This window comes from Pseudoalteromonas sp. OFAV1 (assembly GCF_021532595.1).
Lineage (GTDB): Bacteria > Pseudomonadota > Gammaproteobacteria > Enterobacterales > Alteromonadaceae > Pseudoalteromonas > Pseudoalteromonas lipolytica_C.
On sequence record NZ_JAKGBG010000033.1, the window covers coordinates 1 to 55,789 of the forward strand.

Annotated in this window: 51 protein-coding genes and 1 pseudogene; 36 read left to right on the forward strand and 16 right to left on the reverse strand. The window is 40.3% G+C overall.

All coding sequences use genetic code 11. The annotated features are described in order from the left end of the window. The first annotated feature begins 596 nt into the window (after positions 1-596). From L1267_RS16235 to L1267_RS16250, 4 genes are all read left to right on the forward strand, one after another. Positions 597-827, forward strand: coding sequence for a helix-turn-helix domain-containing protein (locus L1267_RS16235; protein ID WP_168246765.1), 231 nt, complete (start codon positions 597-599; stop codon positions 825-827). A gap of 48 nt (positions 828-875) precedes the next feature. Beyond that, the gene (gene astB, locus L1267_RS16240) at positions 876-2,219 is read left to right on the forward strand and encodes an N-succinylarginine dihydrolase (RefSeq protein WP_235383437.1); all 1,344 of its coding nucleotides are present in this window, start codon (positions 876-878) and stop codon (positions 2,217-2,219) included. Positions 2,220-2,222: 3 nt separating this feature from the next. Further along, positions 2,223-2,732 carry a GNAT family N-acetyltransferase gene (locus tag L1267_RS16245; RefSeq protein WP_235383438.1) on the forward strand — a complete coding sequence of 170 codons (510 nt, stop codon included), beginning with the start codon at positions 2,223-2,225 and terminating at the stop codon, positions 2,730-2,732. Between the two features lie 97 nt (positions 2,733-2,829). After that, positions 2,830-4,518 carry a methyl-accepting chemotaxis protein gene (locus tag L1267_RS16250; protein ID WP_235383439.1) on the forward strand — a complete coding sequence of 563 codons (1,689 nt, stop codon included), beginning with the start codon at positions 2,830-2,832 and terminating at the stop codon, positions 4,516-4,518. Between the two features lie 37 nt (positions 4,519-4,555). Here L1267_RS16250 and L1267_RS16255 read toward each other — a convergent pair whose 3' ends face one another. Further along, entirely contained in the window at positions 4,556-4,996 is a 441-nt protein-coding gene (locus L1267_RS16255; RefSeq protein ID WP_138558229.1) for a hypothetical protein, read from the reverse strand. 227 nt (positions 4,997-5,223) lie between these two features. Between L1267_RS16255 and L1267_RS16260 the strand changes: the two genes are divergently transcribed. Then, on the forward strand, positions 5,224-6,222 hold the full coding sequence (locus L1267_RS16260; RefSeq protein ID WP_235383440.1) for a DUF4382 domain-containing protein: 999 nt from the start codon (positions 5,224-5,226) through the stop codon (positions 6,220-6,222). Positions 6,223-6,336: 114 nt separating this feature from the next. After that, positions 6,337-7,932 (forward strand): carboxylesterase/lipase family protein, encoded by a 1,596-nt coding sequence (locus L1267_RS16265; RefSeq protein ID WP_235383441.1) that lies wholly within the window; start codon positions 6,337-6,339, stop codon positions 7,930-7,932. A 32-nt stretch (positions 7,933-7,964) separates the two neighbouring features. On the opposite strand, the gene L1267_RS16270 is transcribed toward L1267_RS16265, so the two are convergent. The 3 genes from L1267_RS16270 to L1267_RS16280 form a co-directional block, all read right to left on the reverse strand. Beyond that, entirely contained in the window at positions 7,965-8,684 is a 720-nt protein-coding gene (locus L1267_RS16270; RefSeq protein ID WP_235383442.1) for an SIR2 family NAD-dependent protein deacylase, read from the reverse strand. Then, the gene (locus L1267_RS16275) at positions 8,681-9,703 is read right to left on the reverse strand and encodes a Kelch repeat-containing protein (RefSeq protein ID WP_235383443.1); all 1,023 of its coding nucleotides are present in this window, start codon (positions 9,701-9,703) and stop codon (positions 8,681-8,683) included. Before L1267_RS16275 ends, L1267_RS16270 begins: the two co-directional genes overlap by 4 nt. Before the next feature lie 64 nt (positions 9,704-9,767). Beyond that, on the reverse strand, positions 9,768-10,397 hold the full coding sequence (locus L1267_RS16280; RefSeq protein ID WP_235383444.1) for an NAD(P)-dependent oxidoreductase: 630 nt from the start codon (positions 10,395-10,397) through the stop codon (positions 9,768-9,770). A 102-nt stretch (positions 10,398-10,499) separates the two neighbouring features. On the opposite strand from L1267_RS16280, the gene L1267_RS16285 reads away from it, so the two are divergent. Further along, on the forward strand, positions 10,500-11,384 hold the full coding sequence (locus tag L1267_RS16285; RefSeq protein ID WP_138558233.1) for a LysR family transcriptional regulator: 885 nt from the start codon (positions 10,500-10,502) through the stop codon (positions 11,382-11,384). A 46-nt stretch (positions 11,385-11,430) separates the two neighbouring features. Further along, the gene (locus L1267_RS16290) at positions 11,431-11,682 is read left to right on the forward strand and encodes a TIGR03643 family protein (protein ID WP_135926818.1); all 252 of its coding nucleotides are present in this window, start codon (positions 11,431-11,433) and stop codon (positions 11,680-11,682) included. 2 nt (positions 11,683-11,684) lie between these two features. Here the strand turns inward: L1267_RS16290 and L1267_RS16295 are convergent, their stop codons facing one another. From L1267_RS16295 to L1267_RS16310, 3 genes are all read right to left on the reverse strand, one after another. Then, on the reverse strand, positions 11,685-13,001 hold the full coding sequence (locus L1267_RS16295) for a methyl-accepting chemotaxis protein (protein WP_235383445.1): 1,317 nt from the start codon (positions 12,999-13,001) through the stop codon (positions 11,685-11,687). 208 nt (positions 13,002-13,209) lie between these two features. After that, on the reverse strand, positions 13,210-14,526 hold the full coding sequence (locus L1267_RS23780; protein ID WP_063529392.1) for a methyl-accepting chemotaxis protein: 1,317 nt from the start codon (positions 14,524-14,526) through the stop codon (positions 13,210-13,212). Positions 14,527-14,623: 97 nt separating this feature from the next. Continuing rightward, positions 14,624-14,878 (reverse strand): YfhL family 4Fe-4S dicluster ferredoxin, encoded by a 255-nt coding sequence (locus tag L1267_RS16310; RefSeq protein ID WP_135926816.1) that lies wholly within the window; start codon positions 14,876-14,878, stop codon positions 14,624-14,626. A 602-nt stretch (positions 14,879-15,480) separates the two neighbouring features. Here L1267_RS16310 and L1267_RS16315 point away from each other — a divergent pair. The 11 genes from L1267_RS16315 to L1267_RS16365 all read left to right on the forward strand — a co-directional run bounded on the left by L1267_RS16315 (position 15,481) and on the right by L1267_RS16365 (position 29,999). Further along, positions 15,481-18,453 (forward strand): TonB-dependent receptor, encoded by a 2,973-nt coding sequence (locus L1267_RS16315; RefSeq protein WP_063529643.1) that lies wholly within the window; start codon positions 15,481-15,483, stop codon positions 18,451-18,453. 207 nt (positions 18,454-18,660) lie between these two features. Further along, a complete protein-coding gene (locus L1267_RS16320) occupies positions 18,661-20,199 on the forward strand; it encodes a tryptophan halogenase family protein (RefSeq protein ID WP_235383446.1) in 1,539 nt (512 codons plus the stop codon). After that, a complete protein-coding gene (locus tag L1267_RS16325; protein WP_235383447.1) occupies positions 20,196-21,683 on the forward strand; it encodes a tryptophan halogenase family protein in 1,488 nt (495 codons plus the stop codon). Before L1267_RS16320 ends, L1267_RS16325 begins: the two co-directional genes overlap by 4 nt. Positions 21,684-22,176: 493 nt before the next feature. Continuing rightward, the gene (locus L1267_RS16330) at positions 22,177-23,505 is read left to right on the forward strand and encodes a GH1 family beta-glucosidase (protein WP_063527689.1); all 1,329 of its coding nucleotides are present in this window, start codon (positions 22,177-22,179) and stop codon (positions 23,503-23,505) included. Positions 23,506-23,518: 13 nt separating this feature from the next. After that, a complete protein-coding gene (locus L1267_RS16335) occupies positions 23,519-25,051 on the forward strand; it encodes an MFS transporter (RefSeq protein WP_135926812.1) in 1,533 nt (510 codons plus the stop codon). A gap of 34 nt (positions 25,052-25,085) precedes the next feature. Beyond that, the gene (locus L1267_RS16340; protein ID WP_235383448.1) at positions 25,086-26,093 is read left to right on the forward strand and encodes a LacI family DNA-binding transcriptional regulator; all 1,008 of its coding nucleotides are present in this window, start codon (positions 25,086-25,088) and stop codon (positions 26,091-26,093) included. Positions 26,094-26,149: 56 nt separating this feature from the next. Beyond that, a complete protein-coding gene (locus L1267_RS16345) occupies positions 26,150-26,503 on the forward strand; it encodes a MerR family transcriptional regulator (protein WP_206769194.1) in 354 nt (117 codons plus the stop codon). Between the two features lie 309 nt (positions 26,504-26,812). Beyond that, a complete protein-coding gene (locus L1267_RS16350; protein ID WP_235383449.1) occupies positions 26,813-27,505 on the forward strand; it encodes a DUF4336 domain-containing protein in 693 nt (230 codons plus the stop codon). A gap of 182 nt (positions 27,506-27,687) precedes the next feature. Beyond that, a complete protein-coding gene (locus tag L1267_RS16355; RefSeq protein WP_138558239.1) occupies positions 27,688-28,260 on the forward strand; it encodes an NAD(P)H-dependent oxidoreductase in 573 nt (190 codons plus the stop codon). A gap of 104 nt (positions 28,261-28,364) precedes the next feature. After that, complete coding sequence (locus L1267_RS16360) at positions 28,365-29,138, forward strand: class I SAM-dependent methyltransferase (protein WP_235383450.1); 774 nt, start codon at positions 28,365-28,367, stop codon at positions 29,136-29,138. A 201-nt stretch (positions 29,139-29,339) separates the two neighbouring features. Beyond that, positions 29,340-29,999: a LysE family translocator gene (locus L1267_RS16365; protein ID WP_235383451.1), complete on the forward strand. Its 660-nt coding sequence runs from the start codon at positions 29,340-29,342 to the stop codon at positions 29,997-29,999. A 60-nt stretch (positions 30,000-30,059) separates the two neighbouring features. Here the strand turns inward: L1267_RS16365 and L1267_RS16370 are convergent, their stop codons facing one another. From L1267_RS16370 to L1267_RS16400, 7 genes are all read right to left on the reverse strand, one after another. Beyond that, the gene (locus tag L1267_RS16370; RefSeq protein ID WP_135926807.1) at positions 30,060-30,848 is read right to left on the reverse strand and encodes a LytR/AlgR family response regulator transcription factor; all 789 of its coding nucleotides are present in this window, start codon (positions 30,846-30,848) and stop codon (positions 30,060-30,062) included. Further along, complete coding sequence (locus tag L1267_RS16375) at positions 30,845-31,831, reverse strand: sensor histidine kinase (RefSeq protein ID WP_135926806.1); 987 nt, start codon at positions 31,829-31,831, stop codon at positions 30,845-30,847. Before L1267_RS16375 ends, L1267_RS16370 begins: the two co-directional genes overlap by 4 nt. A gap of 129 nt (positions 31,832-31,960) precedes the next feature. Continuing rightward, positions 31,961-34,492, reverse strand: a complete 2,532-nt coding sequence (locus L1267_RS16380; RefSeq protein WP_235383452.1) for a glycoside hydrolase family 3 protein — start codon at positions 34,490-34,492, stop codon at positions 31,961-31,963. 37 nt (positions 34,493-34,529) lie between these two features. Then, complete coding sequence (locus tag L1267_RS16385) at positions 34,530-35,306, reverse strand: family 16 glycosylhydrolase (protein WP_235383453.1); 777 nt, start codon at positions 35,304-35,306, stop codon at positions 34,530-34,532. A gap of 66 nt (positions 35,307-35,372) precedes the next feature. Next, positions 35,373-38,063 (reverse strand): TonB-dependent receptor, encoded by a 2,691-nt coding sequence (locus L1267_RS16390; protein WP_235383454.1) that lies wholly within the window; start codon positions 38,061-38,063, stop codon positions 35,373-35,375. Positions 38,064-38,295: 232 nt separating this feature from the next. Beyond that, positions 38,296-39,045 carry a subclass B1 metallo-beta-lactamase gene (gene bla / locus L1267_RS16395; RefSeq protein ID WP_235383455.1) on the reverse strand — a complete coding sequence of 250 codons (750 nt, stop codon included), beginning with the start codon at positions 39,043-39,045 and terminating at the stop codon, positions 38,296-38,298. 278 nt (positions 39,046-39,323) lie between these two features. Next, positions 39,324-39,896, reverse strand: a complete 573-nt coding sequence (locus L1267_RS16400) for a cytochrome b (protein WP_235383456.1) — start codon at positions 39,894-39,896, stop codon at positions 39,324-39,326. A gap of 473 nt (positions 39,897-40,369) precedes the next feature. Between L1267_RS16400 and L1267_RS16405 the strand changes: the two genes are divergently transcribed. The 3 genes from L1267_RS16405 to L1267_RS16415 all read left to right on the forward strand — a co-directional run bounded on the left by L1267_RS16405 (position 40,370) and on the right by L1267_RS16415 (position 43,086). Beyond that, on the forward strand, positions 40,370-40,582 hold the full coding sequence (locus L1267_RS16405; RefSeq protein ID WP_063527308.1) for a DUF2061 domain-containing protein: 213 nt from the start codon (positions 40,370-40,372) through the stop codon (positions 40,580-40,582). Positions 40,583-40,984: 402 nt separating this feature from the next. After that, positions 40,985-42,028 carry a flavin reductase family protein gene (locus L1267_RS16410; protein ID WP_235383457.1) on the forward strand — a complete coding sequence of 348 codons (1,044 nt, stop codon included), beginning with the start codon at positions 40,985-40,987 and terminating at the stop codon, positions 42,026-42,028. Next, the gene (locus L1267_RS16415; protein ID WP_235383458.1) at positions 42,025-43,086 is read left to right on the forward strand and encodes a fatty acid desaturase family protein; all 1,062 of its coding nucleotides are present in this window, start codon (positions 42,025-42,027) and stop codon (positions 43,084-43,086) included. Before L1267_RS16410 ends, L1267_RS16415 begins: the two co-directional genes overlap by 4 nt. Positions 43,087-43,115: 29 nt before the next feature. Here L1267_RS16415 and L1267_RS16420 read toward each other — a convergent pair whose 3' ends face one another. After that, entirely contained in the window at positions 43,116-43,472 is a 357-nt protein-coding gene (locus tag L1267_RS16420; RefSeq protein ID WP_054553546.1) for a winged helix-turn-helix transcriptional regulator, read from the reverse strand. A gap of 127 nt (positions 43,473-43,599) precedes the next feature. Between L1267_RS16420 and L1267_RS16425 the strand changes: the two genes are divergently transcribed. From L1267_RS16425 to L1267_RS16450, 6 genes and pseudogenes are all read left to right on the forward strand, one after another. Next, a complete protein-coding gene (locus L1267_RS16425) occupies positions 43,600-44,181 on the forward strand; it encodes an NAD(P)H-dependent oxidoreductase (protein WP_235383459.1) in 582 nt (193 codons plus the stop codon). A gap of 9 nt (positions 44,182-44,190) precedes the next feature. After that, a complete protein-coding gene (locus tag L1267_RS16430) occupies positions 44,191-44,739 on the forward strand; it encodes a redoxin domain-containing protein (protein ID WP_062565842.1) in 549 nt (182 codons plus the stop codon). A gap of 9 nt (positions 44,740-44,748) precedes the next feature. Next, the gene (locus L1267_RS16435; RefSeq protein WP_235383460.1) at positions 44,749-45,114 is read left to right on the forward strand and encodes a hypothetical protein; all 366 of its coding nucleotides are present in this window, start codon (positions 44,749-44,751) and stop codon (positions 45,112-45,114) included. Between the two features lie 12 nt (positions 45,115-45,126). Continuing rightward, positions 45,127-46,329 (forward strand): low temperature requirement protein A, encoded by a 1,203-nt coding sequence (locus L1267_RS16440; RefSeq protein ID WP_235383461.1) that lies wholly within the window; start codon positions 45,127-45,129, stop codon positions 46,327-46,329. A gap of 273 nt (positions 46,330-46,602) precedes the next feature. After that, a pseudogene (gene dkgB / locus L1267_RS16445) lies at positions 46,603-47,409 on the forward strand (2,5-didehydrogluconate reductase DkgB); the annotation flags it as partial. Between the two features lie 60 nt (positions 47,410-47,469). Continuing rightward, complete coding sequence (locus tag L1267_RS16450; protein ID WP_235383471.1) at positions 47,470-48,354, forward strand: alcohol dehydrogenase catalytic domain-containing protein; 885 nt, start codon at positions 47,470-47,472, stop codon at positions 48,352-48,354. A 38-nt stretch (positions 48,355-48,392) separates the two neighbouring features. Here L1267_RS16450 and L1267_RS16455 read toward each other — a convergent pair whose 3' ends face one another. Then, positions 48,393-49,247: a DUF417 family protein gene (locus L1267_RS16455; protein ID WP_235383462.1), complete on the reverse strand. Its 855-nt coding sequence runs from the start codon at positions 49,245-49,247 to the stop codon at positions 48,393-48,395. A 274-nt stretch (positions 49,248-49,521) separates the two neighbouring features. Here L1267_RS16455 and L1267_RS16460 point away from each other — a divergent pair, with 274 nt between their 5' ends. The 8 genes from L1267_RS16460 (at position 49,522) to L1267_RS16495 (ending at position 55,692) form a co-directional block, all read left to right on the forward strand. Continuing rightward, on the forward strand, positions 49,522-50,352 hold the full coding sequence (locus tag L1267_RS16460) for an AraC family transcriptional regulator (RefSeq protein ID WP_235383463.1): 831 nt from the start codon (positions 49,522-49,524) through the stop codon (positions 50,350-50,352). A gap of 26 nt (positions 50,353-50,378) precedes the next feature. Continuing rightward, entirely contained in the window at positions 50,379-50,981 is a 603-nt protein-coding gene (locus L1267_RS16465; protein WP_235383464.1) for a LysE family translocator, read from the forward strand. Between the two features lie 59 nt (positions 50,982-51,040). Continuing rightward, positions 51,041-51,751, forward strand: a complete 711-nt coding sequence (locus L1267_RS16470) for an AraC family transcriptional regulator (protein WP_328248035.1) — start codon at positions 51,041-51,043, stop codon at positions 51,749-51,751. Positions 51,752-51,849: 98 nt separating this feature from the next. Then, positions 51,850-52,770, forward strand: coding sequence for a DMT family transporter (locus L1267_RS16475; protein WP_235383465.1), 921 nt, complete (start codon positions 51,850-51,852; stop codon positions 52,768-52,770). A 1-nt stretch (position 52,771) separates the two neighbouring features. Next, entirely contained in the window at positions 52,772-52,960 is a 189-nt protein-coding gene (locus L1267_RS16480) for an Rrf2 family transcriptional regulator (RefSeq protein ID WP_235383466.1), read from the forward strand. Between the two features lie 429 nt (positions 52,961-53,389). Further along, a complete protein-coding gene (locus L1267_RS16485; protein ID WP_235383467.1) occupies positions 53,390-54,304 on the forward strand; it encodes an alpha/beta hydrolase in 915 nt (304 codons plus the stop codon). Between the two features lie 57 nt (positions 54,305-54,361). Then, positions 54,362-55,297, forward strand: a complete 936-nt coding sequence (locus L1267_RS16490) for an alpha/beta hydrolase (protein WP_235383468.1) — start codon at positions 54,362-54,364, stop codon at positions 55,295-55,297. Positions 55,298-55,404: 107 nt separating this feature from the next. Next, on the forward strand, positions 55,405-55,692 hold the full coding sequence (locus L1267_RS16495; protein ID WP_235383469.1) for a hypothetical protein: 288 nt from the start codon (positions 55,405-55,407) through the stop codon (positions 55,690-55,692). Positions 55,693-55,789 lie beyond the last annotated feature (97 nt).

Consider the following 55,789-nt stretch of genomic DNA (forward strand, 5'->3'; position numbering starts at 1 on the left):
CAAGGGCGCGAAAACATCGAAGTGGCCGAGGTAGCGCCTCATCAGAGCCCGTATATAAGTACGCAATCACATCAGCTTAATGTAAAAAAGGCTTGTGCAATCGGAGGAGTCCATATAAGCGATTTTACATCGCGTTTTATTCTCGTATCCTCCTACCTCAACCATGTCGCGGCATAAAGCCGCTGCTCCCCGTAGGCGTCACGCTAGCTTGGCGCGCGAAACAAAAAGTTAAGATTCAAGTTACGAGATACGGAGGTGCGAGCATGTAGCAGCGATTTCACATCGCGTTTTTCCTCACTCAACAATAATAACACGCATCATTAAAGTGCATTACAGTACTTACCTTTCACTATTTTAGTGCCTAATATCAGGAGCGCCCTTACCGCCGAATATTAACCAATTGATTTTTAATACATTTAAATTTAATGACGGTTTGGCACAGATCTTCCAATAGCTAAAATGAACTGGCACTAACAAGGAGACTAACGTGACTAACTTCTTTCACACTCTTTATCTACTTTGGCGATTAGACATCAGCACATGGCAAATGCATGAAGCAAACGATCCGCATAATACTGCAGATTTGGAGCGTCGCTATGTTAAATAATGATCCCGCATTTATTGAAGCACTTAAAAAAATTTCGGTTCATCAACTAACAATTACCGAAGCGTCGGCGCAGTACGACATTCCTAAGCGTGTGTTATACAAAGCTGCACGACAGCAACAAGTTAAACAGAACAAGCAAAAGGCGTATTTAATTGCTACCCAGAAGCGTTTGCAGCAAAGCTTACGCAATGTAGAAATGGAGTTAGCTAGCTTCAGCTAAATAATTTCTGTATGGTTAAAATTTACGCACAACAATGATGGAATAAGTATGCACGCAGTAGAAGTAAACTTTGATGGCTTAGTGGGGCCTACTCACAATTACGCGGGATTATCGTATGGCAATGTCGCTTCACTAAGTCACGCCTCTTCGCATTCAAACCCCAAAGAGGCCGTGCTACAAGGCCTTGAAAAAATGAAGGCGATGCACGAATTAGGTCTAGAGCAAGGTATTTTTGCTCCTCATGCTCGCCCCGACATTAATGTGCTAAAACGCCTAGGCTTTAAAGGCAGCGATAAGCAAATAATCGAAAAAGCATTTAAGGCAGATCCGATACTATTAAGAGCATGTTACAGTGCATCAGCAATGTGGACAGCCAATGCAGGAACAATTTCACCTTCTGCCGATACTCTTGATGGCAAAGTGCACTTTACGGCTGCTAACTTAAATAACAAATTTCACCGCTCACTAGAGCCCGTGACAACTACGGCATTGTTAAAAGCCATGTTTAACGACGAGCGTTATTTTAGCCATCATACTCACTTACCAGATCAAGGCTTTTTTGGTGATGAAGGCGCAGCAAACCATAATCGCCTATGCGACAGTCATGCAGATACAGGGCTTGAGCTTTTTATATATGGTGCAAGTAGTTTTAATAGTGCCTTACCAAAGCCTGTTAAATTTCCTGCAAGACAAACACTTGAAGCATCTCAAGCAATTGCCCGCTTACATCAGCTTAAGCCAGAAAATCAGTTATTTATTCAACAGAACCCTGATGTAATAGACCAAGGCGTCTTTCACAACGATGTAATTGCGGTGGCTAATGGCAATGTACTTTTGTGTCATGAACAAGCATTTTTGAACCAGCCCAGTGCGCTTAAGCAAATTAAACAGGCTTACCTTGGCAATAAACCACTGCATATTATTGAGGTGCCAACCAATAAAGTAAGTATCACAGATGCCGTGAGCAGCTATTTGTTTAATAGTCAGTTGATCACTTTAGCTGATGGCAATATGTTACTTGTTGCACCAAAAGAATGTCAGCGTAATCAAGCGGTACACGACTATATTCAAGAAATGGTTTTAGCGGATAATCCAGTTCAACAAGTACGCTTTTTTGATTTACGCCAAAGTATGCAAAATGGTGGCGGTCCTGCTTGTTTGCGCTTACGTGTTGCACTCAACAGTGATGAATTGGCAGCGGTCAATCCTGGGGTGCGTTTTAGTGAAGAAAAATATAACCAGTTAGTGAGTTGGGCTAATAAGCATTACCGCGACTCTTTAAGTAGTGATGACTTTGCTGATCCACTGCTTTTAACCGAAAGCTATCAGGCACTTGATGAGTTAACCAGCTTACTTAACTTAGGCTCTGTGTATCCATTCCAACAAGAATAATTAATGAAAATTAAAGCAGTTCATTCTATTAAAAGTGTGTCTAAATCACTCAATAGTTTACTGATTGATAGCGTTGCCAGTGGCGCATCAATTGGCTTTCTTGCCCCTTTATCATTAAAGTCAGCCCAAGACTATTGGCAAGGGGTCGATGCCGATTTAACGACCCCTTACCGTCGGCTTTACCTTGCCCTTGATGGTGATACGGTGATTGGATCAGTGCAGCTTTCTTTGTGCGCTAAAGCCAATGGTGCTCATCGTGGCGAAGTAGAAAAGCTAATGGTACATAGCGAACATCAAGGTAAAGGCATCGCAAAGCAGCTAATGTCCAATCTAGAAAACGATGCCCACACTCTAGGCATTAAGTTACTGGTACTTGATACTCGCCAAGGTGATACCGCCTCTTATCTCTATCGTAAACTTAATTATTTAGAGGCAGGCACAATCCCAGACTTTGCGAAAAGCTCAACAGGCGAGCTTGATGCTACCGTGTACTTTTATAAACAGCTTACGTAAATCGCTTAATAGACCTTTTCATATAACCATAAAGTCGACTAATAAAATTTTTTAATACCACTAAAATAGTATTGCGAATTTCTATTAGGAGCGATAAATGGCGCTATCAATAAAGGAACGGGTACTTTTTTTAGCCTTACTTCCCCCTTTGCTCATTGCGATTATGCTGACACTCTACAACTATGTGCAATCAAAACAAAGTGGCGCACAAACAGTAGAAAGTTTTGCTACACAAATGGAAAGCGATCGTAAATCTGAAGTCAGCAATTACCAAAAAATTGCCATGAGTTCAATTGCTCATCTAATAGCTCAAGATAATGGCTCTAATACTGAGGAGCTACAAGATAAGGCAAAAAGCATTTTACGTAACTTACGCTTTGATGATGCTGGTGATACAGGTTATGTATTTGTCTATGACGTTGAAGGCGTCAACGTTGCTCATGGCGTTAACGCCTCACTTGAGGGCAAAAACCTTTATGATTTTAAAGATCCTAATGGGGTTTATTTGATACGAGAGCTCATTAATGCCGCAAAAAGAGGCGGTGGCTATGTGCAGTATTCTTGGAAAAATACCAATGGTAGTGTGAATCCTAAACTCGGTTATGCCGCTTTAGTACCTAAATGGAATTGGGTACTTGGAACGGGTTTTTGGATCAGTGGTCTTGAACAACAAGTTGCAATGACAGAACAACGAGTTAATGAAGGTATCGATAATGCCTTTATAAATACAGTTATCGCTTCTGTATTCGCAGTAGCAATTACAGCAGCTATTGCAATGGTGGTATCGCGCAGTATTACCAACCCTCTACACACAACCGTGCTAGCAATGAACGATATATCACAAGGTGATGGTGATTTAACCCAACGATTAATGGTGAAACGAGACGATGAGCTCGGCAAACTTGGCAGTTCATTTAACCGCTTTGCTGATGACGTGGGTAAAATGGTTATTGATATTCGCCAATCATCGCAATCGATGAATCAAGCGTCACATAAACTCAACGAGCTTCTTGCCAATATGCATGCTGGTATTAATCGTCAACATGAAGAAAGTGAGCAAGTTGCAACGGCAATAAACGAAATGTCGGCAGCTTCAATGGAAGTTGCACGAAGCGCTCAAGAAGCATCAACTGCGGCAGAACATGCCGATCACCTAGTAAAACAGGCTAATAACCAGTTACTTATCGCTATAAAAGTAATTAACGGCCTTGCTAAGCAAGTTGATGAAGGTGCCAATGCGGTTGATCAGCTAAATCAGCAATCTAGCCAAATTGGCAGTGTACTCGATGTGATCCGAAATATTGCAGAGCAAACTAATTTACTGGCACTTAATGCAGCAATTGAATCGGCACGTGCTGGCGAAGCTGGCCGAGGCTTTGCGGTGGTCGCTGATGAAGTGCGTACCCTTGCCAAACGAACTCAAGATAGTACTCACGAAATAGAGGCAATGATTGAGCAGGTTCAACAAGGAACAACAACTGTAAACAGCATTATGCAATCAATAAAATCAGGAAGTGCAACCAGTGTGAACGAAGCAAGCGAAGTCGAAAAAGCGCTCAATGAAGTACTGCTTTCGGTTAATACCATCACCTCGCAGAATGCACAAATTGCCACTGCCGCTGAAGAGCAAACTTCAGTTTCAGAAGCGATTAATCAAAACATGACCACTATTGTTGATATTGCCAACAAGACTGCTAATGATACCGATGTTGCGACCTCATATATGGATGAATTAAATAACACCGCAACGCAGTTAGAACAGAATGTAAGTCGATATAAAACTTAAATATTTAACGATTGTTAAGCAGGTCAAAATAACCTGCTTAACAAAAATCATTGGTTTTTTGTAGCGTTTTTAGCCAGTCAAATAAGTCGTTGTCATAGCGTTTTAGTCGCTGTTGGTGCTTATCATTTAGACTATAAAAAGGTGCTATACATATACGCTTCTCAGCCATAACTATCACAGTACGAATGCCTAACACTGAATAGTGATGAATCGACTGTACTTTTTTTGCATCCATTTGACGGCATTGTCCTAGTAAATTACGGTAATGCACACCATGGCGGCACACAGTAAAATTACGTTTAGAATTAACAACTAACAAACCTAATAACAGCGAAATGCCGCAAACTAAAAAACTAAAAATAAAACTACTCACTTCTGCTTTGCTATTAATAAAACCCACCAATAAAAGCATGTTAAGTGCACTTAACAGTGCAAAGCTCCTAGATTCATAGCGTTTCTCTAAATCGATGACTGTCATTCTTGTTCCTAAGATTTTATTTTTTGCCATGTTGACAACAAAATGTGGAAGAAAAATGGATTTGTTCATTATTGAGATTTTATTTGGCAGTTTTTATTAAACCGCCTTTCACTAGCTTTTAAAAAGGTACAAACGCGCGGATCTTAACTCAGTTAAAGCAATTCAACTTACATTAAGTTTTGGTGACTAAACTATTAATAAATTTTTAGAACACAAGGGAAGAAACAATGAACTTCAAAACTACATTACTTAGCAGCGCCGTTTTATTTGCACTTGTTGGTTGTGGCTCAGACAACGACAAAAAAGAAACTGTAGATCCGCAGCCACAAACTGCGCAATTCACGCTTGGAGTTTCTGACGCACCAGTAACAGGTTTAAAAGCTGTGAATGTTGTGTTCGATTCAATCACGCTTAAAAGCCAAGGTGGTGAAGAGTTCACTTTCGAAACTCGTGAGCAAGATGATGAAACCATGCCTGAAATGGTTAACTTACTAGATTACACAGGTGATGACATTTTCTCATTATTAGAAGATGAAGAAGTGCCAGCAGGTGATTATCAATGGATCCGTGCCGATGTTATTAATGGCGACACAAACGATTTAACTATGACATCGCATGTTGTGTATGAGGATGACAGCATTGCACCACTTGTTGTTAAACGTAAAGGCAACGATGGTATTGGTGAAATCCAACTTGATGGCTTCACACTTAACCAAGCTGGTAATGATTTTGTTCTTGAGTTTGACCTTAAAAAGTCATTAGTTGACCCACAAAATAGCGACGAGATCTTCTTAAAACCTCGCGGTGTGAGATTAGAAAACTTAGCTGAATCGCAAGACATTGAAGGCACGGTAAGCGAAGAGCTAATCGCTTTTTGTGAAACAGATAACATAGACATTGCAATGACTGATGGCTCGTTTGGTCACGCTGTTTATCTATACAACAGCGATATAGAAATGCCAATGGACAACTACGAAGTAAGCGAAGACGACACGCCCGCTGATGCACCACTTGCAACCGCTAACGTTGTTTTCGATAACGAAGATAACCAATACGAATTTGAACTTGCGTTTGTAAAACCAGGTGACTACCAACTAGCTTACACCTGTGCAGCACACATTGATGATGCCGAAACTCAAGACGAAGCATTTACGCTTTATCAAGTAAAACCAATTACAGTCACAGCAGGTGAAGATTTAGACGTATCTTTCACTGTTTCTGAATAAAGTTATTATAACTTTCTTACCAGCATAGTTACTTGAAGCTATGCTGGTTTTCTCGTTGTTACTATATGAATATGTTAATATTATAAGCCATACCTAAACAGCCTAGGCTTTGTTATGACATCGCGTATTCTAAAATCGATTTTTTACTCATCTTTTCTATTAGGTTCTGCCGTATTTTTGCAAGGCTGCCAAGAACAACCTCAATCTGATCATATCGCCGTCACTGGTGGGCTTATTCAAGGGCAGCAGCAAGGGCGATTTATTGCGTATAAAGGCATTCCCTATGCAGCAGCTCCAGTGGGAGAGTTACGCTGGCGAGCACCGCAACCTGTGCCAAAGTGGCAAGATGTAAAAGTACTGAGCGATTACGCCCCTGACTGCATGCAAAAGCCGTTTGCAGCAGATGCTGCACCGCTTACAACAACTCCTTCGGAAGACTGCCTTTATCTAAATGTATTTAAACCGACTAAACACAGCGATACACCTTATCCTGTAGTCGTCTGGATACACGGCGGTGGCTTTGTAAATGGCGGCGCATCACCCGCTGTTTACTCAGGTGAAAGCTTTGCTAAACAAGGGATTATTTTTGTTAGCTTTAATTATCGATTAGGCCGATTTGGCTTTTTTGCTCACCCTGCACTTGCTCGTTTTGAAAACGATGCATTGGGTAACTACGCATTAATGGATCAAATTGCGGCTCTTGAGTGGGTGAAACAGAATATTGCTCAATTTGGTGGTGATGCTTCAAAAGTGACACTGATGGGAGAATCTGCTGGCGGTGCATCGGTACACGCGATGATGCAAACTCCTGCAGCAAATAACTTATTTCAACAAGCGATTATTATGTCTGCTGGCGGGCGAGAGTTATTTAACGAGTTGCCACTTTATAGCAATGACGACTCAGTATTAAGCGCCGAAAAAATTGGTGAAAACTTTGCCAAGCAACACACTATCTTAGGTAGTGATAAGAATGCGCTGGCGGCATTACGTGAATTATCTGCTGAAGAAGTCGTTGGAAACCTCAACCTAAGTACATTAAACAAACAAAGTACTAATGAGTCTACTTACGTAGGTGGGCCAATCATTGATGGCATCATCATAAATGCTTCAACTGAAGCACGTTTGAGTAAAGGCACATTTAGCCATGTTGCTACCATGGTCGGCACAACTGATATGGATTTAGGCTTTGCAAACTTTTCTTCAAAAGAGGCGCTATTTGAAAGCTTTGCTCCTCACTCGATACAAGCCAAAATGGCTTACGATGCACAAGGCGACACCCCACTGCCAATAATTAATTACCAAGTTGGACAGGATGCTTTAATGCAAGAGCCAGCAAGGTTCGTTGCAAAGCGTGTGACAGATATGGGTAATGATGCCTTCTTGTATCGTTTTGGTTATGTAGCGCAAACCTTAGATAAACTCGGTGCTGAACACGCCAGCGAGATTCCGTATTTTTTTAATACTGTGGCAGCGAAATATGGCCATGTCACCACTGAGCAAGATAAGCAAGCTGCTAAAATAATGCACCGTTATGTGACTAATTTTATTAAATTAGGCACCCCAAATGGCCCCGGCCTACCAACATGGCAAGCTTATAAAAATGATGAGTCTTTTATTCTGCAAATGAGTAAATCAGGGACTGCAGAATTTTTACCAGACCCCTTACAAGCGCGGTTAAACATCACAGCAATAAAAGCTGAACAGCAATAATGAAATAAGGCGCTAAATTAAGCGCCTTATTTTTATCCCTGCTGCTGGATATATTCAAGCGCAGTCATTTTTTGGTATGTCACATTAGGATGAAATACATGGGTAGGTTCGGGGTCAACTACTTCAATGGGTATGCCCTGGCTGCGTGCTATATCGAGTGCCATTTGCGTAATATTGACGCTAAAAGAGGTGCCTATAAACACAATTTTATCGGCATCGAGCATGCGCTGTTGCGCCTCAGAAATTCGATAAAGTTCAGTGTAATACTCATCAAATAACAACACGTAAGGCTTAAACGATTCGTTTAGCTTGGGGCTTTCATTATTGATATTGAACACCTCAAGCAATGAGTTGTGTAGGTTGTCTTCGTTAACTTTATCCCACGGCGCATTGAAGGCCATCACATCAACACCTTGATGGTGAAACAGTGTCATTTGATCCAAACGACCATGAATAGCAATATAATCCGTGTTACCGGCTTTGCCATCGAGGCCATCAATATTTTGTGTAATAAGGTTTTTATCGCTCAACCAATGATGCACCTCATTGGGCCCATGGTGTCGATACGTTGCAAAACGATGATAATACCAAGCTAAAAATTCTCGCGGATTGTTTTCGTACATGGCGCGGGTTGCCATTTCCATCGGCGTATAATTTTTACTGCCTATGGTCCAAAATCCATCTTCGCCACGAAAGGTCGGTATACCGCTTGCGGCACTGACTCCGGCACCTGTGATATAAAGTGTATTCATAGTGATAATTCAACCTTATAGCCAAGTGCATCGGCAGTCACTTGTTGATTATTGTCCATACCACCAATACGGTACAAACTACCTTGATGCTCTAATAAACCACGATGATCCATACTTGCAGTTTTAGCTTTTGGCATCATTTGCCAATTGTTTTTATCAACATCAAAACGCCAAACATGATTACTCGCCGGTGCTGGCTTCCCGTTGTATCCGATGCCATTGTAATTATATGGGTTTGCAGAACCGCCCAACATATAGATATCACCATTAAAACTAGTTGCAGCCATACGATAGTGGGCAACACCTGTTGGATGTGGCACGGTACGCCAATCTATTTTTAATGGATTATTAGCATCAATAGTGCCTTTTAAACACTGTGCAACCGCAGCAAAAGAACGACGTTTATCTGCATTGGCCTGCGTTTTTACACCATCACACACTAAAATTGTGTTGCCACTAATTGCCGCTGCTTGGCCAAATACTGGCTGGCCTAAAAATGGCGAAGCCTGTTGCCAAGTATCTGTTTTGGTGTCATAAACTTGTACTAAGTTAACATTACCATCGTTATGCCAACCACTGACTAAATAGATGTAACGTTGTTGGTACGAAAGCGCCACACTGTCATCAACAGGCACGGGCATATTGGCGAGTTGCGTGTAAGAATTCGTAAGTACATCGTAGCGATATACATCAGGGGTAGAAATTTCTTGATGATCCGCACTTACAGTATAGCCACCAAATACATAGGCATGTTTACCAACACCCACTGCGGTGCTCGCTAAACGTCCAACTAGAGGCTGGCTACTCGGTACCGCTTTTGCTGTTCGCCATGCCGACTCACCAACTTTGAGTACCCATACTTTATTATGAATATCATGGTGTGCTTTCCCTTTTCCTATTCCCATAAAACTTAGGAAATAAGCTTGTTCATTTACAACAACTTTTGCGACAGCATTATTTGCAACTGCTTCGGGTAAGGCAGGAATTGTTGCAAGCGCAACAGAAAATAATAGGCTCATATCATGATAAAATCAGCTAAAAAACATCGCATAAGAATACCATTTTATGAGCCTGAGAAAAGTATCAATAAGCGATACTAATACGTTGATTTAAATGCGCTGCAGACTGCGCTTCATCAAGCATCGCTTTCGCATAATCGGTTACTGATATTTTGCTTTCGCCGTTGGCATCAGTAAAGAAGCTATCACCACCAACACGGTATGGGCGCTCTGACTCACCGGGATAAATAACCGCAGCTGGTGATACAAACGTCCATGGCGTATCTGTTGTTGACGCTTTAAATACTTCAAGCGCTTCGCCTTGAGCGATTGCTTCTGCTTTGTATTCAGCAGGAAAATCAGGGTTTGATACAAGCGTTACACCCGGTGCAACTTCTAAGCTACCTGCGCCACCCACCCATAAAATGCGCGTGCCAGTACCGGCAAGTGCATTCAGCAATTGCTGTGCTGTGTTTGCAACAATTTCATGGTTACCTAAAGCACGCCCACCAATTGCCGCAATAACAACATCACTACCTGCAGCAGCACTTGCAATATCGTCTTTTGTTAAATCAAATTCAGTCACAGTAACATTATCTTGCGTTACTTTACTTACGTCTCTTACTAGCGCATTAACTTGATGACCACGTGCTAATGCTTCTGATGTAATGTGGCTGCCAATCCAACCTGTTGCGCCAATAACTGCTAATTTCATGAGGAATTCTCCATTGTTTGTTTCAATGATGGCAGTTTACTTGTTCACTATTTACTGATAAATACACTATATAGATACACATTGTTTCACTTTAAGATACCAATGGATAAACTCAACTCAATTACTAGCTTTGTCGAAGTTGCCCGCACAGGCAGCTTTACTCAGGCCGCTGAGCACTTAGGTTTAAGCAGATTACAAGTTTCTAGGCATATTCAAGATATTGAAAAGTGGCTAAATTTAAGGTTGTTTCATCGCACAACACGAAAAGTCAGTTTAACTCTTCAAGGTGAAGAGGCCCTTAGCTATTGCCAGCAAATACTCAATCAAGTGTCTGACTTACAAAGCCGAGCACACAGCCACAACAACGAATTGGTGGGTACCATTCGAGTTGCCTCTCCGATTGGGCTTGGCCAACATAAACTATTTGATGCCATTGAAGAGTTCACCAAACGCCATCCACAGACGCGATTTGAACTGTTACTCTCAGATAGTTTATCGCAGCTGGTTGATGACCGCGTTGATATCGCTTTGCGTTATATCCACCAGCCCGATGAAGGACTCATTGCCCGTAAGCTAATGTATATCGCAACCGCAGTGTGTGCATCAAACGACTATTTAGCTGCGAGCCTACCGATTAATGAGCCAAATGACTTAACTGCACATAATTGCCTTATTCATAACAAACACAATATTTGGCAATTTCAACGCGACGACAACACTCAAAAAGTGACTGTTAAGGGCAACATTGTTGCCAATGATATGGGTGTGCTTTTAAAAGCAGTAAAACAAGGAATGGGGGTGGCTCATTTACCCTGCGATCTCGCCAATGACTATTTAGCATCAGGTGAGCTTATTAAAGTGCTACCAGAGCATACAACTATAGGCTCTCATTTATGGGCGGTGTACTTATCGCGTAACTTCCAACAAAATGTGGTCAGAGCGTTCATCGACTTTTTAGCTGAGCACTGGCAACACGATATCTTATAATCCAAATCTGCTGCATGTACGTATAAGCAAACAAAAAGGAGTCGTAATGCAGCACTTAGATCATGAAATATCACGCATCATAGAGATGGCGTGGGAAGACAGAACCCCGTTTGAGGCAATAAACCAGCAATTTGGTTTAAATGAAAAAAGCGTTATCGCGTTAATGCGTGAACAATTAACAAGCTCGAGCTTTAAACTTTGGCGAAAACGCGCAGCAGGTAGGCAAACTAAACACTTAAAACTACGAAACCCTGATATCACTCGCGGCTACTGTAAAACCCAGTACAAACATCGATAACGCTACTTGAGTTGTTCAGCAAACTGCCCAACAGCATCAACAACTTTTTGAGCGCCATTTTGTATATCGGCCATCACTTTTCCTGACTCAGTAGCAAGGCTGAAACTTTGTTCTGCCTTGCTTTTACCTAATTGAATGACTCCAACTGTATTTTGTGTAAGCACACGGTTTTGTTGCACCACATCAACAATCTTAATGGTTGCGTTTGAAGTTCTGCGGGCAAGTTGCCTTACTTCATCAGCAACCACAGCAAACCCTCTTCCTTGTTCGCCAGCACGAGCAGCCTCAATTGCAGCATTTAATGCTAATAGATTGGTTTGGTCGGCTATACTTCCTATGCTTTGCACAAGTGAAGCTATTTGTTGCGATTGCTTATCAAGGGCAGCCATTTCTTGCGCTGCTTGTTCCATTTGTTTTGCTAGCGCATCCATAACTTGCACCATGTTATGCAATACTTCAGCACCTTGCTGAGCAATCTTGTCGGTTTCTGTGGAAGTGCTATAGGCTATATCTGCGGCCTGAGAAATAGCCATTTCAAGCTTAACTTGTTCTGTAATGACAGTGGCAAACTTTACAACCTTATAAAGTTCACCTTGCTCATTAAAGATCGGATTATAAGTTGCCTCAAGCCACACAGGATCACCTTGCTTATCGACACGTTTAAAGCGTGAAGCAATAAATTCACCTTGTTGTAGCTTTTGCCAAAAGTCGGCATATTGATCAGAGCCAACTTCATCAGATTCACAAAACATACTATGATGCTTACCAATAATTTCTTGTGCTGTGTAACCAACCCCCGCTAAAAATTGCTCATTTGCTTTAAGCACATAACCATTTAAATCAAATTCAATCACAGCCATTGAGCGATGGATTGCCTTCACTAAATCCTGATTTTCACGGGAGGTTTCAATGGTCCGCGTCAATACGCTTGCATGCAGAGTAATTTTTTGAAATTGCTTATCTTTGTTAACAACACGGTGTAAAAAAACACGCAACCATACTGGGCTATTTTTTGCGTTTATAAGCTGTACAGCTCCCACCCAAACGGTTTGTTCATATAGCGCTTGCTTAAAAAGCTCATAATGGGGTGTTTTTCGGGCAGTATCAGGGACAAAATCAAGTAAAGATTTGCCAAGCAATTGTTTTTCAGAATACCCAAGCTCAGTTAATACGTGCTCATTAACCGAGAGGATATAGCCATCTTCATCAAGCTCTAAAGTAAACATACTCTGGTCTAAAGTATCTTTTACTTGCATAACACTAAATAATTCATTCTCTAAATCGGCAATTCTATTCTTCAATGGCTGAGTAAAAAACATGGCTCTTCTCACCTTAAAATCATATGAAAACAACACAGAGCAGTACTCTAAGAACTACATGAGCTGTAACTTTTAATGATTTTAGCCGAATTGAATGAATAAAAACTCAGCTTTTACGACAATAAGAAGTTTCTCGGGTGAAAATAAGAAATAATTTAATTTTTTGAAATAATAAAAAGCCTAGTAAAACTAGGCTAAGCATATAAGACTATTTAAGTTTGTTTACAAACTGACCAATTGTATCAACCACCTGTTGAGCGCCATGCTGAATATCTTCCATCACTTTACCCGAGTCATTTGACAACGAGAGCCCTTGCTCAGCTTGTATCTTACCTTCTTCTATCACTTTTACGGTGTTTTTGGTTAGTGACTGGTTGTGTTGTACTACATCAACAATTTCTTCAGTTGCTTTTGAGGTTCTTGAAGCTAACTGCCTTACTTCATCAGCAACCACAGCAAACCCTCGCCCTTGGTCACCTGCTCTAGCTGCTTCAATTGCAGCATTAAGCGCTAGTAAATTGGTTTGTTCAGCAATACTACTAATACTTTCTACGATATTTGAAATTTGCTGTGACTGCTTATCGAGCGCCGTTATTTCCTCTGCAGCTTGCTCCATTTGCTGAGCAAGATCTGCCATCACCTTCATCGTGTTACGCAAAACATCAGCTCCTTGCTGAGCCAGTTTGTCCGTCTCAACCGATGTGCTGTAAGCTATTTCTGCAGCTTGCGTGGTTGCCAGTTCACGGTTTACTTGTTCAGTAATAACCGTTGCAAACTTCATAACTTTATATTGCTCACCAAAATCATTAAAAATAGGATTGTATGACGCTTCAAGCCACACGGTGTTACCGTATCGGTCAACACGCTTGAAACGATCAGCAATAAATTCTCCTCGCCTTAATTGCTGCCAAAACTGCGCATATTCAGATGACTCCACAACCTCTGATTCACAAAAAATACGGTGATGCTTGCCAACAATCTCTTCTTTCTTATAACCCATAGAATCTAAGAACAGCTGGTTTGCATTAATGACTTTTCCTTCAAGATCAAATTCAATAACAGCCATTGAGCGGTTTATCGCATTAATAACATCACTATTTTCACGAGATGTGGCAATTACATCCGTACATACAGAACCATAAATAGCATAATAATTAAATTCACCATGCTCATTTAAAACTGGTTGAACAATAATACACAGCCACTCAACCTGCCCATCATAACGAGCAACCTGCATTTGCCCTACCCAGTGTCGTTGATTTGCAAGTGCATTATTTAAGTCTGAAAACTGATAAGTATTGCGTGATTGAGGGGTTATAATCGTTTGAAAAGGAGCATCAATTAACTTTTCATGTGGATAACCAAACTCATTTAAAAAGTTTTGATTCATGTAAGAAATCGTACGATCTTTACGAAGTTTCAATACCAGCATTTCTTCATCAATGCCTGAAATAAGGCCCTTGAGTGGATGGAGCTCAGCATTTAATGCTGCTATTTCATTTTGTAATGCTTTATTGAACCACATATAACGCCCTAGATTAAATCACTAACATATTGTTGTTAATGTGATTGTAGAACATTCAGTATGAGATGCTAGTTTTGGGCACTTATATCGATAAGGATTAGCAAGCCTGTGAGGTTAATTTGACATACTTGTCGGCTAATTCATCTAGTGACTCTCGGTGATTTGGGTCTGGCTTAATGCAGTCAATTGGACACACACTCACACAGGTAGGATTATCATAATGCCCAACACATTCAGTGCATTTGTTAGGGTCAATTTGATATATCTTCGCCCCCATATAAATAGCCTCATTCGGGCACTCAGGATCACACATGTCGCAGTTAATACATTTGTTATTGATGAGTAATGCCATGACACACCTTTAAGCACGATGATGGAGTATTGCCTTTAAAAGCTAATCTAGAATTCAAAAAGCAGCGAAAATTGCAGCCGCGTAATATAGATGGCTGCGAATGAAGTTTCTTTGATCTAGATCAAACGACAAGCCACTCTGGAAAAGTAATTACTTTGGCCGACAATTCACTTAACCATAAACAATTGCAAACTCCTTAAGTACACTTTAACAGAAGCAAGTTTGCTTATTTAAAACCCTAAAAAGAGCCAACTCATTTTTACTATCCGTTATTTAAAAACACTGTATTTCATATAGTTACCATCTTGACTTTACTTTTTAAGCTCCTGAAATAAAAACAGTTTTTAAATATTTCGTTGCGATAGAAGCTGTCAAAACCGACCCATTCCTCGTTTAATTTTCACACAACTTTTTTAACAATTTATTGATATAGCTGTTGACGTAAACTGCAAATCACACTACCCTTTTCTGGAAGCGCTTTCATAAGGGCGATTTTCAACCTCTTTATGGTAGCGCTTCCAGATGCATTTAATAATCTATTTTCGACAACAATATCATGCCCTAATTGCATGAATAACAATGATAAAAATGAGGGAAACCTGATGCCAAGCCATAACTTCAAAAGAACAAAGTTAGCTTCTAGCTTATCTTTGCTTTTAGGTGCTAGCACCTGCTTTTCTGCCTATGCAGAGCAGTCTGAACACAACGATGACATTGAAGTCATTCAAGTAACAGGATTTAAAGGAAGTATTAAAGAATCAACCCAATTAAAGCGCTACTCTTCAGGTGTTGTTGATGCTATTTCATCAGAAGATATAGGTAAATTCCCAGATACTAACCTAGCAGAATCTTTGCAACGTATTACAGGTGTATCGATAGACCGTAGTAATGGTGAAGGCTCAAAAGTAACAGTACGTGGTTTTGGTCCAGATTATAATATGGTGACTTTAAATGGGCGTACTATGCCAGCAGCCTCACTTCCTGCTGGCGGTGGCTCTCCAAATTCTCGTGCATATGATTTTGCTAATTTGGCATCAGAAAGTGTTAAGTCAGTTGAAGTCTATAAAACCGGAAAAGCAAATATTGCATCAGGTGGTATTGGGGCCACAATAAACATTAATACTGCCCGCCCTCTAGACAATCCAGGTTTAATTACCAATGTTGGTGTAAAAGCTATGCACGATACAACTAATCGTGTCGGCGATGATATTACACCAGAAATCTCAGGTATCTTTAGTTGGACTGACGAAGAAGCGAAGTTTGGTGTATCACTTACTGCAAGCGTTCAAAAACGTGATAGTTCGGCAGCAGGTGCTTTTGTTAACGAATGGAGAACGACTGCATACGACGGCACAATTCCTCAATCTGCAGATGACATCATCATCGAAAATGCACCTGCAATGGGGCAATATTATTCAATGCCTTCCGATCTTCGTTACACAATCGCCGATCGTGAACGCACTCGAACAAACGCGCAGCTAACACTGCAATATAGTCCTGTAGAGTCACTTACCGCAACACTTGATTACACCTACTCTCAACAAGAGTTATTCGAGTCACGTGCTGAGCAGTCAATCTGGATGGATAACTATAAAACGCACTTAATCTTTGATGACAATGCGGTTAAAACACCAATCTACTATAAAGAAGAACGCCGCGATCTATCAACGCGTGATCTAGGCTTAGCGTTACAAGAGCTCAATCAACTTAATAAAAATGACTCTATTGGTCTTAATCTTGAATACTTTGTAAATGACCAACTCAGTTTTGTATTTGATGCGCATAGTTCAAAAGCAACGAGTGAGCCCGATGCGCCTTATGGCAGCTGGGTAAATGCAGGGTTAGGAGCGAATATTGTCGCTTCTCAAGAAGTCGATTTTAGTCGTGATTTACCCTCTATGGTGATTGATTTTGATGATTGTAGTCGTACTAATTTAAACTGTAATGGAGTGTTAGACCAAGATGACGTTGGTACTTCTATACTTGATTCTAACTTTGCACGCCAAGAATCAACGGTTGATGAATTCCGATTACTTGGTAAATATGAAATTGAGTCAGGGGTAATAGACTTTGGTATTGAGTCACGCTCAATGGAAAGTCATTCATTGCAGTCACTTACTCGTAATACGATGGGTAACTGGGGTATCGAAAACCCTGGTGAGTTACCTGATGGCTACCTTGACCCGACAAATTTCTTAAGTGAATTAGACGGCTACAATACCTCAGGTTCATTTGATCAAGGTTTCACTGGCAGCGCGTCAGAAATTGGTTATTGGGCAGCAAGCCAATACGGGTTTAATTTTGCAGCAGATGGCGCATTTGCAACAAATCGTACTATTAAAGAAGATATTCAAGCTGCATTTGTACAATATAAGCATCAAGGTGAAATTGGTGATATGCCATTTAACCTCTTAGTTGGTGCTCGTTACGAAACCACAGATATCACATCAACAGCAAATATTGACTTACCAAATGCAGTCGCTTGGGAAGGTAATAACGATTTTAATGTGCGATATGGCACTGACAAACAAGATTACTCTCTAAGCTCTGATTATAATCACTTTCTACCTAGTATCGATTTTGATATTAACGTGGTTGATGATGTAAAAATTCGTGCTTCATATAGCACCACAATCGCACGACCTACTTATGATAATTTAAGCTCTGCAGCAACGGTTGGAGTACCAACGGGGCCAAGTTTAATTCCAGGTACCACTAATGCACCAGCTTCAACGGGTAACCCAGGCTTAGTACCGCTTGAATCAGATAATATCGATGTTTCAGCTGAGTGGTACTACAGCGATGTTAGTTATGTTTCTGTCGGTTATTACAATAAAAAAGTTGATAATTTTATTGGTTTAACACCAATGACTCAAAATTACTATGACTTACGAGATGTTTCAGCAGGTCCCCGCGCTCAAGCAGCAAAAGCTGAACTAGAGGCTAGAGGTCTTGCCGTAACTGACTCAAACCTATTCCAAATGGTTGCAGCCATGGAAAATGGAGTTGCTTTTGATTCAATGACTTATGAAGAGTTTGAAGCAGCCTACGATATCTTGCCTAACAGCGATGATCCACTAATGGAATTTACAGCTCAAGTTCCTACTAACAATAAAGATGCAAAAATTGACGGATATGAATTTGCTATCCAACATTTCTTTGGTGATTCGGGCTTTGGTATTCAAGCAAACTACACGATTGTAAATGGCGATGTTGACTTTAATGTCGCAGCAGATCCTACGACAACGCAGTTTGCATTAGTAGGTTTAAGTGACACAGCTAACTTAATTGCAATGTACGAAAATGATAAATTTCAAGCTCGTATAGCCTATAACTGGCGTGATAAATTCTTAAACAATGCGGCTCGCTATGTAAATGAACCTGCATTTACTGAAGAGTATTACCAAGTCGATTTTAATGTAGCTTATAACTATAGTGAGAAACTCTCTTTCTTTTTAGAGGGAATTAACATTACAGAGCAAGACAACCGCCAACATGGACGATACAAAGCGCAGTTATGGAATTTAGACAAAAATGGTGCTCGCTACAATTTAGGTGTACGTTATAACTTCTAAGCTATTGCTGAAGCAAGAGTATACGGTCTAATAGCAATTTACATAATATGTGGGCTCTTGGGGATAGAAAGGCGTTATTATTTAGTTATTCTTAATTAGATATTTTTAACGCTAATAGCGTCAATTTAGATCCCCAAAAGTTCACGATTAGCGTGAATTGATAAAAAGCCGCTCCTATTGAAGCGGCTTTATATTTAAAGTAAGCATATGAGCAAAATAATTAATAATATTGTGATCATTGGCGGTGGCGCTGCGGGGTGGCTTACAGCCGGATTACTAGCAAAAGAACATCCACATCTTCATATCACTCTCATTGAATCTGCTGATATTGGTATTTCTGGTGTTGGTGAAGGCACATGGCCGTCAATGCGAAATACTTTACAGCGAATTGGGGTCAAAGAAACTGACTTTTTACGTCAATGTGATGCGTCCTTTAAACAAGGTTCAAAGTTCATCAATTGGCGAGGAGAACAGCAAGGAGATAACTATTATCACCCTTTTATGATTCCTGAAGGCTACTATGAATATGATGTTCATGCTGCTTGGAAGCAATTATTTTCTCAGCAAAAATATGCTGATGCTATGAATATGCAAAGCTTTATTTGCCAAGCAGCACTAGCGCCAAAACAGATTAATACACCACAGTATGCTGGTGTTACAAATTACGGCTATCATTTAGACGCTCATAAATTTGCACGCTTTTTAACACAGCATTGTGTAAATACGCTTAACGTAAAGCATATTGTTGATAATGTGATTTGTGCAAATAACGATGAGCAGGGCTACATTAAAAGTGTCAGCACACAGCATAATGGAGCGATAACAGGTGACTTATTTATTGACTGTTCAGGTAGTCAAGGGCTATTAATCGCCAAGCATTATCAAATCCCGTTTTTAGATCAAAGCCACATTCTATTTAATAACACAGCAGTAGCAGCCCAAATACCATACGAAAGCCAATCTCAAAATATTGCCTCTGCGACATTATCAACTGCACAATCCGCTGGTTGGATTTGGGATATAGGTTTACCAACCAGACGCGGAATTGGCTATACATTTAGCGATAAATATTGTGACGAAGCAAGCGCAATAGAAACACTAAAAAGTTACGCGGCACAAACGATAGGCACTCAACAAGCAGACAAAATTGAAACACGAACACTTCGTTTTACCCCGGGTTACAGAGAAATATTTTGGCATAAAAACTGTGTCGCGATTGGCATGTCACAAGGCTTTATAGAACCATTAGAGGCATCTGCGTTAGCCATGGTTGAACTTAGTATCAGTATGCTAAGTGAGCAAATGCCTGTAGACCAAGATCACATGCAGCTATTAAGTACCCGGTTTAATAAACGTTTTAAATACCGCTGGGAGCAAGTCATTAACTTCCTAAAACTTCATTATGTATTGAGTAATCGTGATGATAATGGTTATTGGCATGCTAACCGCAACCCTAATAGTATCCCACTTGAATTACAGAACTTGTTAACACTGTGGCAGTATCAAGCACCCAGCCGATTTGATTTGGTCGAAAATGAAGAAATCTTTTCTTCTGCAAGTTATCAATATGTGCTGTACGGTATGGGGTTTGAAACCAGTCTAACCACAAAACTTGATGGCCAAAAGTGCCACAAAGCAGAACAACTATACCAACTCAACCGCAACAAGATTGCACAATACTTACAAAAATTACCCACTAATCGACTGTTATTAGAACAATTACAAGGGAGTAAGGTGGCAACATGAGACAACAATCAATCAAACAGGTGATCATCGCTGGCGGCGGAACTGCCGGTTGGATGACCGCAGCTGCGTTAGCCAAATTACTAAATAAAGATATTAAAGTCAGCTTAGTTGAATCGGACGACATTGGCACCGTAGGTGTTGGCGAAGCAACCATTCCACCTATTCGCACCTTTCATAAATTACTAGGTATTGATGAAAAACTTTTTATGAAAGCTACCCAAGCAACCTTTAAATTGGGGATCAGCTTCGAGAACTGGCACAAGCCACAAAGTGACTATATTCACTCTTTTGGTATGACAGGTAAAGAATGTTGGGCTGGCGAGTTTCATCATTTTTGGTTACATGCAAAAAAAATGGGGAATAAAGACGACTTTGGAGATTACTGCTATGAATTACAGGCAGCTAAACAGGGGAAATTTGGTATTAGCCCTCATAACCCAATTAATTATGCATTTCATATGGATGCTAGCCGTTATGCGGCATTCTTACGAGAGTTTGCAGAAAATCTAGGTGTAAAACGCTTTGAGGGCAAAATTGAACGAGTAAATAAGCATGCTGATAATGGTTTTATAAAGAGTTTATTGCTCGATGACGGCACAGAGATAACGGGTGACTTCTTTATTGATTGCACTGGTTTTAAAGGTTTACTGATAGAGCAAGCCTTACATACTGGTTATGAAGACTGGTCACATCTATTACCTTGCGATAGTGCAGTAGCAGTTCAAACGAAAGGGACACCCGAAATCGCTCCTTACACGCGATCCATTGCTCATCAATCAGGTTGGCAATGGCAAATTCCTTTACAAAATAGAGTTGGCAATGGCTTAGTCTATTGTAGCCGTTATTTATCAGACCATGATGCAACTCAGTTATTATTAAATAATCTAAGCAGTGAAACTCTCACCGAACCAAAAATTATCAAATTTAAAACTGGCCGACGACGCAAGGGTTGGAACAAAAACTGTTTAGCGCTGGGTCTTGCCAGTGGTTTTTTAGAGCCTCTTGAATCAACCAGTATCCACCTCATCATGACTGGGATTATTCGCTTTATGCGATTATTTCCTTTTACAGGCATAACCCAGCACGCTATTGATGAATACAATAAACAATTACAGTCAGAGCTTGAAAGTATTCGTGACTTTATTGTTTTGCATTACAAAGTCACCGATAGGGATGACAGTGAATTTTGGCAGCATTGTAAAACAATGGAAACACCTAAGTCACTTGCCCATAAAGTCGCATTGTTTAAAGAGACTGGACGAGTTTTCTTAGATGATGGTGATATTTTCCGCGTCGACTCTTGGGTGCAAGTCATGCTTGGGCAAGGCATAATGCCGGAGCAATACCATCACGTAGCTTCTTTGATGAATGATCAAGAGCTAAGCCGATTTATGCAGGGGATCAAACAGCAAATAGCGCAACGCTTACAACAATTACCGACACATAGAGCGTTTATTGAACAATACTGCCCTGTAGATACTTAAGTCTAAAAAGGCATCACTATTGCTAAAATACTTATAATTAAACGAACTGTAAAGCCACATCAAAAATGTCGGCTTTACCTTAATTGCAAGCTAAATGATGTCTCTTTTGACGATACTTATAAGCGTTAAACTTTCCTAACTATTGAAGAGCTGAGCGTGCTGGCTGTAAAAAGTTAAAGCTAGCAACATAATACAGCACCTAGCTTAGTTACGTCGTTATTAGCTCTTAAATTAGCGCTAAAGTTATAAAAGTAATAAACCATTAACCTATTAATTATTAAAAGATAAAGCAGATTTTCACTGTATATTTCGAGCTAAATAAAATAAACGGTTGACCGTTTGCAGATTAGCCTCTAACCTAAATATGGAAGCGCTACCACAAAACACCAAACACCCTTATGGTTTATTACGGTAATTTTATGGAAGCGCTACCATAAAATTTTAAATTTAGCCGCAAGATTTACTTGCTCTTGTTTACCAAAGGTTTCATTTCATGACTCAGCTCACGTTACCAAAAAACTCAACAATGCTTAGCAAAGACTTTATCTATGGCGTTGCGACAGCTTCGTTTCAAATAGAAGGAGCTGCCGATAAGCGCCTTCCATGTATTTGGGACACCTTTTGCGCGACTCCAGGAAAAATCGCTGATAACTCAAATGGTAATTTCGCTTGCGAGCATGTCAAAAAATGGAAAGACGATATTGAACTAATCGACTCTTTGGGTGTAGATGCTTACCGTCTTTCTATTTCATGGCCAAGAGTCATAAAATTAGATGGCACTTTAAATCAAGAAGGTATTAACTTTTACATTAATATTTTAGACGAGTTAATGCGTCGAAATATTAAAGCATTCGTCACTTTATACCACTGGGATTTACCACAGCATTTAGAGGATAAAGGCGGCTGGTTAAATCGCGAAACTGCTTACGAATTTGCGCATTATGTAGACCTAGTAAGTCAGGCCTTATCAGGAAAAGTCTATTCATACGCGACCTTGAATGAACCTTTCTGCAGCTCTTATTTAGGCTATGAAATTGGTGTTCATGCCCCTGGGATCAAAGGCCGAGAATTTGGACGTAAAGCTGCCCACCACTTGCTGCTTGCACATGGCTTAGCTATGAAAGTACTAAATAAAAATAGCCCAGAGTCACTTAACGGTATCGTACTTAACTTTACTCCTTGTTATCCTGTATCGTCTAGCGAAGCCGATTTAGCTGCAACAGCTTTTGCTGATGACTACATAAACCAATGGTATATGAAACCAGTAATGCAAGGAGCTTACCCTGACATTATCGAACAGTTGCCAGCCGCTCATAGACCTGACATTCTAGCTGGCGATATGGAGATTATTTGCCAACCATTAGACTTCTTGGGCGTTAACTTTTATACCCGATTACGTTATGAAGCAAGTGACACTGATTATTATCATGAACTGCCTCATCAAGCGCCAATGACAGATATCGGCTGGGAGATATATCCACCAGCATTGACTGAGTTATTAGTCTCTTTACATGAAAAATATGAGTTACCGCCAATCTATATCACTGAAAATGGCGCTGCGATGGCTGACAAAATGGTAGATGGAGAGGTAAACGATCAAGACCGTGTTGACTATTATAATGCACACCTAAATGCTGTGAATGACGCAATACTGCAAGGCGTAAACATGGCTGGCTACTTTGCATGGAGCTTAATGGATAATTTCGAGTGGGCAGAAGGTTATTCAAAACGCTTCGGAATTGTTCATGTTGATTACGATACACAAGTACGAACAGTAAAGCTAAGTGGTAAAGCATATAGTCAGTTAATCACGCGCCGATAATAAGACAACAATAATGATAAAACACACTCTTCCTATCTACGAAAAAATAGGCTACGCGATGGGCGATGCCGGCGCTAATTTAGTTTGGCGTGGTGCTTTGGCCTATTTAGCCGTTTTTTATACAGACACATTTGGTATTTCTGCCGCCGCTGCTGCGTTACTTTTTTTAGTTGTGCGCTTATCAGATGGCGTGACAGATATAATAATGGGGATGATTGCAGATAGAACGCAAACACGTTTCGGTAAATTTCGTCCTTGGATATTGTGGTCAACTCCTTTTCTCGCCTTGTTTATGGTGTTGTGCTTCACAACACCTGACATAAGCCCAGCAGCTAAGCTATTTTATGCTTATTTCACTTATATAGGGCTCACTCTAGCTTATACGGTAAGTAACGTACCCTACTCTGCTTTAATGGGGGTTATGACTGGTGATGACCTAGAGCGAACTAAACTGTCTGGCTTTCGCTTTGCCGGAGCATTTGCAGGTGGCTTATTAGTTATGGGCTTTTTACCTGATTTAGTTGCATACTTTGGGCAAGGAAATAGCGCACAAGGTTACCAATACACTATGTATGTATTTGCGGCCTTACTCACTGTACTCATGTTAATCACGTTTGTAAGTACAAAGGAGCGCGTTCAACCTGCAACAAAAACGCAAGTTTCACTAAAAACTGAGCTAACTGATTTAAGTAAAAGCTTACCTTTTATCATTCTTCCTTTATTGGCGATCACATTATTTTTCTATTATCGCGAGCTCTACTCCGGTTTGTTTTTTGCGGCAACAATGATTTTTATGACTGTCGTAATTCGTCGCTTACTTGCAAGCGATCATAGTAAGCTAAGTGGCACTCAACGAGATATGGTTGATTTACTTACAAATAAACCATGGCTGATCTTATTAGGTATGGGCTTTTTAACAATGATGTTTAATGGCATTAAATATGGTGTCATTGCTTATTATTTTAAATATTACGTAGGTAATGAGCTTTTAACTGGCCAATACTTTATAGCTTTATTAATCGTCTCAATTTTCGGCGCGTTAAGTACAGGAAAATTAGCTGAAATTCTGGGTAAACGTACTTTGTTTATCGCTTCATTATTACTAAGTGCCTTCTTTACCATTTGTTTCTTTTGGCTGCCAAATGATAACCTCAGCCTGATCTTTGTTATGGGTTGTCTGTCTGAATTCTTCGCAGCCATGATGCCTACCCTGTTTTTTACGATGCTTGGGGATAGTGCTGACTATTCTGAGTGGAAAAATAAACGCCGTGCCACTGGCCTCATATACTCAGCAGGAACTTTCGTGCAAAAAACGGGGGGTGGATTTGCCGGAGCCTTAGTGCTTGTTGTACTTGCAAGTTATGGCTATGACGGAATGGACGAAACCACCATTGCACACTCACTCGATGGCATGATACTACTAATGAGTTGGCTACCAGCTGCGTTTGCTCTAATAGCCGCAGCACTGATGGCCTTTTATCCATTAACATCTGAAATGACAGAAAAAATAACAGAAGACTTGGCAATTAGGCGTGCAAGTCTGTAAATTAAACAGTTAAGGTTTATATCAAACAGTAATTATGGCAACTATTTATCAGGTATCAGAGCTCGCTGGCGTTTCTTTATCAACCGTATCTCGGGTGTTAAATGAAAATGATTACGTCAGCAAAAAAACCAAACAAAAAGTCCTCGATGCGATGGAGCAGCTAGGTTACAAACCAAATTCGATAGCGCGCTCTCTTGCTTCAAATTGCACCAATAGTGTGGGGATTTTAGTCTCTGAGCTAGACGGTGCATTTTTTGGTGAAATGATGTCTGCTATTGAAGCCCAATTAAGGGCAGCTGGTAAACATGTCATTATTACGCCAGGACACAGTGAAGAAGACAAAGAAAAAAGTGGCTTAGAATTTTTAATTTCTCGTAACTGTGATGCGATCATCGCCCACGTTGAAGCCGTAAGTGATGAATATTTAGTAAAATTAAATAAAGGTAAAACCCCAATCTATCTAATCAGTCGCTATGTAGACCAAATGAAAGAAAACTGCATTAGCCTCGATAACGTAATGGGTGGCTATTTAGCGACTAAGCACTTACTTGAGCAAGGCCATAAACAGATTAATTACATAGCAGGCCCTTTATTCAAGCCAGATGCTTATAACCGACTTGAAGGCCACAAAAAAGCGCTAAAAGAATATGGTATTGCATTTGACGAGCAGTCTCTTTTCGTGGGTGACTTTAAAGAAACAGGCGGATACAAAGGCTTACAGCATTTCTTCAACATCAATAAAGAATTTACAGCTGTTGTATGTGCAAATGATGAAATGGCCTCGGGCGTAATGAAATGTGCAAGAGAGCACAAGCTTGATCTTCCCAAAGATCTGGCAATCATCGGCTTTGATAATGTTCATTTCACAAATTATTTATATCCAACTTTGACGACCGTTGATAACCCTGTCGAAAAAATGGGTACTATGGCCGCGAACTTAGTGTTAAAACAGGTGTATAAACAAAATCGCGCTAATATAGAGCATATATTTACGCCAAACTTGTTGATCCGCGATTCAACAACACGTTTAACCAGATCTTAATAAAAAGCGAATACGATATCGCTTGTTAAAAAGTAACGAACAAAATTGCTATAGAAATGGAGAAGCAGGTGTTTATCGGTGAAGTAGCCAAAAAAACCAATTTATCCGTTAAAACAATTCGCTTTTACGAAGAAAAAGGCCTCATAACAACCCCTCAACGTCAAGGAAAGTACCGTGTTTATACAAATGAACACATAGAGGTATTAAAGCTAATCTCAGAAGCAAAATTACTGGGGGTTACACTCGCTGAGTTGAAGGGCTTTATAAAGTATGAAAACGGGCAAGCAAACTGGGCCGAGATTAGAGAATTTTTGTTGCATCTTAAGAGTCGTTTGCAAACACAAATTGAGCAGACAAAACAAAAAATCGCCCATATTGATTCATGTGTTGGCCTTATTAACATCAAATAGTTAGTTGACTCTCCCCTTAAGTGGAGAGTTTATAATCGCTGTAGGTTATTGATTTAATCAAGCTAGATAGCATACACAGTGTGCTTTCAATAAAGTCGTTTTTATATTTTCAAAAATTGGGCCTTTAATAACTTCGATTTCATACCAATTCGCTCTATTAGGTAGCAATTTAGACAAATTAAATCTCGTTGATAACGGGGCAAAGATTACTGATTTAGTTGTTCTAAATAAGAAATCATTAATGCAGGTAGCGACAGGCTTAATCCCTGAAAATAATTAAGCGTTCTTACGAATTAATTAAGGAAGATCATGGAAAAGTTAGCAACCGACATTTGGATTTTTGATGGTGAAGCAGTAACGTTCTTTTTTTTACCTTTTACAACCCGCATGACTGTTATTAAACTCGCGAATGGCGATCTATGGGTGCACAGTCCTATCCACCTAAGTGATGCCTTAAAGAGCCAAATAGACCAGTTAGGCCCGGTTAAATACCTTATAGCTCCTAATCACTTACATCACTTGTTTTTACCACAATGGATTGCAGCGTATCCCGATGCTAAAACTTATGGCACTAGTGAGGTCATCAAAAAGCGCAATGATATCTCTTTTGATGCATCCCTTAATGACGACTTGGACTGGCAGTGGCAGGCAGATATTTCCCAAGAGTTATTTACAGGCTCACCCTTTATGGAAGAGTGTGTGTTTTTCCATAACAACTCAAAAACATTGATTGTGACTGATCTGATTGAGAACTTTTCTGGTGACAACTTTAAGGCTTGGCAAAAATGGCTCGCAAAAGGTGCGGGGCTCTTAGCTCCTAACGGAAAAACACCGATAGATTGGCGCCTCAGCTTTATGTTTAAAAAGCCTCAAGCTAGACAGCATTTTGAAAAAATATTGGCTTGGGAGCCGGAAGTTATCATTATGGCTCATGGAGAATTAATAAAACACCACGCCATGGGGTTTTTACGTGAGTCGTTTAGTTGGCTTAATAAAATCTAACTATATTGCACCTGTTGACCACTTTATAAAAGCGTTTATATCAGTTTAGTAACTGCACTTACGGAAATTTCGTCGGAACGTTGACTGAACAAAATTTCAAAGTTTTTTCAGATAGTGATTGACTCTCCCGTTAAGGGGAGGCTTTAGAGTAGCAATTATTTCCTAACACAAAGGTCTTGATTGTGAAAAACATACTCATTTTAAACGGAAACCCAAAACCCAATAGCTTTGCTGACTCTTTAGTGGATGCATATGAATGCACTGCTAAAGAAACGGCAAATATACGTACTTTTAGACTGTCTGAAATGGACTTTAACCCAGATCTCAGCTTTGGTTATGATCAGGTACAGCCGTTAGAGTCATGCTTAGAAGCATTTACAAATGCACTCCTTTGGGCCGATCATCTCGTGCTTATTTCGCCAGTTTGGTGGGGTAGCCTACCCGCTAAATTAAAAGGGCTGTTTGATCGCGTTTTTTTGCCTGGGGTTACCTTTACGTTTGAACAAAATAGTTTACTTCCAACACCACTTTTAACCGGCAAAACAGCAAGACTTATCCTAACCATGGACACCCCAAAGGAGCTAATAGATCAATTAGCACAGCCTATTTTAGAGCAGTTGGGTCGACACACGCTTGAGTTTTGCGGTTTTGCACCGCCAAAAGTTAACTTATTTGGTTCAGTTATCTTATCAAGCGACAGGCAAAGATCGGACTGGCAGACTACTGTGGGAGAACTGGGTTCTCAATGTGACTAAAGGCTTATGTTTGTTGTGTAAAATATAATATATTATTATTTCTATTAGGCATTGCTGCAATGATTGAGCAGTGCCTAATTAGAAGTTAGCTGGATAGGACGCATATGGATTATATTAAAGTAAATAGAGAAACATGGAATAAAAGAACTGATCTTCATACCCAGTCTAGTTTTTACAATATACCAATGTTTAAAAATGGGAGAAACTCACTCAACCCCATCGAGCTCGCCCTACTCCCAGATGTGAAAGATAAATCGCTATTGCACTTACAGTGTCATTTTGGTCAAGACACGCTCTCTTGGGCAAGGCTTGGCGCGTGTGTAACGGGTGTTGATTTGTCGCCTACTGCAATTGAGTATGCCAATGAGCTCAAACAAAACTTAAATTTAGAAGCCACTTTTATCGAAAGTAATGTTTACGATTTTGACGCTATCAACCAGCAACTTTTTGATATTGTTTACACTTCTTATGGTGTTCTAAATTGGTTACCAGATTTAAATCGATGGGCTAAAGTAATTGCTAACTCTTTACAAGCTGGCGGCACTTTATGTCTGGTTGAATTTCACTCTTTTAATGAGTTATTAAATGGCTACTCTTATTTTCATGACTCTGAACCTACCATTGAAGAAGAAGGAACATACACCGAAAATTGTGATGGTACAAAGTCAAAAACAGTAACCTGGAGCCACTCAATTAGTGACATTATAAACTCACTCATTCAGGCTGGTTTGACGATTGAGTCATTCGACGAATACCCATATAGCCCTTATGACTGCTTTGAAGGCTTAGAGTATGTTCATGATAAAGGCTACCAATTACTTCACAAAGGACATCAAGTTCCTTTAGTGTTTTCGATTAAAGCAAGAAAAGGATGTTAATTTGACCCATTTAATTTTTGAATATGGCAATTCACTTAATTAAGCAAACTACTCTGAGGCAATAAAACCTCGCTAATAACACGGCAATAATTTCGTTATTTAGTGGTTCTAAATAAGAAACTTTAACGCAGCTAGCGACACGTTTTATCCCTTAAAATAATTAAGAATTGCAGATTGGTATTATTATTTTTTGAGGAATTTATGGATATTAATTTAATCAGTATATTTGTTTCGGTTGCAGCTGCACACTTTCTTGCATTGCTAAGTCCTGGGCCCGATTTTGTTTTGGTTGTTAAAAGTGCATTAAAAGGCAATCAAAAGAATGCGATTGGCGTAGCACTTGGGATCGCAACAGCTAATGCAGTGTATATTACCTTATGCTTAATTGGAGTTGGCGCCATATTATCCACCTCAATTGGTTTGATGGTAACGCTCAAAGTTATTGGTGGCTTATTTTTGATGTATATAGCCTATCACGCCTTAAAAGCCCCTAAAAATGCCTATGCTAATTTCTCCACAAATACCAAGGCATCCACTGAATTTTCATTATCATGCTTTTGCAAAGAGTTTGTAACTGGGTTTCTCTCAGGTATTTTAAACCCTAAAAACTTATTATTTTATTTAAGCTTGTTTACTGTTGCACTAACCCCTGAGGACAGCATTAGCTTTAAAGTGCTTTTAGGAGTATGGATGACATTAGTCGTCTTTTTTTGGGATGTGGCAATTATTTATATGTTGTCAAAAACGACTATCAGACAAAAATTCATTAGAGCCGCATTTTATATTGATAAAGTAACAGGTGTCGTTCTCGGTGCGATAGGGTTTAACATTCTAAAATCAGTTTGGTCAAAACAGCCATAAATACTACTGCATAGTAAGGTGCTGTTTATAACGCGGTGTTGTAAAACAGCACCGATTTATTTAAATCAGCTTTTTTAATTGCTTACTGTAGGTTCGACTTACTTTTAAGGTTTTACCTGTAGTTAAGGTTGCCATGTACTCTGAGTTGCGCAATGGCTCAAGCTGTCTTACATAGGCTAAGTTAACAATTGTCGACTTATGGATCCGCAAGAATGCCTCAGGCAGCATATTACTCTCGAGTTCCTTTAATCTTGCTCGCATAACATGGGTATCGGTCGCGGTGTGCACACACATATAATCGCCAGCCGCATCAATCCAAAGAATATCGGTGAATGAAATTATTTGAATCGGGTTTTTAGCATCCCGGATAACCAAGTGATCACTGTCAAAATTATAATCAGACTGATTAGCAGAGTGTTTGTTTTGCTCTGACTTGCTACTCACTTCTTGTTGTAGCGCTATCAACTCACTTTTTTGAAATAGCTTTACTTTACTTATAACTCTTTCAATAGCTTCAGCAAGTCTATCTAGTTTTACCGGTTTTAATAAATAATCGATGGCTCTAACTTCAAAAGCTTGGACCGCATGTTGATGAAATGCTGTGACAAAGATGACCGCAGGACATGCCTCAGGTTGAAAATGCTTTATCAATTCAAAACCTGATTTAGAGGGCATTTCGATGTCTAAGAAAATTAAATCTATTTCTTTGTTATTTATCAGCTCAATTGCATCGTCAACACTGCATGCACTACCAACAATATTAATTTCAGGAAAATGTTCGAGTCGAATACGTAAACCTTCGACGGCGCTGTATTCATCATCAACCAGTATCGTGTTTAGTTTTATCATTTATTATGACCACTCATAGGTAATGTTATACATACCCAAGCACCACCTTCGCTTAAGTTGCCCTTTTCTATACGGTGTGACTTTCCGTACATTAGCTTTAAACGCTGCTCACAATTGGCTAATCCGATACCTCTTTTGTTGGTACTTTCCTCACCAAATCCCTTGCCAGTATCAGACACTTTTATATTTAAATAACTCTTCGTTTTTTCTATTGCAATGGTGATACACATTTTCTGGTTTGAACACATACCATGCTTTAAAGCATTTTCGACAAGGGGTTGAATCAACATAGAGGGGATCAACAACTCGTTGCAACCATCGGCAACAGAAATATCAACAACAAGCTTATCAGTAAATCGACACTTTTCTATATCCAAATAATTGCTAAGAATGCCGATTTCTTCCTTAATTGTTACCTTCTCAAGTGGATCTGTATATAAGCTGTGGCGCAATAGATCACACAGTTTTTCGAGCATTTTGACAGCTTCTAAACTTTCTTTCTTCAAAATCAATGTACAAATCGCATTTATACTATTGAACATAAAGTGGGGATTAAGCTGATAACGCAGCATTTTTAATTGTGACTCTTTTGCTAGGTGTGTGGCTTCAGCTGCTTTTTGCGTTTGCTCTAAGTTATCTAAATAAATCTTGATCCCATAATAAAACGCGGCCCATGTTGAAAGCACTGTTAATGACGCCGACGTCCATGTACCAAAGTCAAACCACGTCATTGGTTGCCAAAAGTTTCCATAAAACCACTGCAGCGTAATCCACTTTATTTGTGTCCAAATTAACGTCGCAGTTATAACAACGACAACATGAAGCGCAATCTTCAGTTTTAGCTCAATAAAATTGATATAGGAGAATACTTTTCGCAGGAACAGGGTAATTAAAAAGCCGCAGATTGTATCAATAATCAGATGCGGGATATGGATAGTCCAAGGCTCATCACTTGGTACTTTAATCATTAATTCGGTTAGCATTGCGTAAACAACCCAACCACATATCTGAAACAGCCAAAATAAGTGGCTGCGGGGGTTACTAGTATTCAAATTATTCAATCCATAAGGTAAAGCTGATGGGCATTACTTGCTCATCAGCTTTACTAAGATTTAGTCAGAGCATGAGAGTAAATAAGCATCTGCATTTGGTTTACTAGTCAGTGCTATATCCGCAACAGCTAAGCTGGCAGCATTTGCTGAAACGTTTAGCACCTCTGTCACCTTGGTCATAGTATTTAACGCAGATGGACAATTTAACGGTATCGCTAACGTATGCCATTTCTTATCATTCATCAAGGCTTCTATTGATTCAAACTTAATGTTACGCATGCAATGGTTATTGTTACACATTAATTGTATTTGAGTCGCTTTACTTGGCGCTGTGTTAACTCTCATTTTAAGTTCAAGAATAGCTGACTTACTTGCATCACTGAGCACTTCAGGCTGCTTATAGCTTAAGCTCAAAGTAGCTTTCTTTGCGCCTGCTCGCCAAATGAATTGTCTTGCATCTTCCTGATAAGACAAGTTAACTGATTGCATTAACAAACTAGCACCATCACCACTAGTTGCAGATGAACCTGTTGTTTCGATGGCAGCGGTATTTGCGTCTTTTAAGCGCCAAACTAAGTTCTCTGCTAAGCCTCTAACAAACAGTGGCTTTGCGTCTTCATTAGCTTGCTTTTTAGGTGATGTTTTTTCACTCAGTAAAGGCACATTAACCGTGTCTTGGTAGGTTAATCCGTAGTCGTAAGCAAACAATGGATCATAGTTTTCATCACCTAAGTTTAATGTGTATTGCGTGTCATACTTTGGCCATGAAAAGCTCAACTTACCTGAAAAATCATGTTGAATGTTGCCCTTCGAATCGGTCAATAAAACATCTGCTACGCCCTCGCCTTCTGAGCCAGGTAACCATGCAGCAACAAATGCATCAGATGCATTGAGTTCTTTATTTATCCAAAGTGGTCTACCGCTCAAAAATACAGTAGCAACCGCAATGCCGTCTGCTTTTAACTTTTTCAATAATGCTAGATCTGCTTTTGTTTTATGCTGATATTCAAGATATTCGATATCACCAAACCACTCTGCATAAGGTTCTTCGCCAATAACAACAATTGCTACATCAGGTTTGACCGAGTAGTTTCCGGCTTCGTTTAGTTCAATTTGCCCACCGGCATTTTCAACTTGCTTCTTTAAACCACCAAAAATTGACGTCGCATTTGGAAAGTCGTCATTGGTGTTGTCTGTGCCTTGCCACGAAACACTCCATCCACCTGCTTGCTTTGCAATACTATCGGCACCATCACCAGCAACCAGTATCTTGCTTGTTGCTTTAATTGGCAGTATTTGGTCATTATTTTTCAATAGTACTAATGACTTACGAACAGCTTCTCTAGCAAGCTCACGGTGCTCGGCAGCACCTAACCATTCAGGATGCTGAGATTCAGATCGGCTTGATGGTTTACCTCTTGAGAATAAGCCCCATCTGATCTTCGCTCTTAAAAAACGTCGAACAGCATCATTAATTCTTTCTTCAGAAATAGTACCCTCTTTCACTTGCGCAACCGTGTTGTGATAAAAGGCTTCAAAGTGCTCTGGAACCATAATAACATCAACACCTGCATTGATAGCTGCAGCACATTGCTCTAAATCACAACCCTCAACAAATTTGTGAGCATTCCAGTCACTGACAACAAAGCCATCAAAGCCCATTTGCTTTTTAAGTACCTCTGTTAGCAAATACTTATCACCGTGCACACGTTGACCGTTCCAGCTATTAAAAGATGCCATAACTGACTGAACACCTTCATTTATTGCTGAAAAATAGCCAGGACTATGAATATCTCTCAAACCTTTTTCATCAATAATAGTGTTGCCACGGTCTATACCACGTTCAGTTCCACCATCACCAACAAAGTGCTTTGCTGTTGCAATACGATTTGTTCCTGTTAAGAAATCATTGTTGATGCTTCCCTGAATACCTACAACCATTTCGCCTGCGTAATCTTTAACTAAATCAGGGTTCTCAGAATAACTCTCATATGTTCTGCCCCACCGATCGTCTCTGACCACTGCGACAGTAGGCGCAAAACTCCATTCTATTCCGGTTGCAGCAACTTCTTTTGCTGTCGCTTGACCAATGCGTTTAATTAGCTCTTTATCTCTGGTTGCACCTAAACCTATGTTATGTGGAAATAACGTAGCTCCATAAACATTGCTATGTCCATGCATTGCATCTGTGCCCCAAACCGTCGGAATTGCGCTTCCATCTATCGATGCATCTACTGATGCCTGATACATCTCATCGGCATATTGAAGCCACTGTTTCATCGAGGCACGTTTATTACCATAAGGCGCGGTGTTACCTCCATTTAAGTAAGATCCAAAGCCATACTTGCGCATCTGTTCGACACTTAAATAGCCTATTTCAGGTTGAACCATTTGTGCTACTTTTTGCTCAATTGTCATTCCTTCAATGAGCTCATCAATTTGCTTCTCAACAGCAGGGTCTTGTTTGAGTTTAGTGTTTACATCAGGCCAGTTTACCTGTTCGCTGTCGATGGCATGTGAAAGATGACTATAAACAAGCCCAATAAGAACCAATGGGCTTAATAATAATGGTGGAAATTTAAATCTAGACATTTAAAACCTATAATACAACACGTTGAAAAATAAATAGTTAGTTAGGTATGTATTCAATAAAATCATAATATACCCAAGATGAAGCACCATAATATTGCCCAGGAAAGTAATTGGCTTCTTGTGAGTTATCGCCGTGCCAGTGATTAATCATAATTTTGGTGTTATCAACAGGCCAAGCGTATGCAGGTATCTCATTATTTGCCAGCACACCATCACCATTATCTTTATAAACGGTACGAATAGTTTGCTCTTGGCCATTGGCATCATACAGATACCAACGAATAACACTGCTAGACCAATCAAAGCCTATCATGAGCAGATTTTCACGGTAATCAAGCCCAAATTGGCTTAAATCGATGTCTTGTTCCCAGCTTTGATATAAACCACCTTGCGGTTGATAGATAATATTTGTATGTACAACATTACCAAGTAAGGGCAGCAATTCAATGTCTATTTCTTGCCATGCTCGACCTGGACTATCCCACCATGAGGTATAAGTGAATATCGATGAAACCGTACCAGCAACATTGCCTGACTTTAATCGACCTTGTACCTTGCCATAACTGTAAAACTGATTGCTCTGTAATTCTGAGCATGTGCCTTGCGATAAGGTTAGAGTTAAGCCATGCTCGCTGGGACTTTGCATATTCGGCTCAAAGGAGCACCCAAATGGCGTGCCATTATCACCTTGTCGTGCAGTCCAAATACTCGTGTTGTATCCCCAAGAAAAGTTATCTTTGAAGTAGTTTGCACTTAAACTAGGGGATAAAAAAGTAACACATAAAGTTGCTAGAGGTAGCCATAATTTTTTCATTTTTTTGCCTCTTAATCTGGTTAGCTCTCATATTGCTAAGCAATATGAGAGCGCTTAATCGTAAGGTTAAAATGAGAAACCGGCTCTAACACCATAGTATCTCGGCATGCCAAAACTACCTTTTGGTACACCTTTACTTGTGTTGTTCCAATATTGAATGGTCTCATCAGAAGCGTTGTTAATGAATAACTCCGCATACCATTTTTGGCTTTGAGGCTCATACTTCAAAGATGCGTTATAAACGGCGAATGCATCTCGGCTATCATCAATATATTTTGTCGCTTCGTCTGAAACTGCAAAATCCATATCATCTAAATGTTTATCAAGATTCCACACCGTTGAATACGATTTATCTTTCCAACTTGCGTTAAACCAACCATGAATAAAGCCATACTCACCTAAATTGAACGTATGCGTATAACTAATATTCGCTGTGTATTTAGGTGTCATTGCTAGGTTGTTGCCTTTGAGGTTTGTCGCTAACAATGTGTTTTCTGGATCTTTTGATTCTTCATAAGAGATATCAAATAGATACTCTGAATCATAATCCCACTTAGTATTCCAATCTTCCGTAATTTTAGCGTCAGTCCAAGTTACGTAACCTGTGATGCGACCATTTGGATATGGCTTCCAGTCAAATTCAAATTCAATACCTTTAATTGTTGATGCTGGAACATTCTGAGTGTAATAAGCAATCACAGGTTGATTTTGATAATCAAGAAGAGGCTCGCCATCATCACCTAAAATCGGTGTTCCGTTATCATCTTCCACCACTGATAAGCGTTCAACATTACCGATCGAACCAACCGATGCGTATTGCATATCTGTATAGTCTGTATAGAAAAAAGCAGCTTTTAAATTCAGTGAGTTATCAAAAAAGCTTGATTTAGCCCCTAGCTCCCACGTTAATACTTCTTCTGGATCAAACTTCGTTTCAAACCGGGTAACATCACCGGTTCTATCGTTAACTACTTCGTATACATCACCAATACCACCCGCTTTAAAGCCACTCGCTAAATATGCATACAGCATGGTTTCTGATGAAATGTCATAATCTAAGCCAACACGGAAGTCATGATGTTGCCAGCTTCCTTTGTTGTCATTTTCAAAGTAGGACGCATATATAGATGGGTCTTCGTAATAGTCGACTGGCAGATTGTTTAGGTCTGTTCTATTTAACCAACCTACAGCACACCCATCGGCATTTGAGCATCGATACGTTCTGCCGCCTTTGTCTTGCTTAGTTTCATCACTAAAACGATAGCCTAAAGTTGCATGTAACTTCTCGGTTAGTTTGTATGTTCCTTGACCAAAAATGGCAAATGCATCTGTTGAGCGATCAGGTTGATCCCAAAACGCTTTATCATCCATTGGATTATCATAATAACCCACGGTTGTGGTTTTTTCGTGGAAGTAGTTTGCCCCTACAATCCATATGAAGTCACCATATTCATCAGATTGAAGTTGTAATTCTGTTGAAAACGATTCAGCCCCAGTGCCGTTTAAAAAGTAGGTTGCACCATCCCATGGGTCAAGACCTACTTCACTGTCTTGTGCTGACTCTCTTTTCATGTCTTCATAACCCATCAACCAAACGATATTGTATTCATCATTTAGGTTATAATTTAATGTGTTGCGAAGATAAGTGATGTCTAAATCTAATTGTCCAGGAACATTCACAACCGCTTGATAAGTGTTGTCACTTGGCAAGAAATTTGAGCAATCGCCCCCCATTTCAGCTGGACGTCCTCTTAACTTATCACAGTTAACTAAATCAAGATTATTGTTGCTGTTATTTACGTACTTTTGGAAAACCGTATGGTTTGAGAAATTACCATTCAATGGCTCCCAAAGTGTGCTCACACGGAATGAATATTCATCTGCATTGTTATAAAAATCACTTTTATCTGCAGGTGTTAATGCGCGAACTTTTTGTGCTTCTGGATCGGTACCAGCACCATCAATCCACCAGTTTTCTCTTTGAGTAACAGTTTGACCAACACCTTGATAAGAGTCATCTGATATTACAGGTGCATTTAATACATCATCAGAAAGCCTGCGAGTATCGTACTGGTTAGGATCATAGTAGCCTTCTAAATAAGAATCACGCTTCAAACCTTTTGCTGCGAAACGAACTGCAAATTCCTCGTTAATAGGAATATTAACAACGCCATCAATGTTTTTGCTGTTGTACTTACCTGCCTCAACATTCACATTACCAAAGAAGTTTTCAAATTGTGGCTTTGCAGATATAACATTAATACTACCAACCGTAGAATTTCGGCCGAATAAGGTGCCTTGAGGACCACGTAATGCTTCAACACGGTCAATATCGTACATCAATGCAAGCGCACCTTGCATTCTCGGTGAATACACACCATCTAAGTGCACACCAACCGCTGGATCACCTAGCTCTGTTAGGTTGGTTGAGCGTACCCCGCGCATTGAAATAACGGGTGCTGATTGGTCGGTTGCTGTTGAAATATCAAGACTAGGAACAAGGTTCGCAATATCCTTAATATTATTAACACCATTTTTTTTAAGCTCAGCTTCTGTTAACGCCGTAATTGCTACCGGTGTTTCCATCAACTTCGTTTTGCGTTTTGTTGCCGTAACAGAAATGATTTCTAAGCCACTTTGCGGCTCTTTTGATACTTTATTGTCAATATCCTGCTGATTTTCGTTTTGTGCATGTACAGGTAATGAGCAAGCTAAAGCGACAGCAACTGCTAATGCCTTTTTATTTATTGTGTGCATATTCAACCTTTAGATGTGTGTTCAAATTTAAAAGTATTTACTTTTAATTAACAGTATCTGCAGGTTCATTTTTCATTACCAGTCAAATTCGGCAAGACGAGTTTGAAATAATACAAAGCGAATTTAAAGTTACTTTCACGTTGGATTTTACGTACTTTTTGAGCGCAGACCACAAGGAAATAAAGGGGCTTTAAACTGTTCAGATTTAGTTTAAAGCCACCATCATCAACGTCTATTTAAGGTGATCGGATATTAATTTTTCTGTGTGAGAGAGCAACTCATATCCGCCCACATCACCATGCCCGGGAACAACCATCACAGCGCTTTTAAATTGTTTATTTAATTGCTTTGTTATATTTAGCCAAGAATGAATGTCGCCATGAACTAAGTTACCAACAGATGATGACTGAAGTGATCGAACCGCACAACCACCAAATAAAATTCTTTTTTCAGGTAACCATGCCATAACATTGTCCATTGCATGCCCAGCCCCTGGATAAAACAACTCAAGTGAGCCAAATTTAACAACTGAGCCTGCTTCTTTAAGCTTTTTAATAGTATTGTTTGGCACTGCCGCTCCTTGCTCTGTCGTTAGCTGAACAGTTAATGGATGGGCAAAAACATCGATCCCCTTAGATTCAAGTACATCAACTCCTGCAGCTCGGTCGCCGTGGGCATGTGTAACAAATGCTTTGCTTACTGGCAGTTTAATTTCAGAGTGTATTGCTTCGAGAAGATCTAAAGTGAGTAACTCTCCCCACGCAGTGTCGATAAGTGTCAAACTATCTCCTTCTTTAACAATTAAACCATTTGAAGGAAATCGTGTACCATTTGGGTAAGTATAATAAGATGTATGTAGCCATACCCCTTCATCTAAGGCAGTGATAGTGACTTGATTAGGCTTGCTATCTTGCGCTGCACCATGAAAACTACATATTAAAAGAAAAAAAACAAAATAACCGAGCATCCTAAATTTCATCATCGCTCTATATATCCCTAAATTAAGACCAAAAAAATAAATTATAATAAAAACTACCAATAGGTAGGAATATAATTATGAAGCACTATTTATTTGTAAGTCTATAAGAAGTAGCACTATTTTTTAGTGATATAGAAAGCGAGTATGAGAATTAGTCAGTTATAGCTTTTACGATGTTCGCTAACTAATTCTCTTCAGTGTGATTGAAGAAAGTGGCAATAGTGGCTCTTTGCGCCATAAACATAACACGATAAATCATGGTATGTGGCATCAAGGTTTAACTACTCAGACTTATCTAAATGTTCACTTTTTAGAGGTAACATACGTTTTAAGGTGTTATCTGCCAAAAAGTAATGGTGAACTAATGCAGCAGCGGCATGTATACCTATTAAGTAGTAGCCAACTTCACCCACTGTCTCGTGTAATTCTTTAATCGTTTTAGCAAGGTCTTTATTTTCACTTGCTAAAGGAGGAAGCTCTAAGCCAAAAAATGGCACTGCTTTACCAGCCATACTCAATATCAGCCAACCAGCTATTGGCATTGCAATCATGAAGACATAGAGCGCAAGGTGCACTAGTTTAGCCAATGTATTTTGCCACTTTGCAGGCTCAGGTTTTATCGCTGGCGTTGAGCCTGCCAGAACACGCACCACTAACCTTATACTTACTAGAGCTAAAACAGATAAACCCAACATAAAATGCCACATTTTAAAAGCGTCGCGGGTTTCTGTACCTTTATCAAACAACTCGCGCAATTCAATACTGCCAAAAACAGTGACGATTAAAATAAACATAAGCCAGTGCAATACAATAGAAAAAGTATTGTAATGAGTCGTTGTATTTTTAATATTCATAATGCCTCTTTAGTAAAAACGCCTTTAGATAAGTGCCCAATTTATACGTAATATAGACTCACAATTAAGCTATCCTTTGAGCGCTCTTGCTGTAATGATCTAAAACAAAAAATGAGCTATCTAAAATTATCTTGTTTACTTATTAGCGAAACTCTACTGTACTTGTTTAAACTTAAAATAAACTTAAGTCATTTAATTATATAAGCTTACTACTCTTTATAGCCCTCAAGATCCGCCTTACATTATCGTGAGCAATACGCAGTTTATTACCCCAACTGACAAGCATATTTCCGAACAACTCTCACCATCTACTTCTATTTGAGTTCGTAGAATTTGAAATAAAACTTCATGAGCATTACCGTGAAAATTACAATCCACTTTTCCGATTACAATAATCTTTTTATTCCATTTTAAAGATTAAAAATAATGAGCAATACTAAACTCATCAAATTATGAGAGTTAGGGTATTCAAAATGATTAAAACAGTTACTTTTGCAATAATGCACTTCACAATCGCGTTTACAGTGACCTACTTTTTAACAGGTAGCTTTTTAATTGGTGGCTTGGTTGCCATTGTTGAGCCTGCGGTCAATACGGTTGCGTTTTACTTTCACGAAAAGGTGTGGCGCAATCTAGAGAGTAAGGATAGCTTCAAACAAAACCCAGATGGGATAATGTTTGCATAAGAATTAACTAGATTGAATTGGCTCACAAAGCAACGAATACCCCATCTTACATCTCAAACTGTCAATTTAGCTTTGCCACTAGGGCCGGTGGCAAAGCTGCAAACTAAACTGGCTATTGTTGTTAAGCTTTATAGCCAAATTCAAACACGTCCTGTAAATGAGCTCTACACTCTCACTTCCCTGAATAATTACCTACATGAGCTGAACCTATCAAGCATATCCCCATGAATTAAAATAAAAAGCAGCTATTCCTAAAGCTCTCCTTATCACATTTTAAATTCTTAAAAGTTGAATAAAGCTCCGTCAATTTAGAGCTAATACTCAAATTAGACTTGCAATTATCACTTTTCGACTTACACTTGTGCGTTAAGTGAGCGTACACCTGTAAGCTAAAGGCAAAAAATGAGCGCGTTATTTAATTCATTATCAAAACACTTATTACATCATCAATCATGGGCTGGATACTGGGAACCTGTGATCCAGTGCTTTAAACCTGGCTGGCGCGAAGGCTACTTTCGTGCACAAGTAAAACACGTACAAGTGTTTGCTGAACAAAGTGTTGAGCTGGTTCTTGAACCAGAAAAAGCATGGCCAATTCATCAAGCAGGCCAGAATATTGCGTTAACTATACAAACAAATGGGCGATTGCTAACGCGTGTATTTACTATAGCCAGCGAACCACACATGGCAAAACAGCAAGGTCAAATTAGGTTACTGATCCGCAGTCAAGAGGTAGGCGCGTTTACATCAAAGCTAACTAGTCTGAAGTCTGGGCAATGGCTTAATATTTCTGAGCCTAAAGGCCAGTTTGTTATGCCAAACACTGCTCGCTCTTTAATTATGCTTGCCGGTGGTTCTGGCATTACGCCATTTATAGCTATGCTTAAATCTATACCCGCTGATAGCAAAAAAACCATAACCTTGCTTTATTACGCAAAACCAAACAGCCACTGGCTTAAAGATGAGCTTGAGCAACTAAAACAATCACTGAGCAATTTTGATTACCACTTACTTGAGCGCAGCAAAGATGGCGATGCGACGACATGGCTGAAACCAAATGCGCATAAACACTGGTTAGTATGCGGCCCAACTTCTTTGTATAACCAAGCAGCTACTTTAGCTGAACAGTTAGATACACCTATAAATAGTGAGCATTTCAGTGCAGTCCCTGCTGTTTTAGCAACCTCTGATAAGCACGAACTAACACTCACTCATCAGGGCAAAACATTCACGATTGATAACCAACAAACCTTACTGACCCACTTACAAGCGAATAAGCAACCGGTGACAGTTGGCTGTGGTATGGGCATTTGCCATCAATGCCAGTGCGTTAAAAAGCAAGGCATAGTGCGTGATATTCGTACCGGTGAGCTCTCTGATAGCTCAGAGCAATTAATTCAACTTTGCATATCGCAACCAGTCAGTGACGTGGAGTTATCAGCATGAAGACAACAAAAACAGTCAATTTTGAAAAATTAGCAGCTCAACTCGATAGCGTTAAAGCAGATGTAAAATCAAGGCTCGGTGAGCAAGATGCAAAATATATTCGCCGCGTTATTGTTTGCCAGCGAGTGTTTGAATGGAGTGGCCGAATTTTATTAATGCTAGGCTTTATTCAGCCAGTTTTATGGCTCGTGGGTGTGCTTAGTTTAGCCACAGCAAAAATCCTCGATAACATGGAAATTGGCCACAATGTGATGCATGGCCAATACGACTGGATGAATGATAAATATATAAATTCAAAGTCTTACGAGTGGGATATAGCGTGCGATGGAGCTAGTTGGAACCGCGTTCACAACTACGAGCACCACACCTATACCAATATTATTGGTAAAGATCGCGACTTCGGTTATGGATTACTGCGCTTATCGAATGACTTTCGTTGGCGGGTAAAAAACCTGTGGCAATTTGTCACTTACCTATTACTCAGTGTGCTGTTCCAATGGGGTGTGTCGTACCATGAAATGGCAGCCGAGCGAGTATTTTTTGGCAAGAAAAAAGATGACCGCGATTACAAAGTACCGCACAGCGAACTTAAAAAGCGCTTTTTTAGTAAAGGTGCACGCCAGCTAGTGAAAGACTACCTGCTCTTTCCATTGCTTGCTGGGCCTTTATTTTTGTGGGTTTTCACAGGTAACCTAGCGGCTAATTTATTACGTAACCTGTGGACCTCAACCATTATCTTTTGCGGGCACTTTACCGGTGAAGTTGAAACATTTAACCAGCAAGACTGCGAAAATGAATCGCAAGGCCAATGGTATTATCGCCAAGCGTTGGGCTCATCAAATATCAAAGGGGGTAACCTGTTTCATGTAATGACTGGGCACTTGAGCTATCAAATAGAGCACCACTTATTCCCAGACTTACCAGCAAAGCGCTACCGCGAAATAGCCCCAAAGGTGCAAGCTATCTTTAAAGAGCACGGTATTCACTACAATACCGGCGGCTTCTTTCGCCAGTACTTTTCTGTAGTAAAACGAATTGTACGCTACTCTTTTCCGTAAATAATGAACGCCAGTGCAAAGTACTGGCGTTAAATCTCATTCGATTCAGACCAAACCCGTAACTCATCAAGAATATGCAGTGCTGAGCGGCCAAAGTCAGTAAGCTCATAGGTCACCGCTATCGGACGCGTACTAATAACATGACGGGTGATCATCGCTCTACTTTCAAGCTCTTTTAGACGTTGGTCGATCATTTTTTTACTTGCACCACCCAGCATGCGCGTTAAATCATTAAAGCGCACAGGGCCATCTTTTAAATGATAGATAATAGAGCCCGTCCATTTACCGCCAATCAAACGCATGCCTTTTTCAATAGCACACGGCTCCATGCAAGCATTTAAAACTTTTTTTCTACCCTTACTATCTGTTTCTACTGAACTTTCCAAAACATCCTCGCATTTTTCAGCCTAGTTACAAAAAGGTAACTGGTTGATTAAATAATCTAGGTTACTATTATATACCACAGAATGTATTTTGAACACGATAAAGTAACTAGCAAACGGATACTCAACTATGAAAAACGTATTAATTCTTAACGCACATCACTATTACCCTTTTTCTGAAGGTAAGTTAAATGCTGCTTTAATCGAAAAAGCCGACGCTTTTTTTCAAGCAAAAGGCTATCAAACTCGGGTGGTTAATACACAAGACGAATTTGATGTAGAAACTGAACTTGAGAACCATCAATGGGCAGATATCGTCTTTTTGCAATCACCTATTAATTGGATGGGCATGACTTGGTCATTCAAAAAATACATGGATGAAGTGTACACCGCGGGCATGGGTGGAGCGCTTTGCCATGGTGATGGTCGTCATCAAGACAATCCAAAAGCCAATTACGGTAAAGGCGGAACCTTAAATAACACTCAATATATGATGTCGCTGACTTTAAATGCACCTGCAGAATCATTTGCAGATGCCACTGACTTTTTTGAAGGTAAAAGTGTTGATGACCTTGTTTTCCCAATGCATATGAACTTTAAGTTTTTCGGTATGCAAGCGTTACCTACTTTCGCCTGTTATGACGTGATGAAAAATGCAGACATCGACAGCGACTTTGCGCGCTTTGAAAAACACTTAAACGAGAACTTTTAAGGAGCACTCATGAGTAACGAATCTATTTATAGCAATAAACTTCATCCGGGCAGTGCTTTTCCTAGTATTAGTGCTGCACTATTGAATGGTGAAGAGGCTGTTCTTGGTCAACCTCAACACGGTGCAAGCTGGCAGCTTGTTGTTGTTTATCGTGGTAAGCATTGCCCTTTATGTACTCGCTATTTAAATAGCCTCGAGCAGTACAAAGCTGCGCTATTAGAAACGGGTGTTGATGTAATTGCTGTTTCAGGTGATAGCAAAGAGCAGTTAGAAGCGCATTTAGAACAGTTATCTGTGTCATTTCCACTTGCTTACGGTTTGACTACAGAGCAAATGCAAGCATTAGGTACTTACATATCTGATCCCCGTTCACCGCAAGAAACAGATCACCCTTTCGCAGAGCCTGCACTGTTTGTGGTTAACGAGCAAGGTAATGTACATGTGGTTGATTATTCTAATAACCCATTTGTAAGACCTGATTTAGCAACCTTGGTAAGTGGACTTAACTGGATACGCGATCCAAAAAATAACTACCCAATTCGCGGTATGCATAAATAGAGAGTAGCCATGAGCAAATTTACAACTTTGCTGATTGGCTTGGTGAGCATAATGATGTGCTCACCACATGCCTTTTCAGCACAACTCCCCCATGCACATATTGCTTCACCTAATCACTATGAAGTATTGCTAGATAACAGTGAAGTACTTGTTTTGCGTATGACTTTAGCACCAGGTGAGCAAGATAATTGGCATAAGCATAATGCTGAAACTGTCTATTTTGAGACAGGTGGTAAGGCGACCATCAGTACAAAAGGGTCACAAACAACACTTGAGATCCCCAATGGCTATGTGATGTGGCATGACGCATGGACTCATCAAGTCAAAAATGAGGGTGAAACCACCATCACTGCAATTATTGTCGAAAGGAAATAGGTAGGATCAATTATGGCATTAGAAAACCACCCAATGTGGCGCTTACCTAAGCATCACCTAGATTTAAAAAGTTCACATGACCATGTTCATTGGGTTGAATTATTTTATGACCTTATCCATGTGGTAATCATTTTTCTGCTAGGTAATTTTTTAAGCGACCACTTACATTTAAGTGGTTTTCTTACTTTTGCAGGTTTATTCATCACCGTATGGTTCGCGTGGGCTGACTCCAGCGTTTTTAACTCACTCTATGTCAGTACCGATGTAAAACATCGGCTGATCATGGCCTGCCAAATTGTCACCGCCATGGTTATGGCAGCCTCTATTCCCCATGTACTTGACAAAGGCTGGACATATTTTGCATTGGCCTATGCCGCAAACCGACTTATTACAGCGTATTTATTTCATCGCACCAATCAATTGGGGATCGAATCAACAAAATTAGCACGCACTGTGAGCCGTAACTACTTTGCTCTTGCCATTATCTTTGCGACCACAGCTTTTATGCCTGCACCCTATCGTTATTGGGTATTTGGCACTGCGATTGCCGCTATCCAAGTTTTATATATGGCTCCAAAAATTGGTGTACTTGAAAATAAACGTTTTTTACCACGCCTTGGGCATATGTCTGAGCGCTTTGCCCTTTTACTGCTCATTGTCGTAGGCGAAGGTTTCTTTAAATTGGTGATTACTTTATCAGAAAAAGGAATTTATAAAGTCGACCCCTCTGTACTAGCTAACTTTATGTTTGGCGGTATTGCAGTATTTGTGCAATGCTGGATTTACTTTGACTTTGTTGGCAATGGTAAACCTAAAAATCAGCATAAATGGACACTCGTAAGTTGGTGGTTAGCACACCTATTTTTAATGTTATGTGCAGTTATGGTTGGCGTTGCACTCGCCGGCGAAGTGAAAGCTGGGTTTTGGCAACCTTACCCACTTAAATATGGTGTCATTGGCTGTGTAGGGTTAGCAGGCTACTTATTGAGTTTATTGTGGATCCAGTTAATGATCGAACACCGCGTAGCCCATCGTTTTGCAACAGCTAAAGTAAGAATGTTTGGCGTTATACTCGCTTTAGTTACCATTCCCATTTTACCCCATGTGCCTTCGCTCATTGGCAACTTACTTTGGGGCACAGCAATGATTTCACAAATTGCCTACCCAGTCACTCGCGCATACTTTACCCTTTCAAAAGAAGAAGCTAATTCATAACGATTAAAACACCTTTGCAAAAACGACAAAGGTGTTTTGTTATCCCTGCTGTTTTTCGTAAAGACTTTCCTAGCAATAATATCGCTATTCAATCATCCCTTCTTAGGGGTTGAAACAAGCATTAACGGACTCATGTCATAACTAAAGGCAATGAAAAATGCCGGTGTGAATCACATTGGCCTGCACTTTAGACGTAACGAATTACCCATCGAATGGGTATTAAAGCACATCGGCGAACATGTTTTGCCCACGTTCCATAATTAAGGAGTTATGATGTCACAATCAATTATACCAAAACTGGGTTTTGGTACATTTAGATTACAAGACGAAGTTGCATATCAAAGTGTGCTAACAGCTCTTGAAGAGGGCTTTAGACACATCGACACCGCGCAAATTTACGGTAACGAAGAAGCTGTTGGCCGAGCGATTAAAGACAGTGGTGTTGCACGTGGTGAGTTATTTATTACCACCAAAGTATGGAATGATAAGTTAAATAAAACGGACTTTATTAACAGCGTCAAAGAGAGCCTGACTAAACTGCAACTAGATTACGTCGACTTACTGCTTATTCATTGGCCAAGCCCTGCTAATGGCGAGAGCATGGATGAGTATTTAACCGAATTACAATCAGCAAAAGAGCTTGGTTTGACTAAAGAAATTGGTGTTTCAAACTTTACCATTGCACAAATGGAAGAAGCCTTAAGTATTTTGCCAAAAGGCGCGTTATTTACCAATCAAGTAGAAGTACACCCCTACCTAACCAACCAAAAGGTACGTGATTTTTGTACGCAAAACGACATTCTCGTTACCGGCTATATGCCATTTGCGGTAGGTAAAGTACTTAAAGATCCAACCATTAAAGCGATTGCAAACAAACACCAAGTAAGCACTGCTGAAGTGGTCATTGCTTGGGAATTAGCGCATGACATGGTGACGATACCGTCATCGACCAAACGCGAAAATATGGCTACCAACTTAAAAGCCCTTTCGCTTAGCTTAAGCCAAGACGAGATTAATCAAATTGATGCCCTTAGCTGCGGCGACAGGCAAGCGAACCCGGATTTTGCTCCTAACTGGGATCATGATCAAGTAAAAACAACTCACGCTTGGCAATTTCAAGGGGCTGATAAAGCACTCGCTTTGGGATTAAAAGGTGTACCAGCACTTAAAGCAGGGCAAATTTTAGTCCGCAACCTTGCGGTTGGTATCAATCCAGTTGATTGGAAGTTTATCCAAGCCAATCCTATTAATTGGCCAGATGCACACACGCCAGGCGTAGACGGTGCTGGGGTTGTTGAGCAAGTTGGCGATGGCGTAGATAGCAAACTAATTGGTAAAACCGTCGCTTATCATCACAGCTTGAGTGAAAACGGCAGCTTTGCTAAGCACTCGGTGCTTTATGCTGAACGTGTTATGCAGGTACCAAAAGAGTTAGCTGCTAATGTTGCTGCTGCATTGCCTTGCCCACTGCTTACTGCGTGGCAAGCCTTTAGCAAAATACCACTACGCAAAGGCGAAAAAGTATTAGTTACCGGCATGGGAGCTGTTAATAAACTGCTGACGCAAATGCTGAACCACAGTGGCTTTGAAGTTCATGCATTATCAAAAAGCTTAACGGCAGAGCAAGCAGAAAAGCTTGGCGTTAAGTTAGTATTACGCGACGCGCCTTCTAAGGGTGGCTACTTTGCACTCTTTGATGCTAACGGCCCTGAAGAAGCTAAAAGGTTAGTGCCACTCCTACAAGCAAATGGTCATGTGATCAGTATTTTAGGGCGTATTGAAACCCCAGTCGATGAGCCATTCACACGCACTATTTCTTATCATGAAATTGCCCTTGGTGCATTACATGATTATGGTGATACACAGCAATGGCAACGTCTTGTAAGTGATGGCGAAAAGCTCCTTAATGACATTGCGTCGGGTACTTTAAATGTTGAAGAACCTACAGACTTTGAATTTAACAATCTCAACGATGCGCTTGAGTTTTCTAAAGTTCAAAAGCAAAAAGCCGTTGTAGTTGTTTAGTGATCATTTAAAAGGCCTCTTCTGAGGCCTTTTTTATTTTATGCGACTGTTTCGTTGGCTGTATTATTGATTACAGCTAAGTGATAAATAATCACTAAGTTTGCAATAAACCACAGATCTTTAATCACAAATTGACCAAGTCCTGCTAAAACGGTTGTACTGCTAAGCGCATTCGGTGCGGTAATTAAAAATGTTTGTGTCATGATAAAAACAGCACTGCAGGCAAGCCCAGCTAACACTATTAGTTTGTTGTTCTTAATTAACAAGCCAACACAAAGCAACAGCACACTGACAATATCAAACACGCCAATAACATTCGACGCACCCTGCACACTAAAAACCTGATACAACCACGACATAAACGGCGATGTTTCTACAAGGCTCACAATTCCCTTCGCTTCAAAAGCAAAAAACTTCATGGCGCCAATCCAAACCAGCACTAATGCCACCGATGCATAATTCAGAGCAATATGCGCTTTATCAGTTAAAGCATCCTTGTAAAACACAAATATAAACAGTGGAATAACAGCAAAATACTTAATGATCCCCTGCCCCGACCCAATTACAGGAAAGCCTCCTTCACTTGCAAGCCAACGATTAGCGCCAAACAGCGTAATCAAACAGAGCAGTGATATAGCAAATGCAGTAATGGTAGGAAGCGCCCTATTTATAAACCCTAAATGTGAATGAAGACTGGTAATGCCAACAAAGCAAAATGCAAAGCCTGCGATCATACTCATGATGTGAGCTGGCACCTGAGCGTCTAATTTATAAAATGAAAAGATACTGCCAATGGCATTGGGGTTTGCTCCCAAGATAAAAGACAAACCCAATAACGAAAAACTGATGGTGATAAGTGCAACCACTAAATTATTTGCTGTACGTAAATTCATTTAAACCCCACTTTACTGCTTATTTAAAAGACCCAAGTTAGGGATAAAAACATTCACGCTGAATTAAAAAATAAGAAAAGTCTGAGCATTAGTTTATCTAGGTAACTGAAAAACAATTAAAAGCATCACTGCTTTTTACCGTTATTCGCTGTTAATTAGGCAAAAATAAATCTCTTTTATTCAATACCAGCAATTTTGTTCAAGTTTTTAGGTTGCCTGCTTCGCTATATTGGCGTAGGAATAATAACGAAGCGCACAACTTTCAGGAGCATCTGTGAGCAAAGACAATCACTTTAAGTACATTAACAACGAACAGCATCAAAGCATCTCGATGTTGACTGCGACTATGAGTGATTTTACCTATGCAAAGCATGCTCACGAAGAGTATTCAATTGGCATTACTCTACAGGGACGGCAAGATTTCTTTTGTCGTAATGCGTTTTATAAAAGCTTACCTGGCAATGTCATTTTGTTTAATCCTGAAGATATTCACGATGGTCACTCTGGCACTGAGCAAAACCTAGAGTATCTAATGCTGTACATTCATCCCGATGAATTTCAGCCGTTGTTCAAAGCGCTTGGGTATAAGGAAGATTGCACATTACGTATGGCAAACACCTTGTATGCTGATCCATTACTGCGTAATCAAGTGATTAACTTATCGAGGCTTTTACAAACCAATAGCACCAGCAAAATAGAGCGAGAAGCTGCGCTATTGCAAATGGCGCAGTCTTTAGTCAGGCTCAACGGCAGCCTTGATTTGCCAACTTTAAACACCCGTGTTGATAGCTTACTACTGCGCGCAAAAGACTACATTTTGGCAAATATCGACAATGACATTTCTATTGATGACATTGCCCATGCTGCCACTATGTCGAAGTATCATTTTATCCGCCGCTTTCGCGAGCACTTCGGTATTACTCCACATCAATATGTTTTGAACTGTCGTATTAATTATACCCGTAGAGCGTTACAAGTTGGCCGCGATGCCACCAGCGTAGCGGTTGAATCTGGCTTTGCAGATGCCAGTCACCTCAATCGTAACTTCAAACGAGTATTCGGTATGACACCAAAACAATTTCAACTGCAATGGGCTCGTAGATAGAGCTAAATTACTGATTTGGAGCTGTTATGGCAGATATTTTTGCATATGCTATTGGCATTATGTACACCCCTGGGCCAATCAATTTACTCGGTTTAAGCAGTGGCTTAAATAAACAAACACGTTCACACCTTGGGTTTTTTATCGGCGTGGGTAGCGCGATGTTTATCTTATTTGTGCTGCTTGGCTACCTTGGCTTACAAGTGATCAACCCGCAGTTTTTGCCTTATGTGAGCTTAATTGGTTGCGGCTATATTTTGTATATTGCTTGGAAGGTCGCAAAAGCAAAAGTACAGGTGAGTGATACCTCAGCGGATGCCTCACTTAGCTTTATCGATGGCCTGTTTATGCAGCTATTAAATCCAAAAGCCTTGGTGGCCACTTTGCCAATTGCTACGATTCAGTTCCCAAGCGCAGATATTACCGGCGCTGCAATCGTATTTTGGTCTCTTATTTTAGCCATACTTGCTTTTGGTGCTCCTACAAGTTACTCGTTAGCGGGCTTAATGCTTGGCAAGCAAGTATCACGGCCGGGTGTTTTTAACATGTTTAATAAGCTGATGGCTATTTTGTTGGTTTATGTCGCACTAATGATTGCCTACGAGCATGTGCTAACCCCGTTAATGGCCTAAAATTGATCATCCCTCGCAAAAAGGCATAATAGCGTTATTCAGCAAACGGTTATCACAAAATGATGCAAGGCAATCTATCTATTCGTTCTTACAGTACTAAGCCTGTTAGTCATAGCCATGACTATCATCAACTTGTACTGCCCTTAAAAGGTGTGATTGCTATTAGTGTGGGTGATTTTCAAGGTAAGGTCGCCCCCGGTGAATGCGTGGTTGTCAAAGCCTCGCAAACACACCTGTTTACCGCAATGCCAGAGGCACGATTTGTGGTGGCTGATATGTCAACGCTACCGGATAACCTGGCCACTGCTGAGCGCCGCGTGTTTGCTATTAATCAATCACTTTGGGCATTTTTGCAGTTTGTGGCAAAGCAACTTGAGCAAGCGGTTAATCGTGAATTAGAACTTGCCATGTTTAACACCTTCAATTTGCTGTTAGCTGAGCAAATTATGCAGCCTAAGGTCGACAGCCGTATTAGCGAGGCCCTGCTTTATATTGATAGTCACTTAGGCACTCCTCTTCAAATCAAACACCTTGCCAGCATTGCCTGTTTAAGCCCAACGCAATTTAAGCAGCTGTTTAAGCAACAAACAGGATTGACTGTCATGAACTATGTAACCAAACAGCGAATGGAAAAAGCCCAAGCCTTGCTGAGTCATACCGACTACCCGTTACAGCGCATTAGTGAGTTAGTTGGTTACAATGAGCTTTCATCTTTTAGCCGCAGTTTTTCAAAGTACTTTGGTTTATCACCAAGTAAATTCAAAAAGTAACTTTAGTTTTTAACGCCAACAAAACCGTCCTTTTTGTCAAAAATTGTGCATCAATTTTGATTATGCTTTTGATATCTTAAATTTAAAGCGAATCATCAATGAACCATACCATCGCGACCATTGCCGTTTTAGTTGCCAGTGTGTTTTGGGGTACAACAGGCACGGCCGCAAGCTTTGCACCAGACATCAGCCCTTTTGCAATAGGTGCGTTTGCGATGGGATTTGGCGGCGTATTACTTTGTTTAACCTCACTAAAACAGCTAATAAACAATGCGAGTACACTACGTAAGCACTACAGCCTAACCCTACTAGGTTCAGCCTGTGTTGCTATTTATCCGCTGGCATTTTATACCTCGATGAATAGCGCTGGTGTGGCTATTGGCACTGTTGTTTCGATTGCCAGCGCCCCTTTATTTACCGTCTTATTGGAATACTTTATTGAGAAAAAGCCCATTGCAACTCGCTGGCTAGTCAGCTTTTGCTTTGGTGCTATTGGTATTGGCTTTATCGCGTTAGGCAAAGAACATAACCTTGCTGCTAAGGGTCTATTTAGCCAAAACATCGGCATTTTACTTGGCTTAATTGCAGGGCTTACCTATGCAGGTTATTCATGGGTTGCCAAACGTTTAATTAGCAACGGCGTTCATTCAAGAGCGACTATGGCAAGCCTATTTGGCGGCGCAGCATGTGTGCTTTTGCCTTCGTTATTGATCACTGGCGATGCGCTTTTTACCTCAGTTACCAATACCAGCGTGGCGCTGTACATGGCCATAGTACCGATGTTTTTAGGTTATTGGCTATTTAGTATTGGCTTAAAAACCATCGCGGCCAGCCAAGCCGTACTCATTACTTTACTTGAGCCGATTATCGCCACCATACTGGCTATTGTGATTTTAAATGAGCAATTTCAGCAAATTGGCTGGCTTGGAATTGGCTTAGTGAGCGTTAGCTTGATAATTCAAACAGTTAATATTAAGCAGTTCGTGATACATTGCAAAAAACGTATGTTGACGATTTAAGATGAGAAAAGACAGCCGACCTGTCACATCAGAGACATTAGCAAGCATGTTAATGACCAACCCTTTGGTCGTGCGCCGTACTATGGCGTTACTGCGCCAAGCAGGTTATGTATCGGCAATTAAAGGTCACAATGGCGGTTGCCTACTGGCCACTCCCTTAACAGACATCATCTTATTTGATATTCACTAAGCGCTTGGCGAAATGAACCTGTTTGTAATTGGTCTAACCGATGAGCACAGCAACTGCCTATCAATTGGCTTGCAGCAATAAAAATAGGCAATAACAGCCAAATTGTGAGCCTTATACTTATAAAGCAAGCGGTATTTCGATTTTAGATATACAAATTCGTCAGTACCACGTTGTAGAGCAAGTATTATAAAGACCCTGCAAACCTTACCATTTCATGCGATTAAGTAAATCCTTAGCCTATTCTGGTCATTTTCTGATTGCCTCTCATAGAGCTTTTTCGGCATTTTAGACAAACACCTTGTCATTTTAGGCAAAAATTCGTTTCAGCCAACTTCTATACTTAATCTCAATCAAGGACGCAAAGCAAAGAGCTCTGCAATCGAGAATAGTCTCTGTCCTTACTTATTAACCCAAAGAGGATTTACGCTCATGAACAAAGTTACTTTTCCAAACACTAACGGTTTAGATATTACTATCGCTGGCTTATTAAATTTACCAGCTGATTTTGATGAAACGAAAACCTACCCAGCCGTTGTCGTATCGCACCCAGGTGGTGGTGTTAAAGAGCAAACAGCAGGGACTTACGCACGTAAACTAGCTGAGCAAGGTTTTGTCGCTATTGCGTACGACGCATCTTACCAAGGTGAAAGCACTGGTGAACCACGCCAACTTGAAAACCCACATGTTCGTACCGAGGATGTGAGTGCAGTAATCGATTACTTAACGACCTTACCTTATGTAGATAATTATCGCATTGGCGCAATGGGTATCTGTGCGGGGGCAGGTTACACCGCAAATGCTGCAATTAACGATCGCCGTATTAAAGCAGTTGGCACGGTAAGCATGGTAAATATTGGTCAAATGTTCCGTAATGGCTGGGATAACAATGTAAAAGACAGCGACGCTATCCCATATATCCAAGCTGGCTCTGATTCTCGCACATCGGATGCTAGTGGTAACGACATTGCAACTATCCCAATGGCACCACTTAAAGAAGAAGATGCACCAAACGAAGAGCTCCGCCAAGCGTGGGAATACTATCACACAGACCGCGCCGCTTATTGCACTGCACCGGGTTTTGCGACTGCACGCAGCTTAAATCAAATCATCACTTATGATGCATTCTTTAAAGCTGAAGCATTTTTAACGCAACCATTACTGACCGTCGTCGGCAGCATTGCGGGTAGCAAGTGGATGAGCGATGACCTAATGGCACGTGCTGCATCTAGCAGCAAAAACATGTACATCGTTGAAGGTGCAAACCACATGGACCTATACGATGGCGAAAGTGAAATCACTGAAGCAATCAGCGTATTAGCCCCTTTCTTTACAAGCAACCTGTAATTATTGATCTGTATGAGCCCGAACAGGGCTCATTACTAAAAGCATTTAGGAGCAAACATGAACATTCAAAAAGTTAGTATTCAAAACCACGATATGGCGTGGGAAATCTCAGCACTTGTTTTAACGCCTGCTAATTTTGATGAGTCAAAAACCTACCCAACCATGATCAGTGTTCACCCATTTGGTAGCTGTAAAGAACAGACCTCAAGTAGTGTTTATGGTAAAGCACTTGCTGAAGCAGGTTATGTGGTTATTGCCTTCGATGCCAGCTATCAAGGTCAATCTGGCGGTACACCTCGCTTTATTGAAAACCCATCACAACGCGTTGAAGATATTAGCCATGTTATTGATTATGCAGTGACACTCCCTTATGTCGATAACGAGCGCATTGGCAGCATTGGGGTATGTGGTGGGGGTGCTTATGTATTTAACTCTGCACTGACTGAAAAACGCGTAAAAGCCGTTATCGGCATTACGCCAGTTAATTTAGGTCGTTTATTTAGAGAAGCATTCACCGAGTTTAACCCGCTTGGCGCACTTGAAGCGATGGCGGCACAACGAACTGCTGAAGCACTTGGTGGTGATTTACAAGTTAACGAATTACTCCCACCAAGCATTGAGTTTGCCCGCGACAATGGCCTGACTGAACGTGATGTTTTCGAAGCGACTGATTACTACAAAACACCGCGTGGTCAAAGCGAAGGTGGCGCAACACGTATGTTATTTTCTCATGCACAAAAAACCCTCACTTGGGATGCTTTCGCGTTTGCCGAAACATTAATGACTCAACCTATGATGGCTGTAATTGGTCAAAAAGTAGGGGCATTTGGTGCATACCGTGACGGTAAAGAAATTTACGGAAAATCATTTGCATCAAAAGACAGACAACTCGTTGAACTAGAAGATTGGTCGCACTATGACCTGTACGATAAGCCTGAACCAGTTGCGTTAGCGATGCAGCAAATACTGCCTTTTTTAACCAAGCATTTATAAAAAGGCACTTGTAAGCTGAGCATGCATAAAGCAAAGAAGTTAGGCATCATGCTTGGCCTAACTTACTTTTGTTGTTGATTTGAATGTGTGATTTTAGGAGTTAACGAATGATTAAATGGCTATTTATAATACTCGCAGTCGTCGTATTAGGGCTTTTATCTCTTGCCATTTGGGTCACACAAACCGAAAAATCACAGCATGCTAAAAACAGCTTACGTCTACACAATGCGGAGCCGAACATCACGCTTGATGCCAAAACAGCCGTCGTGGTTTTTTCTCGCTCTGGGAATACTGGGGTTTTAGCAGATCACATAGCGCAAAAGCATAACGCGGAGCTGTTTGAGATAACGGCTACCGATTACGAACTAGTACTTCATCACACAAGTTCTGACTAGTTGAGGGCACCATAAGCCCTCTCAAGTTTTTCACGAGCTGATTCAACATTAAATAGCCAGTTTATACTTGTTCTTTCTTTATTCCTGCTCCATTCCC

What these genes read in the sequence shown, in the direction of transcription:
- L1267_RS16235 (WP_168246765.1), top strand. Translation starts at nt 597, where the DNA reads ATGTTAAATAATGATCCCGCATTTATTGAAGCACTTAAAAAAATTTCG.
- astB (WP_235383437.1), top strand. Translation starts at nt 876, where the DNA reads ATGCACGCAGTAGAAGTAAACTTTGATGGCTTAGTGGGGCCTACTCAC.
- L1267_RS16245 (WP_235383438.1), top strand. Translation starts at nt 2,223, where the DNA reads ATGAAAATTAAAGCAGTTCATTCTATTAAAAGTGTGTCTAAATCACTC.
- L1267_RS16250 (WP_235383439.1), top strand. Translation starts at nt 2,830, where the DNA reads ATGGCGCTATCAATAAAGGAACGGGTACTTTTTTTAGCCTTACTTCCC.
- L1267_RS16255 (WP_138558229.1), bottom strand. Translation starts at nt 4,996, where the DNA reads ATGACAGTCATCGATTTAGAGAAACGCTATGAATCTAGGAGCTTTGCA.
- L1267_RS16260 (WP_235383440.1), top strand. Translation starts at nt 5,224, where the DNA reads ATGAACTTCAAAACTACATTACTTAGCAGCGCCGTTTTATTTGCACTT.
- L1267_RS16265 (WP_235383441.1), top strand. Translation starts at nt 6,337, where the DNA reads ATGACATCGCGTATTCTAAAATCGATTTTTTACTCATCTTTTCTATTA.
- L1267_RS16270 (WP_235383442.1), bottom strand. Translation starts at nt 8,684, where the DNA reads ATGAATACACTTTATATCACAGGTGCCGGAGTCAGTGCCGCAAGCGGT.
- L1267_RS16275 (WP_235383443.1), bottom strand. Translation starts at nt 9,703, where the DNA reads ATGAGCCTATTATTTTCTGTTGCGCTTGCAACAATTCCTGCCTTACCC.
- L1267_RS16280 (WP_235383444.1), bottom strand. Translation starts at nt 10,397, where the DNA reads ATGAAATTAGCAGTTATTGGCGCAACAGGTTGGATTGGCAGCCACATT.
- L1267_RS16285 (WP_138558233.1), top strand. Translation starts at nt 10,500, where the DNA reads ATGGATAAACTCAACTCAATTACTAGCTTTGTCGAAGTTGCCCGCACA.
- L1267_RS16290 (WP_135926818.1), top strand. Translation starts at nt 11,431, where the DNA reads ATGCAGCACTTAGATCATGAAATATCACGCATCATAGAGATGGCGTGG.
- L1267_RS16295 (WP_235383445.1), bottom strand. Translation starts at nt 13,001, where the DNA reads ATGTTTTTTACTCAGCCATTGAAGAATAGAATTGCCGATTTAGAGAAT.
- L1267_RS23780 (WP_063529392.1), bottom strand. Translation starts at nt 14,526, where the DNA reads ATGTGGTTCAATAAAGCATTACAAAATGAAATAGCAGCATTAAATGCT.
- L1267_RS16310 (WP_135926816.1), bottom strand. Translation starts at nt 14,878, where the DNA reads ATGGCATTACTCATCAATAACAAATGTATTAACTGCGACATGTGTGAT.
- L1267_RS16315 (WP_063529643.1), top strand. Translation starts at nt 15,481, where the DNA reads ATGCCAAGCCATAACTTCAAAAGAACAAAGTTAGCTTCTAGCTTATCT.
- L1267_RS16320 (WP_235383446.1), top strand. Translation starts at nt 18,661, where the DNA reads ATGAGCAAAATAATTAATAATATTGTGATCATTGGCGGTGGCGCTGCG.
- L1267_RS16325 (WP_235383447.1), top strand. Translation starts at nt 20,196, where the DNA reads ATGAGACAACAATCAATCAAACAGGTGATCATCGCTGGCGGCGGAACT.
- L1267_RS16330 (WP_063527689.1), top strand. Translation starts at nt 22,177, where the DNA reads ATGACTCAGCTCACGTTACCAAAAAACTCAACAATGCTTAGCAAAGAC.
- L1267_RS16335 (WP_135926812.1), top strand. Translation starts at nt 23,519, where the DNA reads ATGATAAAACACACTCTTCCTATCTACGAAAAAATAGGCTACGCGATG.
- L1267_RS16340 (WP_235383448.1), top strand. Translation starts at nt 25,086, where the DNA reads ATGGCAACTATTTATCAGGTATCAGAGCTCGCTGGCGTTTCTTTATCA.
- L1267_RS16345 (WP_206769194.1), top strand. Translation starts at nt 26,150, where the DNA reads ATGGAGAAGCAGGTGTTTATCGGTGAAGTAGCCAAAAAAACCAATTTA.
- L1267_RS16350 (WP_235383449.1), top strand. Translation starts at nt 26,813, where the DNA reads ATGGAAAAGTTAGCAACCGACATTTGGATTTTTGATGGTGAAGCAGTA.
- L1267_RS16360 (WP_235383450.1), top strand. Translation starts at nt 28,365, where the DNA reads ATGGATTATATTAAAGTAAATAGAGAAACATGGAATAAAAGAACTGAT.
- L1267_RS16365 (WP_235383451.1), top strand. Translation starts at nt 29,340, where the DNA reads ATGGATATTAATTTAATCAGTATATTTGTTTCGGTTGCAGCTGCACAC.
- L1267_RS16370 (WP_135926807.1), bottom strand. Translation starts at nt 30,848, where the DNA reads ATGATAAAACTAAACACGATACTGGTTGATGATGAATACAGCGCCGTC.
- L1267_RS16375 (WP_135926806.1), bottom strand. Translation starts at nt 31,831, where the DNA reads ATGCTAACCGAATTAATGATTAAAGTACCAAGTGATGAGCCTTGGACT.
- L1267_RS16380 (WP_235383452.1), bottom strand. Translation starts at nt 34,492, where the DNA reads ATGTCTAGATTTAAATTTCCACCATTATTATTAAGCCCATTGGTTCTT.
- L1267_RS16385 (WP_235383453.1), bottom strand. Translation starts at nt 35,306, where the DNA reads ATGAAAAAATTATGGCTACCTCTAGCAACTTTATGTGTTACTTTTTTA.
- L1267_RS16390 (WP_235383454.1), bottom strand. Translation starts at nt 38,063, where the DNA reads ATGCACACAATAAATAAAAAGGCATTAGCAGTTGCTGTCGCTTTAGCT.
- bla (WP_235383455.1), bottom strand. Translation starts at nt 39,045, where the DNA reads ATGATGAAATTTAGGATGCTCGGTTATTTTGTTTTTTTTCTTTTAATA.
- L1267_RS16400 (WP_235383456.1), bottom strand. Translation starts at nt 39,896, where the DNA reads ATGAATATTAAAAATACAACGACTCATTACAATACTTTTTCTATTGTA.
- L1267_RS16405 (WP_063527308.1), top strand. Translation starts at nt 40,370, where the DNA reads ATGATTAAAACAGTTACTTTTGCAATAATGCACTTCACAATCGCGTTT.
- L1267_RS16410 (WP_235383457.1), top strand. Translation starts at nt 40,985, where the DNA reads ATGAGCGCGTTATTTAATTCATTATCAAAACACTTATTACATCATCAA.
- L1267_RS16415 (WP_235383458.1), top strand. Translation starts at nt 42,025, where the DNA reads ATGAAGACAACAAAAACAGTCAATTTTGAAAAATTAGCAGCTCAACTC.
- L1267_RS16425 (WP_235383459.1), top strand. Translation starts at nt 43,600, where the DNA reads ATGAAAAACGTATTAATTCTTAACGCACATCACTATTACCCTTTTTCT.
- L1267_RS16430 (WP_062565842.1), top strand. Translation starts at nt 44,191, where the DNA reads ATGAGTAACGAATCTATTTATAGCAATAAACTTCATCCGGGCAGTGCT.
- L1267_RS16435 (WP_235383460.1), top strand. Translation starts at nt 44,749, where the DNA reads ATGAGCAAATTTACAACTTTGCTGATTGGCTTGGTGAGCATAATGATG.
- L1267_RS16440 (WP_235383461.1), top strand. Translation starts at nt 45,127, where the DNA reads ATGGCATTAGAAAACCACCCAATGTGGCGCTTACCTAAGCATCACCTA.
- L1267_RS16455 (WP_235383462.1), bottom strand. Translation starts at nt 49,247, where the DNA reads ATGAATTTACGTACAGCAAATAATTTAGTGGTTGCACTTATCACCATC.
- L1267_RS16465 (WP_235383464.1), top strand. Translation starts at nt 50,379, where the DNA reads ATGGCAGATATTTTTGCATATGCTATTGGCATTATGTACACCCCTGGG.
- L1267_RS16470 (WP_328248035.1), top strand. Translation starts at nt 51,041, where the DNA reads ATGATGCAAGGCAATCTATCTATTCGTTCTTACAGTACTAAGCCTGTT.
- L1267_RS16475 (WP_235383465.1), top strand. Translation starts at nt 51,850, where the DNA reads ATGAACCATACCATCGCGACCATTGCCGTTTTAGTTGCCAGTGTGTTT.
- L1267_RS16480 (WP_235383466.1), top strand. Translation starts at nt 52,772, where the DNA reads ATGAGAAAAGACAGCCGACCTGTCACATCAGAGACATTAGCAAGCATG.
- L1267_RS16485 (WP_235383467.1), top strand. Translation starts at nt 53,390, where the DNA reads ATGAACAAAGTTACTTTTCCAAACACTAACGGTTTAGATATTACTATC.
- L1267_RS16490 (WP_235383468.1), top strand. Translation starts at nt 54,362, where the DNA reads ATGAACATTCAAAAAGTTAGTATTCAAAACCACGATATGGCGTGGGAA.
- L1267_RS16495 (WP_235383469.1), top strand. Translation starts at nt 55,405, where the DNA reads ATGATTAAATGGCTATTTATAATACTCGCAGTCGTCGTATTAGGGCTT.